52 protein-coding genes, 1 pseudogene and 1 riboswitch are annotated in these 57,343 nt (G+C 54.9%); of the genes and pseudogenes, 21 read left to right on the top strand and 32 right to left on the bottom strand.

Going from position 1 to position 57,343, the window contains the following annotated elements; all coding sequences use genetic code 11:
- Nucleotides 1-425 precede the first annotated feature (425 nt).
- From H6G62_RS03350 to H6G62_RS03340, 3 genes are all read left to right on the top strand, one after another.
- Nucleotides 426-1,052, top strand: coding sequence for a hypothetical protein (locus tag H6G62_RS03350; RefSeq protein WP_190492696.1), 627 nt, complete (start codon nucleotides 426-428; stop codon nucleotides 1,050-1,052).
- A gap of 146 nt (nucleotides 1,053-1,198) precedes the next feature.
- Complete coding sequence (locus tag H6G62_RS03345; RefSeq protein WP_190492695.1) at nucleotides 1,199-1,648, top strand: hypothetical protein; 450 nt, start codon at nucleotides 1,199-1,201, stop codon at nucleotides 1,646-1,648.
- A gap of 372 nt (nucleotides 1,649-2,020) precedes the next feature.
- Nucleotides 2,021-2,851: an HNH endonuclease gene (locus H6G62_RS03340; RefSeq protein WP_190492694.1), complete on the top strand. Its 831-nt coding sequence runs from the start codon at nucleotides 2,021-2,023 to the stop codon at nucleotides 2,849-2,851.
- A gap of 61 nt (nucleotides 2,852-2,912) precedes the next feature.
- On the opposite strand, the gene H6G62_RS03335 is transcribed toward H6G62_RS03340, so the two are convergent.
- From H6G62_RS03335 to H6G62_RS03270, 13 genes are all read right to left on the bottom strand, one after another.
- Complete coding sequence (locus H6G62_RS03335) at nucleotides 2,913-3,182, bottom strand: hypothetical protein (protein WP_199324705.1); 270 nt, start codon at nucleotides 3,180-3,182, stop codon at nucleotides 2,913-2,915.
- Between the two features lie 73 nt (nucleotides 3,183-3,255).
- Nucleotides 3,256-3,465 carry a DUF4926 domain-containing protein gene (locus H6G62_RS03330; protein ID WP_190492693.1) on the bottom strand — a complete coding sequence of 70 codons (210 nt, stop codon included), beginning with the start codon at nucleotides 3,463-3,465 and terminating at the stop codon, nucleotides 3,256-3,258.
- 17 nt (nucleotides 3,466-3,482) lie between these two features.
- Nucleotides 3,483-3,827, bottom strand: a complete 345-nt coding sequence (locus tag H6G62_RS03325; protein WP_190492692.1) for a type II toxin-antitoxin system RelE/ParE family toxin — start codon at nucleotides 3,825-3,827, stop codon at nucleotides 3,483-3,485.
- The gene (locus H6G62_RS03320) at nucleotides 3,824-4,078 is read right to left on the bottom strand and encodes a hypothetical protein (protein ID WP_190492691.1); all 255 of its coding nucleotides are present in this window, start codon (nucleotides 4,076-4,078) and stop codon (nucleotides 3,824-3,826) included. Before H6G62_RS03320 ends, H6G62_RS03325 begins: the two co-directional genes overlap by 4 nt.
- Nucleotides 4,079-4,122: 44 nt before the next feature.
- Nucleotides 4,123-4,422 (bottom strand): DUF2442 domain-containing protein, encoded by a 300-nt coding sequence (locus H6G62_RS03315; protein ID WP_190492690.1) that lies wholly within the window; start codon nucleotides 4,420-4,422, stop codon nucleotides 4,123-4,125.
- Between the two features lie 65 nt (nucleotides 4,423-4,487).
- On the bottom strand, nucleotides 4,488-4,739 hold the full coding sequence (locus tag H6G62_RS03310; protein WP_242051804.1) for a hypothetical protein: 252 nt from the start codon (nucleotides 4,737-4,739) through the stop codon (nucleotides 4,488-4,490).
- A complete protein-coding gene (locus H6G62_RS03305) occupies nucleotides 4,736-4,933 on the bottom strand; it encodes a DUF2283 domain-containing protein (protein ID WP_190492689.1) in 198 nt (65 codons plus the stop codon). Before H6G62_RS03305 ends, H6G62_RS03310 begins: the two co-directional genes overlap by 4 nt.
- Nucleotides 4,934-5,237: 304 nt before the next feature.
- Nucleotides 5,238-6,683, bottom strand: a complete 1,446-nt coding sequence (locus H6G62_RS03295) for a hypothetical protein (protein ID WP_190492687.1) — start codon at nucleotides 6,681-6,683, stop codon at nucleotides 5,238-5,240.
- Between the two features lie 52 nt (nucleotides 6,684-6,735).
- Complete coding sequence (locus H6G62_RS03290) at nucleotides 6,736-7,158, bottom strand: hypothetical protein (protein ID WP_190492686.1); 423 nt, start codon at nucleotides 7,156-7,158, stop codon at nucleotides 6,736-6,738.
- Nucleotides 7,159-7,478: 320 nt separating this feature from the next.
- A complete protein-coding gene (gene ppsA, locus H6G62_RS03285; RefSeq protein WP_190492685.1) occupies nucleotides 7,479-10,004 on the bottom strand; it encodes a phosphoenolpyruvate synthase in 2,526 nt (841 codons plus the stop codon).
- 445 nt (nucleotides 10,005-10,449) lie between these two features.
- Nucleotides 10,450-12,693 carry a hypothetical protein gene (locus tag H6G62_RS03280; RefSeq protein ID WP_190492684.1) on the bottom strand — a complete coding sequence of 748 codons (2,244 nt, stop codon included), beginning with the start codon at nucleotides 12,691-12,693 and terminating at the stop codon, nucleotides 10,450-10,452.
- A gap of 322 nt (nucleotides 12,694-13,015) precedes the next feature.
- Nucleotides 13,016-13,186 carry a ssl1498 family light-harvesting-like protein gene (locus H6G62_RS03275; RefSeq protein WP_190492683.1) on the bottom strand — a complete coding sequence of 57 codons (171 nt, stop codon included), beginning with the start codon at nucleotides 13,184-13,186 and terminating at the stop codon, nucleotides 13,016-13,018.
- Between the two features lie 103 nt (nucleotides 13,187-13,289).
- Nucleotides 13,290-14,123 (bottom strand): Cof-type HAD-IIB family hydrolase, encoded by an 834-nt coding sequence (locus tag H6G62_RS03270; RefSeq protein ID WP_190492682.1) that lies wholly within the window; start codon nucleotides 14,121-14,123, stop codon nucleotides 13,290-13,292.
- Between the two features lie 238 nt (nucleotides 14,124-14,361).
- Between H6G62_RS03270 and H6G62_RS03265 the strand changes: the two genes are divergently transcribed.
- Complete coding sequence (locus tag H6G62_RS03265) at nucleotides 14,362-17,091, top strand: glucosidase (protein WP_190492681.1); 2,730 nt, start codon at nucleotides 14,362-14,364, stop codon at nucleotides 17,089-17,091.
- 87 nt (nucleotides 17,092-17,178) lie between these two features.
- Here H6G62_RS03265 and H6G62_RS03260 read toward each other — a convergent pair whose 3' ends face one another.
- Entirely contained in the window at nucleotides 17,179-18,345 is a 1,167-nt protein-coding gene (locus tag H6G62_RS03260) for a VOC family protein (protein ID WP_190492680.1), read from the bottom strand.
- Between the two features lie 101 nt (nucleotides 18,346-18,446).
- Nucleotides 18,447-19,121, bottom strand: coding sequence for an ROK family protein (locus H6G62_RS03255; RefSeq protein WP_190492679.1), 675 nt, complete (start codon nucleotides 19,119-19,121; stop codon nucleotides 18,447-18,449).
- A gap of 531 nt (nucleotides 19,122-19,652) precedes the next feature.
- Between H6G62_RS03255 and H6G62_RS03250 the strand changes: the two genes are divergently transcribed.
- The gene (locus tag H6G62_RS03250; RefSeq protein WP_206755633.1) at nucleotides 19,653-20,111 is read left to right on the top strand and encodes a DUF2721 domain-containing protein; all 459 of its coding nucleotides are present in this window, start codon (nucleotides 19,653-19,655) and stop codon (nucleotides 20,109-20,111) included.
- 54 nt (nucleotides 20,112-20,165) lie between these two features.
- Here H6G62_RS03250 and ffh read toward each other — a convergent pair whose 3' ends face one another.
- On the bottom strand, nucleotides 20,166-21,656 hold the full coding sequence (ffh, locus tag H6G62_RS03245; RefSeq protein ID WP_190492678.1) for a signal recognition particle protein: 1,491 nt from the start codon (nucleotides 21,654-21,656) through the stop codon (nucleotides 20,166-20,168).
- A gap of 511 nt (nucleotides 21,657-22,167) precedes the next feature.
- Here ffh and H6G62_RS03240 point away from each other — a divergent pair.
- A complete protein-coding gene (locus H6G62_RS03240; RefSeq protein WP_190492677.1) occupies nucleotides 22,168-24,480 on the top strand; it encodes a GAF domain-containing protein in 2,313 nt (770 codons plus the stop codon).
- Nucleotides 24,481-24,502: 22 nt separating this feature from the next.
- Here H6G62_RS03240 and H6G62_RS03235 read toward each other — a convergent pair whose 3' ends face one another.
- Nucleotides 24,503-25,591: an alkene reductase gene (locus tag H6G62_RS03235; RefSeq protein WP_190492676.1), complete on the bottom strand. Its 1,089-nt coding sequence runs from the start codon at nucleotides 25,589-25,591 to the stop codon at nucleotides 24,503-24,505.
- Between the two features lie 151 nt (nucleotides 25,592-25,742).
- Nucleotides 25,743-26,672, bottom strand: a complete 930-nt coding sequence (locus H6G62_RS03230; RefSeq protein ID WP_190492675.1) for a sugar ABC transporter permease — start codon at nucleotides 26,670-26,672, stop codon at nucleotides 25,743-25,745.
- A 162-nt stretch (nucleotides 26,673-26,834) separates the two neighbouring features.
- Nucleotides 26,835-26,979, top strand: a riboswitch (cyclic di-AMP (ydaO/yuaA leader).
- Between the two features lie 107 nt (nucleotides 26,980-27,086).
- Between H6G62_RS03230 and H6G62_RS03225 the strand changes: the two genes are divergently transcribed.
- The 3 genes from H6G62_RS03225 to H6G62_RS03215 all read left to right on the top strand — a co-directional run bounded on the left by H6G62_RS03225 (nucleotide 27,087) and on the right by H6G62_RS03215 (nucleotide 32,301).
- Nucleotides 27,087-28,421 (top strand): SLC13 family permease, encoded by a 1,335-nt coding sequence (locus H6G62_RS03225; RefSeq protein WP_190492674.1) that lies wholly within the window; start codon nucleotides 27,087-27,089, stop codon nucleotides 28,419-28,421.
- 234 nt (nucleotides 28,422-28,655) lie between these two features.
- Nucleotides 28,656-29,984 carry an FAD/NAD(P)-binding oxidoreductase gene (locus H6G62_RS03220; protein WP_190492673.1) on the top strand — a complete coding sequence of 443 codons (1,329 nt, stop codon included), beginning with the start codon at nucleotides 28,656-28,658 and terminating at the stop codon, nucleotides 29,982-29,984.
- Nucleotides 29,985-30,423: 439 nt separating this feature from the next.
- Nucleotides 30,424-32,301, top strand: a complete 1,878-nt coding sequence (locus H6G62_RS03215) for an ArsA family ATPase (RefSeq protein WP_242051803.1) — start codon at nucleotides 30,424-30,426, stop codon at nucleotides 32,299-32,301.
- 32 nt (nucleotides 32,302-32,333) lie between these two features.
- On the opposite strand, the gene H6G62_RS03210 is transcribed toward H6G62_RS03215, so the two are convergent.
- Entirely contained in the window at nucleotides 32,334-33,089 is a 756-nt protein-coding gene (locus H6G62_RS03210) for a HEAT repeat domain-containing protein (protein WP_190492672.1), read from the bottom strand.
- A 194-nt stretch (nucleotides 33,090-33,283) separates the two neighbouring features.
- Between H6G62_RS03210 and H6G62_RS03205 the strand changes: the two genes are divergently transcribed.
- Both H6G62_RS03205 and H6G62_RS03200 read left to right on the top strand, forming a co-directional pair.
- Nucleotides 33,284-34,696 carry an adenylate/guanylate cyclase domain-containing protein gene (locus H6G62_RS03205; RefSeq protein WP_190492671.1) on the top strand — a complete coding sequence of 471 codons (1,413 nt, stop codon included), beginning with the start codon at nucleotides 33,284-33,286 and terminating at the stop codon, nucleotides 34,694-34,696.
- A 16-nt stretch (nucleotides 34,697-34,712) separates the two neighbouring features.
- A complete protein-coding gene (locus H6G62_RS03200) occupies nucleotides 34,713-35,300 on the top strand; it encodes a chromophore lyase CpcT/CpeT (RefSeq protein WP_190492670.1) in 588 nt (195 codons plus the stop codon).
- Between the two features lie 53 nt (nucleotides 35,301-35,353).
- Here H6G62_RS03200 and H6G62_RS03195 read toward each other — a convergent pair whose 3' ends face one another.
- The 4 genes from H6G62_RS03195 to H6G62_RS03175 form a co-directional block, all read right to left on the bottom strand.
- Complete coding sequence (locus H6G62_RS03195) at nucleotides 35,354-35,932, bottom strand: DUF3782 domain-containing protein (protein WP_190492669.1); 579 nt, start codon at nucleotides 35,930-35,932, stop codon at nucleotides 35,354-35,356.
- Nucleotides 35,933-36,131: 199 nt separating this feature from the next.
- Nucleotides 36,132-37,673 (bottom strand): ATP-binding protein, encoded by a 1,542-nt coding sequence (locus H6G62_RS03185; RefSeq protein WP_190492668.1) that lies wholly within the window; start codon nucleotides 37,671-37,673, stop codon nucleotides 36,132-36,134.
- A 400-nt stretch (nucleotides 37,674-38,073) separates the two neighbouring features.
- The gene (locus H6G62_RS03180) at nucleotides 38,074-38,937 is read right to left on the bottom strand and encodes a DMT family transporter (protein ID WP_190492667.1); all 864 of its coding nucleotides are present in this window, start codon (nucleotides 38,935-38,937) and stop codon (nucleotides 38,074-38,076) included.
- A 7-nt stretch (nucleotides 38,938-38,944) separates the two neighbouring features.
- Nucleotides 38,945-39,388, bottom strand: coding sequence for a hypothetical protein (locus tag H6G62_RS03175; protein WP_190492666.1), 444 nt, complete (start codon nucleotides 39,386-39,388; stop codon nucleotides 38,945-38,947).
- A gap of 110 nt (nucleotides 39,389-39,498) precedes the next feature.
- Between H6G62_RS03175 and H6G62_RS03170 the strand changes: the two genes are divergently transcribed.
- A complete protein-coding gene (locus H6G62_RS03170) occupies nucleotides 39,499-40,572 on the top strand; it encodes a GNAT family N-acetyltransferase (RefSeq protein ID WP_190492665.1) in 1,074 nt (357 codons plus the stop codon).
- Nucleotides 40,573-40,616: 44 nt separating this feature from the next.
- Here the strand turns inward: H6G62_RS03170 and H6G62_RS03165 are convergent, their stop codons facing one another.
- On the bottom strand, nucleotides 40,617-41,813 hold the full coding sequence (locus tag H6G62_RS03165; RefSeq protein ID WP_190492730.1) for a Coenzyme F420 hydrogenase/dehydrogenase, beta subunit C-terminal domain: 1,197 nt from the start codon (nucleotides 41,811-41,813) through the stop codon (nucleotides 40,617-40,619).
- A 484-nt stretch (nucleotides 41,814-42,297) separates the two neighbouring features.
- Here H6G62_RS03165 and H6G62_RS03160 point away from each other — a divergent pair, with 484 nt between their 5' ends.
- The gene (locus H6G62_RS03160; RefSeq protein WP_190492664.1) at nucleotides 42,298-44,241 is read left to right on the top strand and encodes a diguanylate cyclase; all 1,944 of its coding nucleotides are present in this window, start codon (nucleotides 42,298-42,300) and stop codon (nucleotides 44,239-44,241) included.
- Nucleotides 44,242-44,361: 120 nt separating this feature from the next.
- Nucleotides 44,362-44,883, top strand: a complete 522-nt coding sequence (locus tag H6G62_RS03155) for a pentapeptide repeat-containing protein (protein ID WP_347239279.1) — start codon at nucleotides 44,362-44,364, stop codon at nucleotides 44,881-44,883.
- A gap of 289 nt (nucleotides 44,884-45,172) precedes the next feature.
- On the opposite strand, the gene H6G62_RS03150 is transcribed toward H6G62_RS03155, so the two are convergent.
- Complete coding sequence (locus H6G62_RS03150) at nucleotides 45,173-45,373, bottom strand: hypothetical protein (protein WP_190492663.1); 201 nt, start codon at nucleotides 45,371-45,373, stop codon at nucleotides 45,173-45,175.
- Nucleotides 45,374-45,609: 236 nt separating this feature from the next.
- Here H6G62_RS03150 and H6G62_RS03145 point away from each other — a divergent pair, with 236 nt between their 5' ends.
- The 4 genes from H6G62_RS03145 (at nucleotide 45,610) to H6G62_RS03130 (ending at nucleotide 48,467) form a co-directional block, all read left to right on the top strand.
- Nucleotides 45,610-46,263: a bifunctional 4-hydroxy-2-oxoglutarate aldolase/2-dehydro-3-deoxy-phosphogluconate aldolase gene (locus tag H6G62_RS03145; RefSeq protein ID WP_190492662.1), complete on the top strand. Its 654-nt coding sequence runs from the start codon at nucleotides 45,610-45,612 to the stop codon at nucleotides 46,261-46,263.
- Between the two features lie 271 nt (nucleotides 46,264-46,534).
- Complete coding sequence (locus H6G62_RS03140) at nucleotides 46,535-46,810, top strand: hypothetical protein (RefSeq protein ID WP_199324718.1); 276 nt, start codon at nucleotides 46,535-46,537, stop codon at nucleotides 46,808-46,810.
- 578 nt (nucleotides 46,811-47,388) lie between these two features.
- Entirely contained in the window at nucleotides 47,389-47,886 is a 498-nt protein-coding gene (locus H6G62_RS03135) for an orange carotenoid protein N-terminal domain-containing protein (RefSeq protein WP_190492661.1), read from the top strand.
- A 185-nt stretch (nucleotides 47,887-48,071) separates the two neighbouring features.
- A complete protein-coding gene (locus H6G62_RS03130) occupies nucleotides 48,072-48,467 on the top strand; it encodes a nuclear transport factor 2 family protein (protein ID WP_190492660.1) in 396 nt (131 codons plus the stop codon).
- On the opposite strand, the gene H6G62_RS03125 is transcribed toward H6G62_RS03130, so the two are convergent.
- Entirely contained in the window at nucleotides 48,464-48,907 is a 444-nt protein-coding gene (locus H6G62_RS03125; RefSeq protein WP_190492659.1) for a hypothetical protein, read from the bottom strand. The genes H6G62_RS03130 and H6G62_RS03125 overlap by 4 nt on opposite strands.
- 182 nt (nucleotides 48,908-49,089) lie before the next feature.
- Here H6G62_RS03125 and H6G62_RS03120 point away from each other — a divergent pair, with 182 nt between their 5' ends.
- Both H6G62_RS03120 and H6G62_RS03115 read left to right on the top strand, forming a co-directional pair.
- Nucleotides 49,090-50,262: a serine hydrolase domain-containing protein gene (locus H6G62_RS03120; protein WP_190492658.1), complete on the top strand. Its 1,173-nt coding sequence runs from the start codon at nucleotides 49,090-49,092 to the stop codon at nucleotides 50,260-50,262.
- Between the two features lie 77 nt (nucleotides 50,263-50,339).
- On the top strand, nucleotides 50,340-51,848 hold the full coding sequence (locus H6G62_RS03115; protein WP_190492657.1) for a cryptochrome/photolyase family protein: 1,509 nt from the start codon (nucleotides 50,340-50,342) through the stop codon (nucleotides 51,846-51,848).
- Between the two features lie 92 nt (nucleotides 51,849-51,940).
- Here the strand turns inward: H6G62_RS03115 and H6G62_RS03110 are convergent, their stop codons facing one another.
- Together H6G62_RS03110 and H6G62_RS27285 are read right to left on the bottom strand one after the other, a co-directional pair.
- Complete coding sequence (locus tag H6G62_RS03110) at nucleotides 51,941-52,900, bottom strand: hypothetical protein (protein ID WP_347239278.1); 960 nt, start codon at nucleotides 52,898-52,900, stop codon at nucleotides 51,941-51,943.
- Between the two features lie 247 nt (nucleotides 52,901-53,147).
- Nucleotides 53,148-53,389: pseudogene (locus H6G62_RS27285) on the bottom strand (universal stress protein); the annotation flags it as partial.
- Nucleotides 53,390-53,453: 64 nt separating this feature from the next.
- On the opposite strand from H6G62_RS27285, the gene H6G62_RS03100 reads away from it, so the two are divergent.
- Nucleotides 53,454-53,612 (top strand): DUF3143 domain-containing protein, encoded by a 159-nt coding sequence (locus H6G62_RS03100; RefSeq protein WP_347239277.1) that lies wholly within the window; start codon nucleotides 53,454-53,456, stop codon nucleotides 53,610-53,612.
- Nucleotides 53,613-53,936: 324 nt separating this feature from the next.
- Here the strand turns inward: H6G62_RS03100 and H6G62_RS03095 are convergent, their stop codons facing one another.
- From H6G62_RS03095 to H6G62_RS03075, 4 genes are all read right to left on the bottom strand, one after another.
- A complete protein-coding gene (locus H6G62_RS03095) occupies nucleotides 53,937-54,506 on the bottom strand; it encodes a hypothetical protein (RefSeq protein WP_190492655.1) in 570 nt (189 codons plus the stop codon).
- Between the two features lie 413 nt (nucleotides 54,507-54,919).
- Nucleotides 54,920-56,479 (bottom strand): PhnD/SsuA/transferrin family substrate-binding protein, encoded by a 1,560-nt coding sequence (locus H6G62_RS03085; RefSeq protein ID WP_190492654.1) that lies wholly within the window; start codon nucleotides 56,477-56,479, stop codon nucleotides 54,920-54,922.
- Nucleotides 56,479-56,835, bottom strand: coding sequence for a 3'-5' exonuclease (locus H6G62_RS03080; protein WP_190492653.1), 357 nt, complete (start codon nucleotides 56,833-56,835; stop codon nucleotides 56,479-56,481). The genes H6G62_RS03085 and H6G62_RS03080 overlap by 1 nt, the downstream gene beginning before the upstream one ends.
- Nucleotides 56,836-57,026: 191 nt before the next feature.
- The coding region (locus H6G62_RS03075; protein WP_190492465.1) for a transposase at nucleotides 57,027-57,343 on the bottom strand (317 nt) is incomplete at its 5' end.

Genomic DNA, 57,343 nt, shown 5'->3' with positions numbered 1-57,343 from the left:
TGTAGCGTCATCCATACAGTGGAGGTTTTTTGAAGAAAAATTCTGATAGATGTTGGAGTGTTGCGTTATTGTCAGCATATCCTAAGAAGCATTGATTTTAGTTTTGCAAGAAGTTGATTTTCTGCCCATGCGGGTATTCTTAAATAGGTAGATGAGTTGTGCTTAATGTTCATCTGCCAACGCTCAGAGACTCAAGCGTCTACTGAGCCTAGTCGTTTGGTCTGTCTTCTTGGTCGCTGAACCGATAACGTATTCACTACACCATAATTGGTGTGGTCTTTTGGGGTATGACGTGAATTAGCAAAGCGTCATCTATGCTGTGCAAAAAATAGATATTTTAGCAATAGCATAACGTATCCTAAGAGCTACAACTCAAGCAAGGTAGCGCCTGCTACTAGTTGTCGCATGAGCGAGAGAATTTGACTATGCCTATCGATCTGGCTCCAATTAAGTCCGCAATCAGTTCTGCACTAACTGGACAAGATATTACCCCCCAAGTTAGTTCATCTGGTTCTCAATTAACTATCGTGCTTAACCGTCAACATGGTAAAAGCGCTGAGTATGAAAGCCTGAGACAGAAAATTATGGATGCCTTATGCAGTCTTGATATTTCTGGCCTAGATCTAATCAAGTTCTATGGCCGGGAAACTGGTAGGCAGCCAGAGTGGCAAATGAAAGCACATTTATCTAAGGACGGTCAAGATACGAACCCGTTTTCATTGTCTGGCTCCAATACGACCTCAGTAAATCAGCAATTGACTAGAATCAATACGCCAATTGCGGCTAGCCAATCTACTGCACAATCAAGTTCTGAGACTGGGCCTAATATCTTCATGATTTTAGTAAGCTGGTCTATGTTTGCTGTCGGCATCTTGATGATGGGTGTTGGTTTAGTTTACGAAACAGCCCCTAGGGATTCCTATGGTTCAAGAACCCATAATATCGGATTGATTAACGCCAAGGAGACTTACACCCATACTGGAGGTTATCTAGCCGTCAGTGGGGCAATATTAGTACACCATTTCTCATCTAAGCGTAGTTGCAAACGGTAATTATCCCTAATCCATTGGCAACATGGATTTCTTTTGCTCCTAGTCAGTAGAAATACAACTCTAGCTAGGGGAAAGGCTAAGAAAAGGATACTCTGTATTTCATAGCTGACTTTACTTACAAGCTAGATCATTCGAGGACATATCTTATGAATCTTACTGCCGCAGTTGACCTTGTAAATCAAATGTTGGAACAACATCGTGTTGAAGTAGGTGAACGTCCAGAGGTAACACCAGTTTCATGGAAAGGAATTAGTATGACTGTGCAGGAAGCAAAGCTAGTTATTGAAGGCTTTGAATCTGCAAAAGTTCAATGCCAAAGAGCCATGAATAACACTCAAACAGGCGGTGAGATCACCACAGTAGCGGCTGGGGGTGCTGGATTAGCTGCAATGGCTACAGGTGTGGCTTTAATGCTATTTCCACCTACGGCAATCGCTGGTGCAATTACACTAATAGGTGGCATTGGTGCGGCAGGCGTTGGCAAGGCTGTTGGTGATGGAGTCAAGAAAATTGGCACAAATAGTAATGGCCAGGAGATTCAACAGCTAGATGCTTACATCGACTCTATCAAGAATGCTATAATTGATTCTTTCTAGGGTATCCTAATTAATTGAATTACTGGGCATCTGAACAGTCTAAAATGACTGGAGCTTCAGGCTCTTCTGATTCAGAATAAGGCAATTAATCGAGGTGTCCTCTAAAGATAGTGCGTTAAGGCCGAGTCTCTTCATCCTGAACCCGGAAGAGCTAGTTTGCAATGATAACTAAGTGGTTATTTAAGGCAAATTTCAGGATCACAAAAATGTTTACAATCAACCCCGATACCATCGTGGAATAGATTACGCTTTGCTAATCCATTCCACAGTGGGAGATCTGGTGAGAGGCAATTTATATCGAGGTAATGCGTTACGCTGTCGCTAGTGCATCCTGAAGATTACTGACGCATCCTACGAACTTTTAGAGGTTATATGAACTGGGAGAAGATTTCAAAAGAGCGTCAAAAAGACGTTTTGGGTTATGAGATTTTGCGAGAAATTATAGACGCTGGAGGAAGTGCAAGCAACCAGTTTATAGCCGAGCGCCTGAGAAAGAAATATCGAATTCCAGAGATATATAAACCTGGAAAAAATGGTGATACATGGACTGATAAGATTTCAGGGCTTTCTATTGGAAGACTCTTACACAAAGGAAGAGTTAAATCTGATGGAAAGAGTTTGGATAAAGAAAGTAGGATTTGGACAGTTACAGATGAAGGAAGAACATTTCTCTATTCAATTCCTGATTCAATCAGGCAACTTATAGAAAGCTTTTCTCAGGAAAATTATTCGGAATCGCCGGAGTTAGAAGAAGAAATTTCTAGAATAGATAACAAGGAATTTCCTTTTTGTGAAAAAGAAAATCCAGTAGAGCAAAGAAAAAGACTTCTTAAATCTATTGCAATCAGGCAAGGACAGCCTAGATTCAGGAGGAATCTTATTGATCGATATGGTTGCTGTCTAATTTCAGGTTGTTCTGTGAAAGACACACTAGAAGCAGCACATATCCATCCGTACGCCGAAAATGGAACAAATCATATATCTAATGGTCTTCTACTTAGAGCGGACTTTCATACTCTATTTGATTTGTATTTACTTGCAATAGATGCAGACTTGGTGATCCACATCCATCCATCTCTGCGTGATTATATTCAGTATATGGAGCTTGAAGGTAAGTATTTAAAGCAAATAGAGATCGCTAAAAATACTATAGACGGGGTGTTACTTGCTGAACATTATCATCGCTTCATTGAAAAAACATGATATAGAGTAGATGAGTACAGCGAAATCTATACTGAGTACTCGCTTCACTCCTAACAATTCACTACTTTCCCACCACCGTCGAAACAATTACCGTCACCGCAGCCACCGCAATGAGGCTAAAAGCAAGCTGAACCACCCACTGGGTTGCCTTTTGGTAGGTGCCAAACTTTTGGTTAAAGGCATTGGTGCTTTGGTTGGCCGCTTCCACCTCCTGGCGTAGTGCTCGGATCTCCTCCAGAATTTGCGCCGCCTGGATGGGGTTGATATTGGGGTTGTCGTCGGTGGCCTGTGCCATAGCTCTGGTGAGGGGAACTGTTCCTATGTTACCCATATCCCCATCTCGACTACCAAGACGGCTGAGCAACTTTGATATAGAAACTTAAAGTTTTGTGTCGCTCTATCATCTAGGCTGTTTGGGGCAAGGGCGCATAGTAAAGCTGCATCAGTTGACTAGCCTCAAGGGTTTCAACGGCATAGGTTTTGCCATTGAGGTCAACAAACTCCACTTCAAAGACCGTTGGCTCATAGACTTCGATAATAGTGCCAACTTGGCCTTTGTATAAACCTAGATCGGGTAGATTTTGGGTTAGGGCTACTGTGTCTAAGATTTTCATAGTTCTTAAGGATAAATCTAGTTGGTTTCATCCAAAGAGCTATCATTTAATCTTTGTTTAGCAGAATGGCGAATATGAAGAATACGAATCGTAAGGCTATTGGCATCCTCGACAATAGTAAAGATGACTCGATATTTACCCCGTCCTTTGCCGTATAGCAATTGCCGAATTTCTACACTAAAAGCACTGTTCTCTGGTGCCAGTGGGCAACGTCTTGGCATTTTGGCTAGAGACTCAATGGCCTGAAGTAAACCTTGATACCATTGTTTAGCGGCCTCTTGAGAAATCTGTTGGGCCATCCATAAAAATGCCTGATCAGCTTCAGCCTCAGCGACGCTGGAAATTTCGACTTGATACATCATGGGTTAGGAGGCAAGTCATATTTACGGCGCTGTTCGGCGGCAAAGTCGCTGAAGTTACGAAACTGCCCTGCTTCAAAGTCATCTAGTCCTTTCTGGATGCCTTGGATGGCGGCTTCATTGTCGTCGTCGTCCCATTCTAGGATGTCGCTGAGGAGGTCGGCGGCGACAATGGCGATGTCTTGTCCTTGGCGTTCGGCCTTGGCCTGAAGTTTGGCTTCAAGGTCGGGGGGTAGAGAGATGAGGATGGCCATACAGCACCAGCGGAAATAACCTATGGACAATTGTAGCCTTGGCTTTATTTTTCTTGGCGGCTAAGGAGCCAGCGGTCGAGGGAACGTTGGCTTTCGCTACTGCGACGACCTGCGAGTAAGCCTTCCATGCCAATATGCTCATCGAGATCGGGCCATTCGATGGCATATCCTTCACCCAACAATTGCCAGTTGGCCCTTTCTTGCTTAGATCCATGCATAAGACGGGGATACCATACCAAAGGCACAACTAGACTGCGACCGTCAGCAAGTTCAACGATGAGCTTGTCAGCTTCAAAGGAGATTGCTACCGCAAGGGGTTCTGTTTCAAGGGTCAAAGTAGTCATGCCAAGCCTCCAGAATGGCCTTTTGAATAGACATTAGGAACGCTACGTATCCCCAAAGCTGCAAGTTAAATCTCTGATAAATGGTCTATTTCATCTGCCAGTAAACCTTGGAAAGCTTCGTCGCAATGGCTACTTAGATGGATGGATGAGACAATTAGGCCAGAAAGAATTTCGATTTTTTGGTCTTCTTGCAAGTTAGATAACTGAAGCTGTGAAATTAGCTCCATCACCCGTTCACATTCTTGACCAAGTTCTTGGATTAGAACTTTGAGTGTGCTGTTTTGGATGGCGATGTCACGCGGTTTTAGCTGCATCATTCTTCGATTTTGAAAATTTTGTCTTTGGTCGGTTCATAGTTTAAGCGCTCAAAACCAATCACGGTACCAGCATGATTCTTCATCAATAGCACCTCCTCCCCAGTTTCTTCGGCAATAAACTCCTCGGATGGATCACCGAACCAGACGGTTAGAGTTTTGCCAAGTTCGTCGTAGTAGATCTTTAGGGTGTCCATAGTCTCTTACCAGACTTTAGGGGGATGACAATAATGTACCTACCTCCCATTATGCCTGACTAGGATGAGGCAGTGTTGTGTATCGCCGGAGCAAGTCTACCAGTGCGTTCTCAAGAAAATACGGCTGCTGGCGGAGGAGCCACGCCCGGATGGTGCGCTGAAGCTTAAGGGTATGGGGGCTGAGTATTGTATTCGTATGGGTGATTATCGTCTACGCTATAAAGTTGATGATGAAAACCAAGTAGTTATTCTGGGCCAATGTCAGCACCGCAAAAGTTTCTATGACTAACCCCAGGATCACAAATCAAAATTCACAACCAAACTGATTGCTTAATTGATTTTTTATAGGTTCAAAATTCCTAAATCCTTCTGCTCCATGATGATTTAGACTCCTCTGAAGCATAATGGCAAGATTTGAGACACAAGGATCCTCACTTCTACGTAGATAAGATATACTCCTCTGAGAAGTCTGTATATCCCAATGCTCGATAGCATTGTTAAGGTCATTCAAATAAGATTGCTCCTGGTCAGCGTCTAGTTTTTGCGGCTGAGATCCTGTTGCTAACGAAAGTAATAAAGAAGCTAAGATGATTCCTCCAATCATCCCGAGCAAGCTAAGAAAAGCACCGTAGCCATCTTGTCCAGAATGTGTCACCGTCTCTTCTTGGTAGGTTTTTTGTTGCTCTCTGTGAAGTTGTTCCTGTTTATCCTTTTCCTTTTTCAATAATTGGGCTTGAATATAATCACTCAAACGCAAAAGTGACTGATGAAAAGGCTCTAGCCAACTCTTCAAGTAATCAGGAGTCTTTTTTTCATCAAAATATTTGAAAAAGTGAGGATCATGATATGAATCGTAATTCCAGCCTTTTCTTAGGCAATAAAGATCTGACATCCAAACTAAGGCTGCTTCATGCATTGTCACTATTGCATCTAAAATTTGTTTAATGCATTCATGGTGATCGTGATCAACTTTTAGGGAGTTATACACTTCTCTCCAGTTAAAAGCTGCTAGAGAAAATTGCACAGGATCTACCGAAACAAACTTTTTATCCTCTTCTTCAGAAGAATTAATCTCCTGCATAGGAGAGGTCATAGTGACGTATATGTAAACCTCGTCATAATTTATTTGACTATTTAAGATGAGGAGGGGAATGCCTGAGAAATTCTTGCAAAATATAAATGCATGAGCCTTGTCTATGGGCTCTTTGAAAACATTTAGACAGGTTGCAGAATCAGATTTATCTGAAAGAACAGTATTATTCCGACTACTGAGCGCATAGTACTTTTTGGCTAAAATATCAAGTTTATACTCATTCTTACTTCGGATTGATTCAAAGTGCGTGGAAAAGGGATTTTCCACGCTAATCTGAGGCGGAGCCGGAAGAACTAGAAGCTTATTGGTTTGTGATAAAAATAAATCGCAGATATCACTCCTGCTGATATTAAAAGGCCAGTAGTGATAATCTATTTCATTTTGAATCTGTTCTCTCTTAAGAGAAATAATATCTTTGTGATAATCATTCTGCTTTATGGCTTTCCCCAAAGACTTAAAGGATTGATTTAGGAAGGCGGTAACCTCCTCTAAAGATGGGCCTACAAGCGTGTTCCAGACATTAGTGATGTGGTTATTATTATTGCCTTGAAAGCTTGCTTGGTTTTGAATTGAATCCCTTTGAGCTTGCGAGAACTGGCTACCTTCGACTGAAGAATTAGAAATATCAATGCTTTGCTCAAAATTTTCGTTGTGCATTTCAATCCACTTTGATTTTCATTGACAAATTTAATGCGAGGCAAGATTGAGGCTAAAGAAAAGTCCCCGCTGCTAATCCTAAATATTTGAATATGGGCATCAGCAATGGCTTCGCTTTTTCTAGAATATTTTGACTAGATTCCATTGCCTTATCTGTATTTTCCAAGGTTGAAACCAGCCTCTTTAGATTTGCTGCCGCAAAATCTTTATTGCCTTCTTGTCCTTTTATTTCCTCTTCTGCTATTTCCACATAGCTCAAAGAGCGTGATGCTTTTTCGGGGGGCATTTCGGCAGAGTTAATCAAATCCTTAAGCTGATTAAAGAGTGCAATAATATCCTCAAGCCTAATTTCGGCCTGGATATCGTCAGAATTTCTTTGATTCTGAGTCAGATCTCTGCCTGACTGCCCAAACTGATTATTTTTAAGCTGACTTCCAGAAATATTGATTGATTGATGGCTTTTGTCATTAGGCATGGTAACTTCCCTGATTCCCAGATTGTCTGGATTCTTTGAGCCTGATCATAACAAATGAAACTAAGTGGCATCAACCATGACCCATGTAATAAATGAACTACACCTCATTCGCTACAAGTATGAAATGTCATGCTCCGATGCATAGACCTTGACATCATAAAAAGTATCTTTTTATACATTTGATTGCAAAGCCAGAAAGGTCGATTCCTTGCGCTGACACTAAAGTCAGATACAAGTATAGCCAGAGACCAAAGGGGCAGGCATGGCCTAAACCACACCCACCCCAGAGGTTAGCTATTCAGCCTAGCAAGAGCGTAACCCTAGCCCACCCGGTCTTCGGTTTTGGCGATTTCCAGCATGGTTTTCAACACCGTGTCGGGGTTGAGGCTGATGGAATCGATGCCCAGTTCCACCAAGAAGGCGGCGAATTCTGGGTAATCGCTGGGGGCCTGTCCGCAGATGCCGATCTTGCGTCCGGTGGCTTTGGCGCGGGTGATGACTTGGCGCACCAGTTCCTTCACCCCGGCGTTGCGTTCGTCAAAGATGTGGGCCACCAGGGCAGAGTCGCGATCCAGACCCAGGGTGAGCTGGGTGAGGTCGTTGGAGCCGATGGAGAAGCCATCGAAGACTTCCGCAAACTGGTCGGCCAGGATGACATTGCTGGGAATCTCGCACATGACGTAGACTTCCAGGCCATTTTCGCCGCGCTTGAGGCCGTATTTTTCCATGGTTTCTAGCACGCGCTTGCCCTCTTCGGGGGTGCGGCAGAAGGGAATCATGGGGATGACATTGGTGAGGCCCATGTCATCGCGGACGCGCTTGATCGCCTTACACTCTAGGCCGTAGGCTTCGGTGTACTTGGGATCGTAGTAGCGGGATGCGCCGCGCCAGCCGATCATCGGGTTTTCTTCGTGGGGTTCAAACTCGCGACCGCCGATTAGGTTGGCGTACTCGTTGCTCTTGAAGTCCGACATGCGGACGACAACGGGGTTGGGATAGAAGGCGGCGGCGATCATCCCTACGCCCGTGGCCAGTTTGTCTACGAAGAACTCTGGCTTGTTGTCGTAGTTGGCGGTGAGTTGGGAGATTTCCCACTTGGCGGCCTTGTCTTCGAGCTTATCGAAGTTCATTAGGGCCAGGGGGTGAGCCTTAATCTGGTTGGCGATGATGAATTCCAACCGGGCCAGACCGACGCCATCGCAGGGAATGGCGGACAGGCCAAAGGCTTCTTCAGGGTTGCCCACGTTCATCAGGATCTTGGTGCGGGTGCGGGGCAGGTTATCCAGGGGCGTTTCGATCACCTCGAAGGGCACCATCCCGGCATAAACCCGTCCTTCTTCACCCTCGGCACAGGAGACCGTCACTTCCTGTCCCGGCTTGATCACCTCTGTGGCATCGCCGCAGCCGACGATGGCCGGAATGCCCATTTCCCGCGCAATGATGGCGGCGTGGCAGGTGCGCCCACCCTGGTTGGTGATGATGGCGCTGGATTTTTTCATGATCGGTTCCCAGTCGGGGTCGGTGCGGTTGGTGACGAGCACTTCCCCTTCTTGGAACTCAGCGATGCGGTGGACATCCATGATTACGCGGGCCTTGCCTGCGCCGATCATTTCGCCGACCGCCCGTCCGGTGGTGATCACCTCGCTGGTGCCTTGCAGCTTGTAGTTTTTGATCACGCTGCCAGATTTCTGGGACTGCACCGTTTCAGGCCGCGCCTGCACAATGTACAGTTCCCCGGTCATGCCGTCCTTGGCCCACTCAATGTCCATCGGGGTTTCTTTGCCCCGGTGTGCGCTGTAGTGGTCTTCAATGATGCAGGCCCACTTGGCGAGGATGAGGGCTTCATCGTCGCTGATGCAGAACTTCTTGCGGTCAGGTTCGGCCACGGGTACGTTCTTGGTTTCCTTGCCGCCGCCGATGTCGTAGATCATTTTGATCTCTTTGCTGCCCAGACGCTTGTTAAGGATGGGGCGCTTGCCATCCTTGAGGGTGGGCTTGAAGACAAAGTATTCATCGGGGTTGACGGCCCCCTGCACCACGTTTTCGCCCAAGCCGTAGGCGGCGGTGATCAGGGCAGCGTTCTTAAACCCGGTTTCCGTATCAATGGAGAACATCACGCCGGAGGTGGCCAGGTCAGACCGCACCATCTTTTGCACACCCACGGACAGGGCGACGGAAAATTCGTCGAAGCCGTCAATCCGCTCGGCGTACTGGTGGCGGTAGGAGATGGCCCGGTCGGTGAACAGCGACGCAAAGCACTTGTGGCAGGCTTCCACCACGCCCTTTACGCCGTGGACGTTCAGGTAGGTTTCCTGCTGTCCGGCAAAGCTGGCATCGGGCAGGTCTTCCGCCGTTGCCGAGGAACGCACCGCCACATCCAGATCGCTGGAGAACTTGCGGCACTCATCGGCATACTCGCCCTCGAAGCGCTCACAGAATTCCTGATCTTGGCCGTAGCGGTCGCACAGCCGCAGGTAGGCGCTACTAATCGCCGCTTCCAGTTCGGGGGGGAAGGGAGTGTTCATCACCATGGAACGAGCCTGCTTACCCCGTGCCCGCAGATCCAGCACATCATCGAGATCCAGTTCGGCAAACAGTTCCCGCAGTTGCGCTTCCAGTCCGGCCTTTTCAATAAAGTAGCGGTAGGCAAAGGCGGTGGTGGCAAAGCCCGTGGGCACGTTCACGCCCTTGGAACCCAACTGCTGAATCATTTCCCCCAAAGAGGCATTCTTGCCGCCCACCAGAGGAATATCATCGATGCCGACTTCCTCAAACCAGAGGATAAAGGAGTTTTCCTTAGAGTGTTGACTGGAGAGGTTGCCTTCTGGACGATGAGATAGCACCATAATAAGTCTCCAAACGCAATAGGATTTGATCTGCAATGCCTAGACACCACAAATGCACGAAAACACGGTCAAAACGTAGCGGCTAAAGGCTGAAAAGATGTTGAGACAGCCTGGGCAAAAACACGAAATAACGACACCAAAAACCAGCCCAAAAGCTGTTTCCAATAGCTCTTAAGCGCCTTCGCTGGGAGGTAAAGCCATAAATTTTGCTTTACTTCCCTATCGTAGAATTTGCTTTGGTAAATGTCGCTACAATGACATGGTTATTTAAGGTCTTCGTTTCAAGTCTTAATCTTTTATAAAAGCAAATTGTTTTAGCAAAAGTTATAGAAAATATCCCATGCCTCACGCTGTAGGGGAGAGGTTTCCTCGCCCGACGCAGGATCCTTGTGCCAGTCAACCAGGGTTGCCCCGCCCGCTGAGGCTGGGGGTAAACGGGCCGGATCTAGGCTTCCTCGTCGCTGGTCGCTGGGTTGGCGGCTGAGAGAAGGGTGAGTAGGGGGCCGACCTGTTCCTGACCGCTGACGGCGAGATCGCTATGGCAGAGGAAAACCCGTTCGGTGGCGCGGCCTAGGAGGTCGTGGAGGGTACGGTCTAGGCGGGCTTGGTGGAGGGCTTCGAGGTCATCGCTGCGCCAGGGGCGTCCGGCGTAGGAGGAGAGAAAAATCGGGAAGCCAAACAAACTATCGGCGGCCAGCCAGCGGGGGGAACCGATATCCAGCCAAAAGTGCCAGCGGTGGCGCATTCGTTGCAAACGGTACTGGAACACCGTTGCCAAGGTGACCCCCTGCTGGGCGGGGTCAATGGGTTGGGCGGGGTAGGGGTTGGCGGCCACGGTGCCCTGGCGCAGCAGGGTAATGAACCGCTCGGTGGCGCTTTTTTCGGTGAGAATCTGGGCGGTGGGGGGGCTAAAGTGGGCAGAGCTAACGGGACTGGCACTCACGGAACTGGCACTCACAGGGCTGGGGTAGCGGGCGGAGGACGACCGCCGGGGAGCTTGGGGTTCGCGTTGGCGCAGTTGGCTATCCACCATCCAGTATTGTTGGGCGGTTTCCACCAGTTCTCGCAGGGCGGTAAGTTGGTCTGCCGGGAGATGGTGCCCGCCGCCGTAGAAGGTTTGGATGGCGCGATCCAAAAAGCCCACCACCCCAGGGATAAACCGCTGCTGCTGTTGCTCCTGCTGTTGGGCAATCCACTGGCGCAGGTGGTTGTAGCATTGGGTGGCCCTATAGCCGAGGCGATACCAGCGCTCGAATCGCTCCACGGGCAGCAGTTGGGGCCGATCCAACTGGGGGGCAAAGCAGTGATCCACCAGCAGTTCCGCCCGCACGGGGTCAATTTGCACTGTGTCGAACCAGGGGGCCACATCGGGGGACTGGGGCCGTTGGCTGAGCACCACCAGCATTTCCGCTACCGAGTCGGCATCGGCCAGGTGGCCTAGATTGGGATAGACAAAGGTGATCAGGGTCAACAAGGCCCGTACCAGGGGTGAGTGAATTAAGGGCCGCTGATCGTTCAATGAAGCAACGGGAATGCCGTGACCCAACAAAATTTCCGCCAGGGTGTAGCGGGCAATGGTGTCGAGCCCCGGCCCCACAATGGCGATCTCCCCAGGGGTAATCTGTTTTGCCGCTACCGCCTCGGCAATCACCTCCCCCACCTGCCGCAGTAGTGCCCCCCTGGAGGTGGTTTGCAGACTATGGAACGGATCTAAGGGCGTCGGTAAGGCCAGGGGATTGGCCACCCACTCCACCACGGTATCGGCCCAGGGGTTGGCTAGGGTGCCCTCCGGCAGGGGCAGGGTTTCCACCACCGCACAGATCTCCCGCAGGGTTTCCAACCGATCTGGGTCGCTGCGTACCCCCAGGCGCACCTTGCCCTGGGGGTTCCAGGTCATCACCACCGGGTGGCCCTGGTCGATAAACAGCCGCAGCCACTCAGCGGCCACAGCAGGATACTCGTCTAGGTCATCCACCCAAACGCCCCCATAGCGGGCCAGCAATTTTTCGCGATAGAGCGGATGGGGCAGCAGGTAGCGCCAGTATAGTTCGGTCATCACCCCGTAGGTGAGCAGGCTGTGATTCAGGCACCAGTCACGCCAAGCCACCAACGCCTCCCCCACCGTGCGCCACACCGCCTCCGGGGCAAATCCGGCGGGGATTCCCTCCGGCAACAGGGTCGGCAAGTCCTCGGCGGGAATCGTCGCTGAAGCCGCCATGTTGAAAAAATCCAGGGCACGGCTGACCATCTGGGACTCCGACCAGCCCTCAACCCCCATCGACCCATCCCGTAGCCGTTCCTGCCAAAAGCGAGTGGCAAATTCCTCCTCATTTTCGGGCCGAAGCTGCAACGGAAACTGCGGCATTGGCCCCAGGTGTGGCACCAGTAACGGCCAAAACAGCGTCACCTCATCCTGAATAAATCCGCTGGGGGTGGTGGTGACCAGCGGAATTCGCCCCTGGATGCGGCTAGAGAGATAGTCCGCCAAACTGAGCCGATTGTCGCCAATGGCCGCAAACACCAGCACCGTTTGCCCCGGTGCCAGGGGGGAGGGACGCTCCGGGTTAGCCCAATCCAAAAGCTGATCCACCAACCAGGTAGTTTTACCGCTGCCCGTTGGCCCCTCACACCAGCGCGGCCATCCGTTGGGGGCACCTTGGGCAGGTTGGGGAACCGAGGATGCAGCCATCACCATACCGAGGAACGAAACCGAGGAACGAAACCGAGGATCGGATCTATAAAGATCACCATACCCCAAGGCAAAAGATGACTGGACGGACAACCCTGCTCAGCACCCAGATGCGTCAACGGGTCAGGAGACCTGACCCCTACCATTATCTCCAGACGGTAGGGGCGAGGTCTCCTCGTCCAGCGCAGAATCGTTGGTCGGTCAACCAGGGCAACATCCTCCCACGCAGCCCAATCACGCCACGCAAAAGAGGGCAACTCCCCTAGGACTTGCCCCCTTTTGCGTCGTATTGATCAGGTTCAAGGGTCGAGACCCCTGGCGATTACGAAACGGAGATGGCTACCACAAACAGCCCTACCACCAGCGCCGCCGCCAGACCGCCCAGGATGATGTAGTTGCGCTTTTGGTTAGCCGTGGGGGGTTCCGCCTCATACATTTTGGGCTCGTTGGCGAAGTTATTCAGGCGTCCGCCTTCTTCAGTGGTGTAGGGCATAGTTAAGCATCCTTACCTAAAACTTTAACTAGCTTAGCAAAGGTTCGACAGGATCGGCGGCAGGGGATCCACCCTTGCCAAATGGCCAGCGGTGACGGGTGGGCTATAGCAAAAACTGCTCGATGGCCACGGCCACCCCGTCTTCCTCCACGCCGGGGGCCACCCAGTCCGCCGCCTGCTGCACCGGAATCGGCGCCTCGCCCATGGCCACCCCCACCCCGGCATAGCGCAACATTTCTAGATCGTTGAAGTTGTCGCCCACGGTCATCACCTGGTCAGGCTTGAGGTCGAGCAGATCCTCCGCCACAAAGCGCACCGCCTCGCCTTTGTTGGCCAGGGGATGGGTGGCCTCCACGAAGTAATCCACCGAACGGGTGAGGTAGAGGTCATCGCTGGCGTAGCGCTGCTCTAAATCGGCCAAAATTTGGCTAATCAACGCAGTATTGCCGCTGAGGGCCAGCAATTTGGTGGTTTCAAGGTGGTTCTGGCGATGCATCAACGTGGCTAAATCCCCCACCGCTAAGGGGTCAACCCCCGACCGTTCCGCGTAGGCTTGGGTATCTTCGATGACGGCCCGCACATGGAGTTGGTCGTCGATGTAGAGGTGAATCGACAAATCCTGCTGAGCTTCCATGGGAGCGAGGTAGGCCAGCAGATCGAGGGCGAGGGCACGGGGGAGGGGGGTGTGGCGGTGTAGGGTGTCGGTACGGGGACATTTGATGAACGCGCCTTGGTAGGCCATCAGCGGCAGGGTAGATTCCACGGCTTGGTGAAACCGCAGAGCCGCCTGATACATGCGCCCCGTGGCAATGGCCACGGCAATGCCACGCCCTTGGACTTCCTGAATGGCCGTCAACACCCGTGGCGAAATTTGGTTGGATTCCCCCGCTAGGGTGCCGTCAATGTCTAACACTAGCAGCCGAATATCCTTTGCCATCGTTCCTCTCCCTGCGCCAAGTCTGTGATTGAGCCCATTATCCCTGGCTTTAGAAACGAACTCTAGAAACGAACTGTGAACAACGAACTATGAACTGTGATCACCACGACCGCCCAAACCCTAGGGGAATGCCGTATAACTGCTTTAGCCACCCTTGATTGATCCCCATGGTCAGGTCGTCCGTTAGGCCGCCGATGGGGTTTGTCGGTGGCCTTTCCTTAGCCCCCAGGATATGCATATGACGCTGGAATCACAACGGTTGAAGCAACTCTACGACGGTGAAACCAACTGGTACAAGTGGGGGCCATACCTCAGCGAGCGCCAGTGGGGCACCGTGCGCGAAGACTACAGTGCCGACGGCAACGCCTGGAATTACTTTCCCCACGACCACGCCCGTTCCCGTGCCTACCGCTGGGGAGAAGATGGCTTGGGCGGCATTAGCGATGATCATGGCCTGCTGTGCTTTGCCCTAGCCCTATGGAACGGCAAGGATCCCATCCTGAAGGAGCGCCTGTTTGGCCTCACCAACGGCGAGGGCAACCACGGCGAGGACGTAAAGGAGTACTACTTCTATCTGGACAGTACCCCCACCCACTCCTACATGAAGTATTTGTACAAGTATCCCCAGGCGGAATATCCCTACGAAGACCTGGTGAAAACCAACGCCAGCCGCGACCGCTACCAGCCGGAGTATGAGCTGCTAGACACGGGCATTTTTGACGAAAACCGCTACTTCGATGTGTTTGTGGAGTATGCCAAGGCCGATAGCGAAGATGTGCTGATTCAAATTACCGTGGCCAACCGTGGCCCAGAGGCGGCTCCGCTCCATGTGTTGCCTACCCTGTGGTTCCGCAATACCTGGTCTTGGGAGGACACCGGGGAAAAGCCCCTGATGACCCAGCAATCGGGCCATCATTGCAGCGTGGTACAGGCCCATGTCAACAATCCGGTGCTGACCCCCTTCATCCACGACTACTATTTCTATTGCCAAGCCGGGGTGCCACTGCTGTTTACCGATAACGAAACCAACACCGAGCGCATTTTGGGCCAGCCCAACGAAAACCCCTACGTCAAAGACGGGATCAGCAATTACGTGATCCACGGCCAAGCCGAGGCGGTCAACCCCGGCCAAACGGGCACTAAGGTGGCTCCCCACTACCAAATCACCGTGGGGGCCGGAGAAACCACCGTGATTAAACTGCGGCTGACCAAGGCTACCCCCGCTGAGGTGGGCGATCCCTTTGGCGACTATTTTGACCAGAGCTTTGCCGCCCGCCTCCAAGAAGCCGACGAGTTCTATGCCACGGTGATGCCGCCCTCGGTGCGGGAGGATGCTGACCGGGCCAACGTCATGCGCCAAGCCCTGTCGGGGATGATGTGGACAAAACAGTACTTCTACTACGATCTCGACCCCTGGCTGCGGGAGCGCAACGTCAACCCCTGGAGTTCCACGGCGGACAAAAAGCGGGTACGGAACAGCGATTGGTTCCACATGAAAAACGACGACATCGTGTCCATGCCCGACAAGTGGGAATATCCCTGGTACGCCGCCTGGGATTTGGCCTTCCACGTCATCCCCATCAGTCTGATCGATCCCGGTTTTGCCAAGGATCAACTGATGCTGATGCTGCGGGAAGACTACCTCCACCCCAACGGCCAAATCCCCGCCTACGAGTGGAACTTTGGCGACGTGAATCCGCCCGTCCACGCCTGGGCCACCTGGGAAATCTACACCCGCGACCGCCAGGTGAACGATGGCAAGGGCGATGTGGAATTTCTCAAGTACGCCTTTTCCAAACTACTGATCAACTTCACCTGGTGGGTAAACCGCAAGGATGAAGGCGGCAACAACCTGTTCCAGGGCGGCTTTTTGGGCCTAGACAACATCGGCGTGTTTGACCGCAGTTCTCCCCTGCCCACCGGGGGCTACCTAGAACAGGCCGACGGCACCGCCTGGATGGTGTTCTTCAGCCAGCAGATGTTCCAAATTGCCCTAGAACTGGCCCTGCACGACCCACTGTACGAAGACTTTGCCCTCAAATTCTTCCAGCACACCATGTGGATTGGCGGGGCCATGGATCGCATCGGCGAACACCAGGACGAACTGTGGGACGAAGAGGACGGCTTCTTCTACGATGTGCTGCGCCTGCCCGATGGCACCTCCATGCGGCTAAAGGTGCGATCCTTGGTGGGGCTGCTGTCGGTGATGGCGGTGGCGGTGTTCCATCGCGAGGTGCTTCAGAAATTGCCTAGGCTGGCCAAGGAAATTACTGAATTCCTTGGCAAACACCCCGAACTCACCCACAACATCCACCTCACCACCCAACTGGGCGTGCGGGATCGCTATATGCTGGCGGTGCTGAACGAGGACAAGCTGAAGCGGGTGCTGTCGCGGATGCTGGATGAAAGCGAATTCCTCAGCCCCCACGGCATTCGTTCCCTCTCCCGCCACCACCTCGACCATCCCTACATCTTCCACCACGGCGGTCAAGAGTATAAGGTGGGCTACGTCCCCGGCGATTCCACCTCTGGGATGTTTGGCGGCAACTCCAACTGGCGCGGCCCGGTGTGGATGCCCATGAACCTGCTGCTGGTGCGGGCGCTGCTGCAACTGTTCAGCTACTACGGCGAAGACTTCACCCTGGAATATCCCACCGGGTCGGGGGAACAGAAAGATCTGTTCGATATCGCCCAATGTGTGGCCGAGCGGCTGGCGGGGATTTTCCTCAAGGACGAAAACGGTCGCCGTCCGGTCTACGGTCAGTCGGAAAAATTCCAAACCGACCCCCACTGGCAAGACCTAATTCTGTTCTACGAATACTTCAATGGCGACGATGGATCCGGCATTGGGGCCAGCCACCAAACCGGATGGACGGGCTGCGTGGCGCGGCTCATCCAAGCCCTCGGCTACTTCACCAAGGAGATGATTCTGGAATACAGTATCCCCAGCATAATCCGCCGGGATTAACCCAACGGCGGTACGTTCCACCCACACCCCATCCCCCTGTAGGGGCGAGGTCTCCTCGCCCTGGGGTTCCTGTATCCCAAAACCAGATTAGGCCAAGCTGCCCCGTTTGCGTTGTTCCCGTTCAATGGCCTCAAACAGCGCTTGAAAGTTGCGTTCCCCAAACCCTTGGGCGATGATAGGCCGCTGGTTGGCCCAACTTTTTTGGCGTTGAATGATCTCAAAAAACAGGGTAGGGATGGGAAAAATCGGTTGGGTGAAGGTTTGCAGGAGCTTGGCCTGGGGAGTGTCGTCGTCCCAATCGGCCAAAATCTGAAGCCGCACCCAATCCGCCTCAATCCCCCCATCGCCCGGTCGTTGGGCCAAGGAATGGTAGTAGCCCTGGGGCACGTCTAAAAAGATCACCTCCAGGGCTTTCAGGCGCTGCACCGTCTGCACAATATCCTCCGTGTGCAGGGCTACATGCTGCACCCCAGGGCCACGGTTCCAATCCAAAAATTCCTGAATTTGCGAGTTGGCGGTGGCGGGTTCGTTAATCGGCAGGGTCGCTCCACCCTGGGGATGGATGAGCACCTGGCTGCGCAACCCCGACCAAGGCGTATGGATAACAAACCGCTGTTGGGGCTGAAACCCAAACTGCTGCGCGTACCAATCCACCGCCGCCGCCATTTGCCCCGCTGGCACATTGATCACCCCATGATCAATGTGGCTAATCGGTAATCGATGGACTGTGGAGCGTTCTGGCGTTTGAGTTTGAGTTTGAGTTTGGGTTTGAGGTACTGAGGCTTGCAGGGCGGGGCTGGGCAACGTTGGGGTTGGTGCCACTGAAGATTCCGGCCTTGAATCCTGAGCCAGCGCCCCCGGTACCCAGGCCATGGGTCGCTCCGACTGCACGAGGGTGTGGCGCAAGTGGCCCCAGCCTCGCACCTGGCACCAGCGCCCATTGGGTTCCTCGGTAATTGGCGTGAGAACTTGTCCCCCGTGGGCTACCAACCGCGCTAGGGCCATTTCCAGATCCGGCACCCAAAAGGCCAGATCGCCCACCCCCATCGGATGCTGACAGAGGTAATCGGCCACCCCGTCCCCCGGCTGTTGGGGAGCACTGATCAGCACCGGAACCGATCCCACATACACCAAGGCCGTGTGCTCAGCCACGGAGGGATGCACGGCCTTAGCCTGCCCACCCCAGTGCTGAACGAAGCGATCACACCAACCCGCTACATCATCGACATAGAGGTGCAAGTGGTTAAAATCCATGGCGTTAGGAACATTGGCAACAGACACCAGCCTAGTACGACAGCTTAGGCCATGGGCAAGTCTTCAACCTTAACGGGGCCAGGTTAGAGGCTATGGACATTTTAAGAAGCCAAGTGGAGCGCCGTTTTATCGGTTTCCCACAGGCGAAAACCGCCTAAAAAAGCGTTACTATTTTGCCCCGCCCGACAACCAGGGGGTAGCTGCTTCAGCTCTTTGACTTGGCCACCGCCCAGCACCACATCATCCAGTTGCAGGGCCGCCATAAAGTAGCTCACGCAAATATCTACGTGATTGCGCCATTTTTTCTTGCCCAGGCGAGCCAGCCCCCGCTTGCCCAAATAGGTTTCGTAGGTGCCTTTTTTGTAGGGTAGGTGGGCCAATTCCAGCGGCACCACCACCCCTTCCACCACCAACGCCGACCCCAGCCCCGTCCCCAGGCCCAAAAACAACATCGTGCCGCCTTCATAGCCGCCGAGCGCCTGCATCGCCGCATCATTCAGCAACCGCACAGGCTTGCCAAAGGCCGATTCAAAATCAAACCCCACCCAGCCCGGAGCCAGGTTTTGGGGTTCGCGCACAATTTGCCCCTGGCGCACCACCCCCGGATAGCCCAGGGTGATCACGTCGTAGGCCCAGTCCGCCGCCAGTTCCTTCACCCCCGCCACCATCAACTGGGGCGTCAGACTCGTCCCCGACGGAAATTTGCGGGATTGCTCCTGCCCCGTCGCCAAAATTTTGACGTTGCTACCACCAACATCAATCACCAATACGTTCATTGCGCACCATTGCCAGAGAGAACACAAACCCGACCGATTCCCATCACAGGAGACAACCACGTCTCACCGTGGGGTAGCCATCGCCCACCACGAGCAAACTGGGCATCCAGCCAACCAGCCGCCCACGACACCTTCACCCTAGGGCCGCTAGTGTTTAGTCTACCAAGGGCTACCCACCCTTGATTCATGCGCCCTGACCATGTGCCCTGACCATGCGTTCCGGCAATGCGCCCAGGTGCCGAGATCCAGGCCAGGAGGATGCATTAGACTGCATCTGGCTTGTTTGCCCCTGGTATCAGCAGGCGAGGAAACCTCGCCCCTAGGGTTTGCTGGGCTGGGAATCGGGGTTATCCAATTCGGATTTGGTATTAGACCCCAGCGTAATGCATCAAAGGCTTAGCCCGCAGGGGGTACGCTGCGCCAACCCATCCGCGCCTCCCGAAAGCGAGGCTAGCACCAATGCGAAGCAATGCACCACACCCACAACGGTCTGACGAATATTGTCTGGCTCATAATCTAAGGAGAGGATGCATGACTGTATTCTCTCCTTTCTTTTGGAAGGGATTTTTCTTGTCAGGGATTCCCTCCGCCATGGAACTCACCCTCACCACCCCGGCCCTGCTGTTTCCCGCCATTTCCCTGCTGCTGTTGGCCTATACCAACCGTTTTTTGGTGCTGGCCCAACTGATTCGGCAACTGCACAGTTCCGAGCGAGACTATTTTGAGGCGATGGTGCAAAAGCAAATTACCAACCTGCGCCGCCGCATTGCCCTAATTCGGTTGATGCAGGCGTTGGGGGTATCCAGCTTTATCTTCTGCACCCTGTCGATGTTTTCGCTGTTTGTGGATCAGCTTCGGTTAGCGGAGGTGTTGTTTGGGTCGGCCCTCGTGCTGCTGGTGGCGTCGTTGCTGGTGTCACTCTACGAAATTGCCATCAGCACCAAGGCCATTGAGGCAGAGCTAGCGGACATTGTGGCCAAGGGTCGCTAAACAATACCCTGACCTGGCCGACGCCAAACATCGAGACGAACCCGATAATCGCGGCTAAAGCTGTCCGAAGCCTTTTTTCTTCTTTTGTTTTTTCTGTTTTTTGTTACTGGGGGCACGGAAACCGGGCATAGCCCCACCGCCCATACCGGGCATTCCGGGCATTCCCCCCATACCGGGCATTCCGCCACCCATACCAGGCATTCCGCCACCCATACCCGGCATTCCCCCCATGCCGGGGAAGCCCCCACCGCGCCCCATTTGCTGCATCATGGTGCGCATTTTGGTGAAATCGGTAATCAGCTTGGAGACCTCTTTTTCTTGGTGGCCAGACCCAGCGGCAATGCGGCGGCGGCGACTGGGGGAACCGGAGAGCAGGTTGGGGTTCTTGCGCTCCTCCCGCGTCATGGAGTTGATCATGGCTTCGCAGCGTTTGAGCTGAACTTCGCCCTGTTCCAGCATTTCGCCGGAAATTTGTTTGCCCATGCCGGGAATCAGCTTCATGATGCTGCCCAGGGAACCCATGCTCTTCATAAAGCGCATTTGCTTGAGGAAGTCATCAAAATCAAATTCGGCTTCCAGGATTTTTTTGGTCAGCTTTTCGGCGTCGGCAATGTCCACCGCTTCCTGGGCCTTTTCCACCAGGGTGAGCACGTCGCCCATGCCCAAAATGCGGGAAGCCATGCGGTCGGGGTAGAAGGGTTGCAGGGCTTCAACTTTTTCGCCCACCCCCACAAATTTGATCGGTTGGCCGGAAATTTGCCGCACGGAAAGAGCTGCCCCGCCCCGTGCATCGCCGTCCATTTTGGTGAGAATAGCCCCGGTGATGCCGATTTGGTCGTGGAAGGTGCGGGTGAGGTTGGCGGCCTCTTGCCCGGTCATGGCATCCACCACCAGCAGCACCTCATCGGGCTGGATGGCGGTTTTGATGTCGGCCAATTCCGCCATCATTTTGGGGTCAATCTGCAAGCGGCCCGCCGTGTCCACAATCACGGTGTCCACGCCCTCGGCCCTGGCCCGTTCTAGCCCCTGGCGGGCGATGTCTACTGGATTTGCCTCGGTGCCCAGTTCAAACACGGGCACGTTAATTTGCTTGCCCAGGGTGATCAGCTGATCTACCGCCGCCGGACGGTACACGTCCGTGGCCACCAGCATCGTGCTGCGGTTTTCCTTGCGCAGGTGCAGGGCTAGTTTGGCCGTAGCGGTGGTTTTCCCTGTCCCTTGCAAGCCTGCCATTAGGACAACGGTGGGTTTCTTTTCGGTACTGGCTAGGGGAACGTTGGTGTCGCCCATCAGCCGCACCAGTTCGTCGTGGACAATTTTGATGAACTGCTGATCGGGACTGATCCCTTTGACCACCTCAGCGCCTAAAGCCTGTTCCTTGACCTCAGCGATGAAATCTTTGATCACCTGAAGGTTAACGTCCGCCTCCAGCAACGCCCGCCGCACTTCCCGCAGGGCATCGTTGATGTTGGTTTCGCTAATTTTGTCTTGGCCGCGCAGGCTCTTCCAGGCCGACTCAAGGCGTTCCGACAGGGCTTCAAACATGGCAGGTTAGGGACTTTTTAGAAAATGAACAATCAACGACAGCCGCAGGGCCGATTTTCTATTGTAAACGGTCTACCCCCCTGAATTGGCGCTGGCCGATACATCGGCCCCTGGGCTGGCCCTGCGACTGGATCGGCAACCGCTTTGCTGGCTGATGGTGCAATCGCCCAATTTATCGATTGGGAAACCTTATATCTTTATCGACATTTATCAAGCCCAGATTCTATTACGCCCCATTCCGGGGCACACTAAGAGATACAGGGGTTGTCCCAAGATTTTGAGGGGTCGTTCAACCCAATTGTGCATCTCACTACATTCTGATTGACCTGTCGTTGTTTACGAGCCCGTTTAATCCCGGCTGCGCTTGCGATGCTAAGGCAAAGATCCCCAACTGAATGGGGAACCTAAGCCGACCTAGCTGGGATCTTAGGTACAACGATAGGTTGATGATGTACGGAATTCCATCAGGAAGATCTGTATGAGTGTTTAGGGTGTCGTTCGGGAAAGTGCTATGGCTACGGAATTTTTGCCCGGTCTAGAGACTACAGACCAGGATCTTGGGGAACCGATTTCTCCTAGGATCGATGGCTCGGTGTGGGTGTCCCCGGAGGGAAGTCCGCTGCTAACCACGGAGGGATCGGCCCCAGCCTGGTTTAACCTGCTGCAACACCATAGCCAACTGGTGGTGGCGGTGGTGGAGGTGAGCACTCGCCTCAATGGCGAACCCCAGGCCAACCGGATTGTGTTCGCCAATGATTATTTTGGTCGCCTCACCGGGCTTGGCCCCACCGCCCATCCTGTGCCCATGCAAGACCTGACTTGGTTAACGCCATCGGCATCCCGAATGCTGCGCCATCGGTTTCGACTGCATTTTCTCCATGCGCTCCTCAGCCGTATCTATGGGCCAGAAACCTGGATTACCCCACGCCTGCGCCACGAGCCGCTGATGGTGTCGCTGACCAATTCCGAAACTAAACAAATTCGCCATATTGAACTGCGGCTACGCACCGCCGAGGAGGGGCTTCAGGTACTGGCCATGGCCCCCGATTTGGAAGCCAGCTTGCGCGATTGCTGGCCCGATGATGGCCCGACCCCCGCCCAGGTGACCACCCAGCTTTTAACGAAGGGATCGCCCCTGAATCGGTTGCTGAACAAGCTGTATCCCCAGCGCTACACCATTCAGGGCCAAGTTTTGATTGAGGGTACCGATGTCACTGAGCGGGAAACGTCGAGAACCTTGATTCACCTATTGGTAGGCCGCGAATCGGTGGTGGGGACAGAGCAGTTTTCCCAGGCCAATACCCTGATGAAACAGATCTTTGGAGCCCAGGACAGCTTTTTACTGATCGCCGAAAACGACCGCGCCCAGCTTTGGACGGCCCTGGATCAGGCCGATTGGCAGAACCAAACCTACACCCTAGGGGAATTGCAAGGGTCGTCCTTTCTACGAGCCACAGAGCAGGGTGAGGTATTAACCATCCCCGATTTGAGTTTGGCCTGTTGTACGTCCGGGGAGCGAGCGTTGATAGCAGCGGGGGCCAGATCGCTGCTGCTGATTCCCTTGGTGATGCGCAACCCGGCCCTCGGCCAAGCCAGCAGCCAGATGTTTGGCCTAGTGGGGCTCACCAGCACCAAGCCCTACGCCTTTAACCAGTCCGACTGTAGCCTAGCCACCACGCTAATTCCGGCCCTCACCGCCTCCATGCGCCACAGTGTGCGGGATCGGTTCACCAATATTCACCCCTCAGTGCGGTGGCGGTTTGAGCAGGAGGCTGAGCGGCTGAGCCTGGGGTTGCCCCCAGCCCCGATTGTGTTTGAGGGGGTCTATCCGCTCTACGGCATTTCCGATATTCGCGGATCCTCAGACGAACGGAACCACGCCATCCAGGCCGATTTGCTGGCCCAGTTTCGCCTTGCCCTCAGCGTGGTCGAAGCCGTGCAATCCACCGCCATTCACAATGCCCTGGTGGAACAGTTGTGGCTGGATCTGCAAGACCGCATCGCCAACCTAGAGCAGGGGGTGACGGTGGACGCCGAGGTAACCCTGCTGCGCTATCTGCAAACCGAAGTGGAAGCCCATTTCCCCTACTTTGCCCAGGCTTGCCCCGCCGCCAGTGAGGCGATCCACCGCTACCAAAACGCCATGGATAAGGAGCACGGCTGTATCTACCAGGCCCGCGCCATCTACGACCAAACCATCAGCTACATCAACAACCTGCTGAGGGAAACCTGGAACCAGTGGCAACAGTCGATGCAGGCCATTACCCCCCACTACTGCGACCTAGAAGCCACCGACGGCATCGACCACATGATCTACACCGGGAAGGCCATCGACCCGAAATTCACCGATTTTCAGCTCAAAGCCCTGCGCTACGAACAACTGCGGGCGGTGTGCGACTGTGCCCGCCAGGGGCTATCCCTCAAGCAAAAATACAACACCGATATGGTGATCACCCACCTGGTGCTGGTGCAGGCGGTGACGGTGGATATTGTCCACGACGAAACCACCGAGCGCCTGTTTGACGTACGGGGCACCCGCGACACCCGCTACGAAATCGTCAAAAAACGCATCGACAAAGCCCGTGACGCCGCCACCCAAGCACGCATCACCCAGCCCGGAATGCTCACGGTGGTCTATTCCACCAGCGAAGAATGGGAGGAGTACCAGCAATACCTGCGCTACCTACACCGCGAAGGCTTGGTGGGCGACGCCATTGAGGAGGGGCACGTAGAACCCCTCCAGGGCGTCAGCGGCCTCAAGTTTGCCAGGGTGCAAGTACTCCCCACCGAGTCAGGCGAAGTCATGCCCAGGGCCATATCCTAGCCCTCCCCTAAGCCATTACCCCCTAGGCTCCTAGGCTGGGGTAGTCGGTATAGCCTTCGGCTCCGCCACCGTAGAAGGTATCGAAGTTGGGTTCGTTGAGGGGGGCGTTTTCCTCAAATCGCCGAGGCAAATCGGGGTTGGCGATGAACAGCTTGCCGTAGGAGACCAAATCAGCATCGCCACTGGCAATGGCTTGGTGGCCCGTGGCTTGGTCATAGTCCCAGTTCACCATCAGCGTTCCGTTGTAGAGGGGCCGAAACTCGCGGGTGGGGATGGGGGTGCCACCGTAGCGCAGATCGGCTTCGCTGGGTTCGAGCAGGTGCAGGTAAGCCAGGTTGAAGGCATTCAGTGCTTGGATCGCATAACCAAAGGTAGTTTTGGGGTCAGAATCGGCCATGTCGTTGAAGGTGCTGCTGGGGGAAAGCCGCACACCTACCCGGTCGCTACCCCACACCTCCACCGCCGCCTGGGTGACCTCCAGCAGTAACCGGGCTCGATTTTCAAGGGAACCGCCATAGGCATCGGTGCGATGGTTGGTGCCATCCCGCAAAAATTGATCCAGCAGGTAGCCGTTTGCGCCGTGGACTTCCACGCCATCGAACCCCGCTTCTAGCGCATTTTTTGCCCCTTGGCGATACTGATCAATGATGCCGGGAATTTCGTCTAGTTCCAAAGCGCGAGGGGTGACAAAGGGCTGCATCCCGTCGTAGGTCATGGCGTCGCCCTTGGGCTGGATGGCGCTAGGGGCCACGGGCAGGGCACCCTCCGGCTGGAAAGAGGGGTGGGAAATGCGGCCCACATGCCAGAGTTGTAGAAAGATGTGTCCGCCCTGGTCATGCACCGCCTGGGTGACGGCTTTCCAGCCTGCCACCTGTTCGGCACTGTGAATGCCTGGGGTGGCTGGGTAGCCCTGACCCTGGGGACAAACCTGGCTGGCCTCCGAGATAATCAGCCCCGCCGAAGCCCGCTGTTGGTAGTACAGCGCATTCAATGGCTGAGGCACATTTCCAGCCCCGGCTCGGTTTCGGGTGAGGGGAGCCATCACAATCCGGTTCGGGAGTTCATAGCGCCCAAGCTGGATCGGGGTGAACAAATTCTTTGCTGTCGTCATAAAACCATTCCGTAGTCACCGTGACTACTCTACAGGGTTGACGGCCAAAAGCCTCTTCACCGGGCGCGGCGACCACACCCCTACCGCCTGGAATCCTGTAGGGGTCAGGTCTCCTGCCCCTCCTTGCCATGGAAGATTGAGGGAGATCTGCCTAACCGAGGGGCGTCACATCCTGGTTACCCAAGGTCAGCCGTAGGGCCGAAAGGGCCACAATCGCCAGAAACAAAACCAACCCAATGGCGCAGGCGTAGCTGATTTCCAGCTTTTCAAAGGCTTGCTCATAGATGTAATAGACCACCGTTTTAGAGCTATTGCGGGGGCCACCCTGGGTCATGATGTAGACCTCCTCGAAGACCTTAGTGGCGGCAATGGCAGAAATAATCGCCACCAGCCACAGGTAGGGGCGCATTAGGGGCAGGGTGATATCCCAATGGCGTCGCCAGCCGTCGGAACCATCAATCGCCGCCGCCTCATAGAGATCCTGGGGAATGCTTTGCAGCCCCGCCAGGTAGATCACCATGTAGTAGCCCATACCCTTCCAAATCGTCACCAGCATCACGCTCCAGAGGGCCAAACTGGGGCTGGTGAGCCAGGGAATGCCCTGGGGAAACAATCCGGTCGCCTGCAACAGTTGGTTAAACAGGCCATTTTCCGCATAGAGCCAGCGCCATGCAATACCCGCCACCACCATCGACACCACCACCGGAGAATAGTAGGCCACCCGCAGCCAGTGGATGCCCCGCAGTTGACGATTCACCAAAATGGCCAACCCCAGGGGCGCAAAGGTAAGCACCGGGACGACTCCCATCAGGTAGACCAGGCTATTGCGTACCGTTTGCCAAAACACCTCGTCGGCCATCAGGCGCTTTAGATTCGCCAAACCTACCCATGTGGGCGGTGCCGTGAGATCTAGGCCAAAGCTAGTGAAACTGAGGTAAAACGCCCGCAGGGCAGGCCAAAAGACGGAAATCGTTAGCGCCACTAAGGCGGGCAGCAAAAACAGGTAGGGCACCGCCGCCTGGGGAACTTGGGCGGGTAGACGTTCCAGACGGTAAAGGTTGCGGCGGGGGGCGGTAGTCATAGGACGGGTGAATCCCAGGGAAAATCCCTTTGATTTTACGGGATAGCGGCAGGGGACACCGAAATCCAGCGTAACAAACGGTTCATAAAAAGGCAACTAAAGGCAAGGAAGAAAGGGCTTCTAAGCGTTGCCGTCTTAAATGAGACATGCTAGGATAATCAGCAATTTCAATGGCTTAATCTAGCCCATTGGCTAGAGCGGAGGAACCAACCTTTGGGGCGAATCTTAGGGCAAGTCCATTTGCCAGAGAAGGGGATCTCTCACCCCTAGCCCGTCAGCTAACTCCGTCAGCCCTGAGGGAACATTTGGAAGCTTTTTAAAACGCTATCCGTAGTTCTCTTTCTGTGATGCTCCCCTGAGGATTTGATTCTTTCAGGGGACAATTTTTACGACCCTCACACCAGGAGACAATCGATGGAAACCTTGTCTGGAGTCACCGCTTCGGTGATTTTCTTCGGCGTGCTGGCCCTAATTGCCACGGAGAGACTGCATCTCACCATTGCGGCTTTTTTGGGTGCAATGCTGCTCATTTTTCTCCACGTGCTTACCCTGGATCAGGCTATTCACTACATTAGCCGTAGCCATGCCACCCTGGCCCTATTTTTCGGGGTAATGGTGATGGTGAGAGCCTTTGAACCGACCAAAATCTTCGACTATCTGGCCACTCAAATTGTAGTAATAGCCAAGGGAGAAGGGAAGCGGTTGCTGTTGGGAATTGTCGCCATTACAGCACCCATTTGTGCTGTATTACCTAATGCCACAACCGTCATGCTCTTAGCACCCTTGCTGCCAGCCATGGCCGATGAGATTAACGTCAACGTGGTGCCCTTGCTCATTCTCATGGTGTTTGTGGCCAACAGTGCCGGACTGCTTACCCTAGTGGGCGATCCGGCCACCTTTATTGTGGGTGATGCCATCAACATGAGCTTTGCGGACTATTTGGTAAAGCTTAGTTTAGGGGGCGTGATTGCCATTGGAGTAATCGTGGCCATGCTGCCAATTCTGTTTCCTAGCATTTGGAACAAGCGTCTAGATAACCTCAGCCAACTGCCCCACCCGGTCGTCAATCATCCCCGCATGTTGGCCCTAGGCAGCGTGATTGTTGCCCTTGTGCTCGTGATGTTTGTGATTGGAGATCGTCTGCCCGTACCCATTTCTCCCCCCGCCATTGCCCTCCTCGGCGCGGCGCTCTGTCTCCTGCTGACCCACCACAGCGGCATTGATACGGTTCAAAATATTCTGCGCGATATCGACTGGAGTACCCTGATCTTTTTTATGAGCATTTTTGTGCTCATTGGTGGACTGCAAGAAGCGGGGGTGATTAGTGCAGCATCGGGCTTGTTGGGCGTGGTGATTGGGAAAAATCTTGCCCTCGGTTCCCTAGTGCTGTTGTTTGTCACCGGGATTTTATCGAGCCTGATTCCCAACATTCCCCTGGTGGTGGCCATGGTGCCCCTGCTGAAGGAATACCTCGTCAACGTCAACCTAGCGGGGCCAGAAATTCTCGCCACCGATTTTGCAGGGCAGGTTCCCGTAGAAATTTTGCCGCTGTTTGTGGCCATGATGTTTGGGGCCACCCTAGGGGGAAATGGTACCCTCGTCGGAGCATCATCCAATATCGTCGCCGCTGGCATTGCCGAACAGCATGGGAAAGCCATTACCTTCCACGAATTTCTACGCTACGGTCTACCCGTCATGGCCGCACAATTGGTAGTGATTAGTCTTTTTGTGATCCTCCGGTTTCTGTGAAGCTGGGCATATGCGGGCCACAACCCCATGGATCTGTGCAAGGGAACCTAGTTGCTAGGGGAGAAACGTGGAAAACGGTAGTTACTGGGGAGTGACCCAGGGCAGAAAACGACAAGCTTAAGGTTTTCTTTCGCCGTCGCCTCTTCTTTTAGGCTGTGGCGACTTTCTATAATTAGCCTCAATGCTAGTGATTAGCATTTGTCATCGCCTAACCGCCCTTCATCCGCCGATTCCATGACCCTTTCCTCCAACATTTCCCAAACCCTCGTCGCCAACCTTGACCAAGACGGCACTCGCAAAACCCTGCGTCACCAGATTGTCGTCATTGGCGGCGGGGCAGCGGGGATTACCGTGACGGCCCAACTGCTGAATCGCAACCCTGGCCTGGATATTGCCATCATCGAACCCTCGGCGCAGCACCACTACCAACCGGGCTGGACGCTGGTGGGCGGGGGCGTGTTTCGCCTGGAGGACACCACCCGCGATGAAAAATCCCTCATTCCCAAGGGCAGCACTTGGATTCAGGATGCGGTGGTGACGCTCGACCCCGATAACAACACGGTGCTAACCCAAGATGGGGTGCAAATTCAGTACGATTATCTGGTGGTGTGCCCCGGCATTCAGATCGACTGGCACAAAGTTAAGGGACTGCCGGAAGCCCTGGGCAAAAACGGCGTCACCAGCAACTATCGCCGCGATCTCACTCTCTATACGCGCCAGTTGATTAAACAGGATTTCACAGGCGGAACGGCCATTTTTACCTATCCCAACACGCCGATTAAATGCGGTGGTGCGCCCCAAAAAATCATGTATATGGCCGACGATTCTTTCAAGGAACGCAGCGGCGTTGGCATCAATAGTCGGGTGCTGTTTTGCACCGCTGGGGCGTCCATGTTTGCGGTCAAAGCCTACTCGGATTCCTTGGATCAAGTGGTGGCACGGCGTGGCATTGAACCCCGCTTTCACCACAACCTGGTGGAAATTCGGGGTGAGGCGAAGGAAGCGGTGTTTGATGTCACTGAAAACAGCGAGACCCGCCAGGTCGTCATCCCCTATGACATGATCCACGTTGTACCGCCCATGAGCGCCCCAGACTTCATCAAACATAGCCCCCTGGCGGTGCCCAACAATCCGGGCGGCTGGGTGGATGTGAACAAAGACACCCTACGCCACAACCGCTATCCCAACGTTTTTTCCATCGGCGATGCCTCCTCGCTGCCCACCTCCAAAACCGCCGCCGCTGTTCGGGGAGAAGCACCGACCCTCGTGGCCAACCTACTCGCCGCCCTTCAGAATCAAGCCCCCCAAAGCACCTACAACGGCTACACCTGCTGCCCCCTGATCACGGGCTATAACAGCACCATCATGGCCGAGTTCGACTACAGTAACCGCCCCCTATCCAGCTTTTTGATGGATCCCACCAAGGAGCGCTGGAGCATGTGGCTGGTGAAAAAGTATATGCTGCCTCGCCTCTACTGGGAGCGGATGTTAAAAGGCAAACCCTTTGAAGGCGAACTGCTGAAGCCTTTACAGGGTGTGATCGGCTATCGGGCTAAGCCATGACAATAACACCCTCACCCCTGCCCCACTCCGTCAGGGATCTACTGTGTACACAGAAGTCTTTGACGGAGACGATACAGGGAATCGATCCAGCAATGCTCAGTATGGCTAGGCTGGCGAATAAAATACCGCTCAGGCTGAGCCTGTCGAAGCCTTTTAACCCTTCGACAGGCTCAGGGCGAACGGCCAATTTGCCAAAATGAGAATTGCTGAAATCGATCCCCCCTGGCCCCCCTTAAAAAGGGTGGAACCGGAGGCAAAGTCCCCCTTTGTAAGGGGAATTTAGGGGGATCTCCGAGGACTTGTAGCCTGAAAATAAGATGTGTATACAGAGTAGCCTTCAGGGAGAGAAGTCCTGAAAATTAAGTTTTCTACCAGACCTCCTCTCTTCCCCTGGGCCTGGGGAATCCTGTAGGTAGCCCTTTGCAACAGGCCAGCGGCGATGCTTTTGTCTACATCCCATCAGTTATTTATGGTTAGCGGCAAGGGAGGGGTGGGCAAAACCACGCTCTCCTGCGGTTTTGCGCGGCAGTTGGGGCAGCGGCGGCCCCAGGAGGCGATTTTGCTGCTGTCTACCGACCCGGCCCATTCCCTGGGGGATGTGCTGCAAGTGCCCGTGGACAACACCCCCACCGCCCTGGAGGATGTGCCCAATGTGCGGGTGCGGGCGCTGGATGCGGAATTGCTGCTGGCGGATTTTCGGACGCAGTATGGCGGCATTTTGGAACTGCTAGTGGAGCGGGGCAGCTTTGTGGCGGGGGAAGACCTCGGCCCCTTTTGGGAAATGGGCTGGCCGGGACTGGATGAACTGATGGCGCTGCTGGAAATTCAGCGGATCTTGCGCGACCACGAGGCCGACCGGGTGGTGGTAGATATGGCCCCCAGCGGCCACACCCTAACACTCTTTGCCCTGATGGATTTTTTAGATACGCTGCTGGCTTCCCTGGATCAATTCCAGGAAAAGCACCGCTACATGACCCAAACCCTCTCCGGCCAATACCAACCCGACGAGGCCGATGGCTTCATTGAGGACATGCGCCAAGACTTGAAGGCGGGCCGCAGCCTAATTCAAAACCCGGAACGCACCGCCTGCTGGGTGGTGGGCATCCCGGAACCGATGAGCTTTTTGGAAAGCCAGCGGTTTATCGAATCCCTAGATCGGTTGCAGATTCCCCTAGGGGGGCTGGCCATCAATCGAGTCATCCTCCAAGGTGGGCAGGTAAACCCCGTGCAAGCGGAGGTGTTGGATCAGTTTCGACCCTTGGCGGCGGGGCATCCGGTGTTGTGGGTACCGCTGCAATCGGGGGAACCCGTGGGTGGCGCGGCCTTGGATGCCATCTTTTCCCGTACCAGCCCCATCGCTGAGTTACCGGGCATCGCCCAGGCCAGCGGCGGCATTCCTTGGCCTGCCCCCATTCCCCCCGGCTTTGAGGACTTTTTGGCCGCAGGGCGACGGCTAATTGTGGTGGGCGGCAAGGGCGGCGTCGGCAAAACCACCGTGGCAGCTGCCATCGGCTGGGCCATGGCAGAACGTCATGGCGATCAGCACCTGCGCATGATTTCCATCGACCCCGCCCACTCCCTTGGCGATGCCTTTGGTCAACCCCTCGGCCACGAACCCGCCGCCCTCCGACCCAACCTCCAGGGGCAGGAAGTGAGCGCCGCCGTGATGCTCGACCAGTTCCGGGAAGATTACCTCTGGGAACTGGCAGATATCCTCGGCGGCGACGATGGCAAGATGGCCGGAATGCAGCTCGTCTACGGCCCGGAGGCTTGGCGGCAAATTGTCTCCCAAGCCCTCCCCGGCATTGACGAAATGCTGTCGCTGATTACGGTGATGGACTTGCTAGAACGCAACGAACAGCAGTTGATCGTCCTGGATACGGCCCCCACGGGCCACCTGCTGCGCTTTCTAGAAATGCCCACCGCCATGGGCGACTGGCTAGGCTGGATTTTCAAACTGTGGATTAAATACAAAGACGTGGTAGGCCGCGTGGAATTTATGGGTCGTCTGCGTACCCTGCGCCAGCGGGTTGTGGCTGCCCAAGCCAAACTCAAGGATCCCGCCCACACCGAGTTTGTCGGCGTGGTGCAAAACCAGTCCGCCATCCTCGCCGAGGCCCAACGCCTCAACCAAACCCTCTCTGATATGGGCATCGCCCAGCGCTACATCGTCCACAACCGCTACGAAAACGGTCAGGATTTGCCCCCCGATAGCTTCCCCCAACAAACCATCGTGCGTCTGCCCGCCCTGCCGCCCCTCAATAGCCCCTTTGAACAGGTGAAAGCCGCCGCCCACCTGTTGTTCCCAGGGGAGTAAGCATTCCAGAGGGATAACGAGGCCAATGTAGTCTACAGGAAGAAGCCATCCCGCTCGATTTCCTCAATCACTTGAAGGCCACGGGTATCGCCAATTTTGAGGATGGCGGTGCGGGCATCTTCGCGCACACCGAGGTCTTTGTCCTCGGCGAAGGTTTCGATTAAGGCGTCTACTGCCGTGTGATAGACCACGTTGGAGGGCAGTTCGCGGCAAAGCTGGCCGATGGCCCAGGCGCAGTTACTTCGCACGGCGGGCACCGCATCCCGGCGCATGGCCTCGATCAGGGGCGGAATGGCGGCAATCACCGATTCGTAGCTGACCTGGGCCATCTGGGCGAGGGCACTGGCTGCCCACAGGCGCACCGCCGAAATGTCGGTCTTGAGCGCGTTAATCAGCGGTTCCAGGGTACGGGCATCGTGGACATTCCCCAAGGCCCACACCAACCCCTTGCGCACATAGCCGTTCCAGTCTTGGCCAAGCTGGGCAATCAAGGGTTCTACAGCTTCGGCGGCGGGGTTGCGGCCCAGGGCATAGGCGGCACTCACCCGCACCAGGGGGCAGCGATCCGCCAGCAGGGCAATCAATTCCGCAACGGCCCTCGGTTCCTCCAGTTCGCAGAAGGCACGGGCAGCCAACATCCGCTGCTGAGGATCGGTGGCCTTCAGCAGGGGCAGCATCACCTCTGGGTCATACTGGGGAGTGTCGGAGTCCTCCACTGGCCCCAGGGCATCCAGGGGGTCGGCAAACTCCGAATCTGGGTTTAGAGTAGTGAGATCGTCATCATACATAGGGCTTACTTTATCGGTTTCCGTTCCCCTTTGATCCGTTACAGGCGGTTGTTGCAAACTTTCGTTAAGCAAGCGGGGCGGGTCATTGGGAGGTCATCCTGATCCGGCCTCGGAATGGCTGAATACACCCTCAGGCCCGCATCCTTGCAGAATCTCTAGCAATCCTCTCTAGCCACTCTTCTCTAGCAACATCTATGGCCAGTTTGCTGCAATCATCGGTGGGGCTTTTGCGGTCTCGGCTATCACGCCAAATTGTGGCTTGGGTCTTCCTCAGTTTGGTGGTCATCGAGGCGGTGATTTTTGTTCCCTCCCTCTTTCGACGACGGCAGGAGCAATTCAAAGCCCTAGAACAGGTCTCCCAGGAGGTGCTGTTTGCGGTGAAGGCGGGCATGATGGCCGACCAATCGCCCTTGGATGTACTAGAAGCCTTGCAGAGTAACCTGCGGCCCGATTCGGTGGTGCGGGGGGCTGCCCTCTACCGACCCGATGGCACCCTAGTCCGGGCCTTTGGCGATCCGCCCCACCTCGATCTGACCAACCTCGCCTCCACGGAGGTTCGCCGCCAAGTTCACCGCAACCCTGCCCGCTACGATGTGGTGTGGCCTAGCCAAAGCTTCAAAGATCAGTACCTCTTGGCCGTCCGCCACGATGCCAGCGGGGTAGGGCGCGAACTGCTGCGCTATGCCCTCTCCATTGCGGGGCTGGTGGTGATTATTGCCGCCTTTGTCACCCTGGCCACCATCCTTGTTTTAGAACGGCTGCTGATTAACCCGCTGCTGTATCTGCGCGATGACCTGCTGGCGGCGGGAGAAGCCGTCAGCCGCGATCAGCCCCCGACCTTTTACAGCCTGTCGATGGCACGCAAGGACGAACTGGGGGAAGTCACCCACGCCTTTGGCCAAATGTTTGACCGGGTGCGCCACGAAATTGCAGAACGCAAACAGGCCGAAGCCGCCCTGATGGAAGCCCAGGAAAAATCAGAACGGCTGCTGCGGAATATTCTCCCGGTTAGCATTGCCGACCAGCTTAAGCAGGAAACCGGAAAAGCCATCGCCTCCCGGTTTGAGGAAGCCACCATTCTCTTTGCCGACCTGGTAGACTTCACCGGACTGGCGGCGCAGTTTCCCCCCACGGAATTGGTCTGCCTACTCAACGACATCTTCTCCGCCTTCGACACCATTGCCGACCAGTGGGAACTCGAAAAAATTAAAACCATCGGCGACGCTTACATGGTGGTGGGTGGCCTGCCCATGCCCCAGCCCGACCACGCCCGCCGCGTCATGGCCATGGCCCTGGAAATGCAGCAGGTGATCAAAACCTTTCAGCGCCAAGATGGCCAACCCTTTTGCCTACGCATTGGCATTAACACTGGCCCCGTGGTGGCGGGGGTGATTGGCATCAAAAAGTTCAGCTACGACCTCTGGGGCGATGCGGTAAACGTCGCCAGCCGCCTAGAATCCCAGGGCGTGGTAGACCGCATTCAGGTCAGCGAAGCCACCTACCAACACCTCAAGGATCACTATGCCTTCGAGTCCAGAGGTACACTACACATCAAAGGTCGTGGCCCCATGACCACCTACCTCTACAGCGGCCCCAAGAACCGATAACCAACAACCAACAACCATGCCCCCCCTATCCCACCTCGCCGCTGCCCTGGCTGGCGAATTTGACAACAAGGCCCAATCCCTCGCGGAACCGATTTGGTATCTGCATTTGCGCGTGTGGAATCGGCCCCTGCGGCCCGATGTGTTTGGGGAAGGCTACGGCTTTTTTATTGAGCAAATTAGTGTGGCCTCTGGGGCACCGCCCTACCGTCAGCGGATTTTGCACCTCACCCAGCGGGGGGATGGTTTCTGGGGCCAATACTACGGCTTGGCCGATCCCCTAGCTTGGCGCGGGTGCAGTAGTGAACCCGAACGCCTGACAAATCTCACCCGTGCTGATTTGGTGGAGTTACCCACCTGCGGCCTAAGCATTGCTTGGGATGGCTATCAATACGTTGCCCGTATGCCTGCGGATAGCCTCTGTGCGATTTCCTACCAAGGCCAAACTAGCTACATTGCCCTGGGGTTTGACCTTGCCGTAGCGGGCGACACCGTGGGTTTGAAAGTCTATGACCACGGGGTAGACCCCAGCACCGGAAAAACCACCTGGGGGCCTGCCATGGGGCCGTTTTGTCTGCAACGGCAAGCGGGGTATGACCTGCCCTAGGCCCTTGGTTACGGCCATTCACTAGAAGATGGGAATGCCAAAGACTTGGCCTTTCACCAGCTCTTTGGCTGGAAGGTGGCGTTGTTGGCGAGTTCCATGGAATCACCGCACTGACGCATCACAAAGAGACCTTTCCGGTAGGCATAGCGATCCACCTCTTGCACAAACTCGATGGCAGCGACGGCCCCCAAAATGCGATAGTTCGCCCGTTCTGGAAAGGCGAGTTTGAACCGTTCCAGCTTGGTGCAAAAGGTATCTACGTCTTCCTGGGTGAGGCGCGACTTGACTTCAATGGCCACCGCCACATCACCATTCACCGCCAAAATATCAATTTCCATGGGCGCTTCTGGGCGGGTGGACTTGGCCCGACGATAGGTTTGCTGAATATCAATGCCCCGCTCTTGGAATAACCGCTGCACCGCTGGGGCCACCAGGTTTTCCACAAACAGCCCCCAGCGATCCCCCAACCGAGACACTTCCCGGCTGGTGTTGGCCACAATGCGCCGCAGTTCTTCCATGCTGCGATCCGCCTCAGCGGCCCGCTGATCGGCCTCAGCGGCCCGCCGATCAGCTTCGGCCTGGGAGACTTTGAATAACTCGTAAATATCTTGAATGGTGACGGGATCGGCCATGGCGAATACCTCAGCGGTTAGTCAAAACATTCCCATTATTCCTAAGCGTACTCCCCACCGTCTTCTTCAACTACATTGCCGCCAATGGTGACCGCCAAGACCATGGGCGGCTCCTGGGCGACAACGTCTTTGGCTTTGAGGACATCTTTGGCGGCGGCGACCGCGACTTTAACGACGTGATTGTCAAGGTCTCGGTGGGTTAACCCTCATAAATGGGGAGGCGGACAAGGAAGGTGGTGCCCCGGTCGGGCTGGCTGCTGACCACGATGGTACCGCCACAGAGCATCAGCAGTTGTTGGACGATGGACAGCCCCAGTCCGGCCCCATCGGTGGCGTTGCCCGCCAGGTTGCGCCCCCGATGGAAGTAGTCGAACACCTTCGGTAGATCGTTGGCGGCAATGCCAATCCCGGTGTCGCGAATCTCAATTTCCACCACATCATCGCCAGGGCGAGCCGTGACCCAGACTTCGCCGCCGCTGGGGGTGTATTTGATGCTGTTGTTGAGCAGGTGAATCATAATCTGCCGCAGCCACATATCGGGACAGGTCACCTTGGGCAGACTGCTAGGAATGGTATAGGCCAGCATCACGCCCTTTTCCTCTGCGAGGGGTTGGTAGGTGCTCACCACGGGGGGCACGGTTTCATCGAGGTGGACGGGGACGAGTTGGGTTTGGCTGGCGCTGGTTTCGATTTGCAGGAGGTTGAGCACACCGCTAATCAGGGCACTCTGGCGGTCGCACTCGTGGCTGATCATCTCCATGTAGCGCTGCCGCTGGGGGGGCTTCAGGTGGGGCGAATCGAGCAGGGTGAGGGCGGTTTTGATGGTGGTGAGGGGGGTGCGTAGCTCTTGGCCCACGGTGTTGAGAAATTCATCCTTCAGCCGCAGAGTATCGATCAGCACCTCGTTTTGGGAGGACAAGGTAGCCATATCCAACGCCTGCTGACGATAGGTGACCATAGATTGCCGCAGATGTTCTTGCAGACGCAGTTGCCACAGAAGCCACCGATCCACCATGGCCAAAAAGGCGGTACTTGATGCCTCCACCGGAGGACAATAGCGTTCCCAGTGCTGCACCACATCCATCAGCATCGGGTGAGGATTGGCTTGGGCACACTGGGCGACCATGGATCGCACCAACCCTTGCAGTTCCGCTACCAGGGTTGGGTGAATGGAGGTACACACCGACAGATAGATAGATCGTTGGGCCGAGGATGCCTCGTGGGCCAATACCTGGGGATGCCGTTCCACCGGACCCGCCTCTTCTTCGTGGTTGCCAGCGCCGTCTTCCCCTGGGGGCTTCGTGGGCAACCGCTGGAGCCGATGGGCCATGATCAGGGTGGCAAAGGCTTCGGCCTGAACCAGGACGAAGTAGTCTCCTCGCCAGCAGGGGCCGTCGGGTAGTTCCACTGTAAGGGTACCAGGGGCGTCTGGGGGAGTATCCCGATCCACCGTCATCCGATCCGCTGGTACCCGATCCTCGACGCCCGGTCGCACAAACTGAAAAATATGGTGATTCTGATCCAGGGTTTGGCCGTAGCGTTGCAGATCCTCTTGCCACACCGATCCCGTGGGCAACTTTACAAAGACATTCGCCTGCACTTGATAGGTTTCTAAAAACTCCGCCACAGACCGCAGGATCGTCTTCAGACCCTTGGCTTTAATTTGGATGCAATCTGGCATAGCGGCGCTGCTTTGTAGCAACTCTTGCAAGGAAGCCGGAGGTGGGGAAGACAACTGCATGATGATCCAACAACCGGGGGCGGCGATTGCGTTGGCCAACGCCAACTGAGGGGGAATACCTATTAGAGTAGGCTACTCCTCCCGGATAGGGCCGCAGAATCGCGATTGTATTCACAATTAGTCATGAGAAAGGATCTATGGGGTTAAACCCAGTAGCCTCCCTGGGGAAGCAGGGGGGCATACCAGCGGAGAGAAATGAGGATGGAACGACGCCACCTTGGTGGAGGATTCCCCATCCCGTCGAGGCGGACATGCCCTCGCCACCTGGGGTATGGTTAACCCCTTCGCCATGCCCCTAGCCCGACGGCAAGGCTGGCGAACCATGCCTCAAGCCCTCAGACCTTGGGCGAATCGGTCTCCTCGCCCGCTAACAACGGGAAGAAGCCGCCAGAATGAAGGGTTAACGGTTGGTCAGAACCACCCCCGCCATCACCAACAGCCCACCCACCAGCAGCGCCGGGGTCGGTGTTTCGTTCAGAACTATCGCAGCCAGTAGGATGGCAAAGACGGGTACCAGGTTGATAAACACCCCCGCCTGGGCTGGGCCAATCTGCCGCAGGCCTTCGTAGTACCAGCTAAACCCCACGGCGGATCCCAAAATCCCCAGGTAGAGAATACTGCCCCAGGCGGTTAGGCTGGCGGTGGGAATTACGGTGAGCAAGCCATCCCCTAGGGCTGGCCCCAACAGCAGCAGCGCCCCCACCCCACAGGCGTAGGTGGTGGCTGCAAAGGGGGAAAGTTCCCCCATCACCCGTTTGCCTAGCAGGGTATAGATCATCCAACTCACCACACAGCCGAGGATGAGCCATTCGCCCCGCCCCACCTGCCCCCGCAGTAAGGCCAAGGGGTTACCGCCGCTAATCACCACCCCCGCCCCCAGCAGCGAGAGGCCGATGCCCAGCCCTTGGCGCGGACGGAGGGGATCGTTCAAAAACAACGCGGCCCCTAGGGCAATCGCCACCGGATTTAGGGCAATAATCAACGCCGCCCGTCCCGCTTCCACGGTTTTTAAGCCCGAAAAAAAGAAGACATTGTAGGCCAAGATGCCCGTCAGCCCCAGCCCCATAATCACCCCCCACAGGTGCTTGGGGGGACGGGGTAGCTTCCCTTCTACCCCATAGGTCAGCACCACTAGGGCTAGGGTGGCCACTGCGAATCGGCAGAACGCCGCCGCAAAGGCTCCCATTTCCTGCACCACCAGCCGTCCAGCGATAAACGTGCCGCCCCACAGGGCCATGGTGATGATGAGTTTTAGATAAATCATGAACGCCTTAGTCCGTCATCAACCGTGCTTCCTCCACTCGCCCTCGCTGATCCAGGTTGAGCAGCAGCCATTCGTAGTCAATGCTGATGAAGCTGCGTTCTGGCCCCACCACAAACACAAGGTCATACTCCGTAAAGCCATGTTCCAGGGTTTCCGGCGTCCCCAGCAGGGCAATGACCTCCGCTGTGGTTTTTTGGAGGAGCAACTCCTGGGCCAGCAGGTTATCCACCATGCAGCTTCGCAGGTAAGGAGGTTCTAGGGCGAGGGTCGGATTCTTCCATACCGTCGGGTCAAATTGCCGATGGCCCCGACAGCGCCGCCACTCTTCCCAGCCGTCTTGGGCTATCACCACGGCCAGCAGCCCAAAGGGGGCGACCATTCCCAGGCTAATGACCATTGCCCCACCTATGAACAGGCGCTTCATCCATCGGGCACGGGGGGAAGGCATCATGGGGTGGAATCGAAGGATCCGGCGGGATTAAGAAAGGTGATAACGTCGGGAATGGCCCATCCACCACTGTAGGGATCTGGGGTAGCCCCATTTTATCGTCCTTGGATGCCATGATTACTGCGTCTTTGCCATTGCTCACCACTCGGCCCGAGCGGGGACAGGCGGATCTACCTGCTCTGGTGGCCTTTTACGAAGCTTGCGAACAGGCCGACCCCAACGACCACGCTCCTACCCTAGCGCAGCTTCAGCGTCGGCTCGATCATCCGCCCCCCGGTGGTCGGCAACATCGGCAGTATTGGGAAACAGCGGACGGGCAACGGGTAGGCGTGGTGACCTTGTGGATAGCCGATCCCAGAACCGACATTCCCCCAGATCCAGCCCCAGATCCAGATCCAGCCCCAGATCCAGACCCCAGCCACCAGGGGAATCCATCGCCAAAACCAGCGACCTACGCGCCCGTGGTGATTAGTCACTTGGGCATTATGGTGCATCCCAGCTATCGCCACCAGGGTTTGGAATCGTCTCTGCTGGACTGGGCCGAAACCTATGTGCAAACGACCCGTCCCGATCCCCTAATCCCCGTCCATGTGCGCGTGGTGGTGAACCAAGACCGCAGGGAGGAACAGGCCGTCTACGAGTCCCACGGCTTTCGCCAAACCCGGTGGTTCCAAGATCTCCAGCGCCCCCTCAGCTTACCCCTGGAGGCTCCGCAGATGCCGCCCGGTTTTGGGATGCAGCGGGCCGATTCCTTCCAGGCCGAAGACTGGGTGGCCCTGTTTAACGATACGTTTATCGACCACTGGCATTTTGTGCCCCTCACCCTAGCCCAATATCAGCATCGGCTACAAAGCCCCACCTATCAGCCCGACCTCGCTTGGGTGGCCGTGGCCGACGATGGCACCCTCGTGGGATTCTGCACGGCCCACATTTCCCAGGAAGACAATGCCCGCCACCAACGTCAGGAGGGCTGGATTACCCTTTTAGGCACCCGTCGGGGCTACCGTCGCCAAGGCTTGGGGCGGGCTATGCTGCTCTATGGTTTGCAACAGCTCCAGGCGGCTGGGCTAGATACCGCCCTGATCGGCGTAGATCGGGACAACCCTAACCATGCCAAAACCCTCTACGAATCTGTGGGGTTTGCGATTAAGGATGGGTGGTTGAACTACTCAAAGGTGTTGTGTTGACCTGATCCGAGGGCAGGTGGGGCACCGAGGGCAAGGCCGGGGCGTTAATCGGGCAGCTTGTATTGGCCGACGATTTTTTTGGCAAAGTCGGGAACGTGGGCCGCGAGTTTTTCGGGGTAGTTCCGTTTGACATAGAGATAGTTGCGGGTGAAGTGGGAATCGATGGAGAAGCGAGCGTATTCCAACCCCTTTGGGCCGATGCGCTCGATCACCATCCCCATCAATTTTGCCGCCCACATCGGTAGGGTCACGCCCTGGTCGTAGGCGGGGATGCTTTGCTGCACGGCCTGGTGACGGTCGCCCTGGGACATGACGGGTTGGGTATCGAGCTGATCCATCACCAAATCCAGCATTTCCTGCCCGGTTGGGTTACGCACCACAATCCACTGCCAGCCGAAGGGTGCGCCCATGTAGCCCACGACCAGGTCGGCCAAGCCGTTCACATAGTCGAAACAGCTCATACAGGAGGGGGCGAACACATCCTTAAGCTGGTTGGTTTTAAGGCCAAAGAAGGGCACGGTTTCGGTGGATCCGTCTTCGTGTTTGAAATGCACCCGAAAGTCTTGCATGAACTCGTAATGCACCACGGTATCGGGGGAGCGGCTGGTGGTTTCGAGGAATTTTTGCAGTCCGGCGCGGCTGACGTTGTCCACACAGGGGGTGCCGAGGACGTAGAGCTTTTCCAGGCCGAGTTTATCCTGCACGGCACGGAGGGCTTGGATTTGGCAACCCACCCCAATCACTAGCAGCCGCTTCATCCCGGACTGTTCCACCTGCTCTAGTACGGAGAGGTTGGGCGACAGGGTGGGCTTGTTGACGCGGGCGGCGAGGATTTCCTCTGGGGTGGTGGCGATCACGGGCTGGGGCTGGAAACGGTCTGCCTCGGTGTTTTGCACACAGACCACCCCTTCCACCTTGCCCTGGGTCAGCATTTCAATGGCAATGGAACTGACAATCCCCGTCCACTGCGCCCCTTCGATGGGCTGCTGCTTGCGGGCGGCCATCATGTCTTGGTGAACGCCGAAATAGACCTCGTTGTCCTGTTCCAGATCCCGCTGGCGACCATGGCTTTGGGTCTCTAGGGCCGGAAATTGCTGGTTGAGGAAGGCGCAGGCTTCCTTCACGTAGTGGATGTAGTAGGTGTCGCAAAAGCCGCATTCACTACAGAGTTCCTTGGCCGGACGAATGGCACCGGGGCGTAGGGCTTTGGCTTTACGGTGGGGCGGCTGGGCCGTGGTCATAGCAGGTGACAGCGGGGTAAGGATAGGTCTGTTCTTTACCATACCGCAAGGGTTTCCCCCCCACGGTGCCTTATTCTCTATTGTTGCGAAAGATTAAACTCTAGCCCCAGGCCAGCGCCAGCGCAGCACTTTATCCAGGGTTGCGAACTCCTAGGGAACGAGGATCGGTAGATCACAAACATGATCTTTTGCCCTGAGTCAGCCCTGGAAGAGGGGCTGGGGGTGTAGCTGGCTTCCCGTTAGGGTGGGCGACGGAGACGTTGTGATCTACTGGGAATCGCCATCGCCCTCAATCGCGAGAAAACTGGGCGGATCGAGCCATCTCCTACCGAATTTATTACAGGTTGTTGGCCCGTGTAATTCCCTAGACTGAGATCGGGCATTCTGTAGACTAGACGACACTGCACGACGGCACCACAAGACGCCGCCGCAAGCGGTTAAAGAAAACGATGGCCTCTAGGCGGTCTCCTTGGCAAATGAATCTGTGACATCTTCTGATCCCTCGATGGCAACGGGACAACCAACGCCCCCCGCTTCCCTGACCAATGCCCTTGGTCAGCCCCTTACCATTGACCCTGCACCCCTGGAACTCAAGCCCCACCTTTCCCTCAGCCAGGGGGTGCTGGCCATGGCAGCAGCGGCCAAGACCTATGCCCTAGTGGTACAGGAGGGCCGTGTGCTGATGGGCGTCCTCACCTATGCCAATGTGGCCACCGCAACGGTCTATGCGACCCCCTTTGACCAGTCCTCCCTGGCAGACTGGATGACCCCTCTCTCCAGCCTGGGGCCAAGGCCCGATCTGCACCCGGTGGATGGCCCGCCCAACCCCCTCGCCTGTGCCCCGCCCTATCGTGCCATCGTCAATGGGGCCGGACATTGGGTGGGGATCATCACCCCAGAGGGCATCTGTGGTCTTCTGGAATCCTCAGAATCTTCGGCCTGCACCGTTGAACTGAACGCCTGTCAGATGCAGGCGGTGTCTTTGCAGGAACAGCAGGAACGACTCAGCCTCGCCCTGAAGGGTGCCCAAATGGGGACGCTAGACTGGGACATCCGCGCCGATATGCTCGTCATTTCGGAGGAATTGCAGCAGCTTCTAGCCCTGCCCCCCGGCGAGTATGATGGCCATTACCAGGCGATTTTTAAGCATATTCACCCAGAGGATCAGCGGCGGGTGGATCGCATTCTTCAGGCCGCAACCCAGCACCCACAACGCTGCGACATCGAGTTTCGGATTCTGCTCCCCGATGGCTCGGTGCGGTGGCTGTTGTTTCAGGGTCAGGTTTTCCAGACGCCCAATGCCTCCCCCCGACTGGTGGGGGTCACCCTAGATGTTTCGGCCCAGAAGCAGGCGGAGGCGGCACTGAAGCTCCAGGCCCAGCGAGAGCGCCTCGTGAGCGAAATTGCCCAGCGTATTCGTAACCTGCTGGATTTAGACAGCATCCTAGAGCAAACGGTGATCGCCGTTCACGAGTTTATCGAGGCGGATCGGGTGATCATCCTGCAATGTTCGCCGGACATGAGCGGTAAGGTGATCCAAGAATCCTGCTCCCCCGCCTACCCCGCCATGATGGGTTGGGCCGTGCGCGATCCCTGGAGCGTGGACGAAAAATTTCTGGCCCACTATCGCCAGGGGCGGGGCATGGCGGTGGCCAACGTAGCGGAACAGGGGCTTTCGGAAAACCAGCTCATGTTTCTAGACTACTTCCACATCCAAGCGGAAATCGTGGTGCCCCTCCTGCAAGAGCAAACCCTCTGGGGGCTGTTGATTGCCCACCAGTGCAGCACTCCCCGCCAGTGGACCACCGCCGATGTGCGACTGCTGCAAAGTTTATCGACCCAAGTCGGTATCGCCGTACAACAGGCCAAACTCCACCGCCAGCTTACCCTGGCCAACCAAAGCCTACGTCGCATGGCCTACCTCGATGGCCTTACCCAGGTGGCCAACCGTCGCCGCTTTGAACAGCACCTAGAGAACGAATGGCGACGTATGGCCCGAGAAAAGATGCCACTTTCTATTATTCTGGGCGATATTGACTATTTCAAAGGCTTTAATGACCTCTATGGCCACCAAGCCGGAGATAACTGCCTGCGCCTGGTAGCCCGCACCCTCAACCATGCCGCCAAACGCCCCGGAGACTTGGTCGCCCGCTACGGCGGGGAGGAATTTGTGGTCATTCTGCCCAACACCGACCTCAAGGGAGCCGAAACCGTCGCCGAAGCCATCCGATGTTCCGTTCGAGATCGTCACATTAGCCATCAGGGCTCGGCCATCGACAAGATTGTCACCATGAGCCTGGGGGTCGCCAGTTGCATTCCCACCGCCGACAATTCCATGACCAACCTCCTCAAACAAGCCGACGAAGCCCTCTACGCCGCCAAGGCTGGCGGTCGAGACCAGGTGAGACTGGCTCCAGCCTTGCCTTAGAAAAACACGGTGTGGGGAGTCGAAGTCATTCAAACGTGGCCCATATCCCCATCGTGCCGATACACAAAGTGCCGTGATGGCCTGTGCTAAATTTAGGTACCGTATTTCTACGCAACCGATATGACGAGTCGTCTGAGGCCGTTTATTTTAGTATCAACGATTGCTCTCCTAGCCTCTCCCTTACTCCATTCCATGGTTCGGGCACAAAATCAGGTGGCGGTCTTTGAATGTGCAGGGTGTTCCTTGCGAGGAGCCGATCTCAGTGCGAGCGCATCCCAAGTCCGTAATCTGTCAGGGGCAATGTTGCGCAGGGCGGATTTGCGGGGGGCGAATCTCAGTAATGTGGTTTTCCTGGGGGCCGACCTGAGCCATGCCGATTTGCGAGATACCGTGCTCAACAACACGTTTTTTACCGGGGGCGCTAACCTACAGGCGGCGGACCTTAGAGGGGCGACGATGGACGGGACGTTTTTTACCAATGCCGACCTCAGGAATGCTGATTTGCGAGGGGCACGGCTGAGGAATGGGAGCCTAGAAAATACCAACCTGACTGGCGCACAAATGGATGCGGGTTTTGAAAGGGGGGGATTTCTGTGCAACACCCGAATGCCCGATGGCCGAGTACGCAATGATAACTGCTAGAGAGGCCGTCTAGCGCCCCAGATCGGGCAACGGGTAGCCGACCGCCCCATCGCCCAAGGGATGGCCACTGATCTCCGCTGCCCTAAGCGTATTCCAACGAATAAAGCATCGAAGCTCAGCCCTCAGCCCCCAACCCCTTCTCCCCGAGGGAGAAGGGGAGCCAGATTCAGAACCCCTCTCCCGAAGGGAGAGGGGCAGGGGTGAGGGCGACGGTTTGGCCTCTGGGCTTAGGTTTATCGAATCTATCTGGGTTAAGTCTCAATTTTCCCAGGGCGTGGGTCTACAATGCTTAAAACTTCTGACGGGAGACTAACTTCTCAATGTCGGCCTGGGTTTGGTGCAGCAGGCTGTGGCGGCTATCGCTGGCGCTGTGGAAGGAGGGCACCAAATTACGGGCCTGGAGGGCCATATGCAGTTGCAAATGGGCAACGTACTCGGAAAAGTCTTCGCGGGTTTCGGTCAGCACGGGGAATTTTTCTGACAGGGCCACAGGAACAACCTCGGAGTTACTGAACATTGGACATAGGCAACGATAACGAAGTTAACACAGCCCCTGAATATCCCCTAGATCAAGCAACGAAGCTTAATGGTAAGTCACCGTTCACCCTGCAACCCCTGTCGCCCTTTGATCGATCACCGTGATCCATCACCGTAGCCGCCCCTTGCCCTGTCCACAGATCGGTTCATAGGTCGCCCCTTGCACAGACCGACCTGTAGGATCAGATCATGGACTCATCCGTGTTTTTAGAGACCCTGCAACAACAACGGGCCATTGCCGTTTTGCGTGCCCATCGGGTTGATCTGGGGCTGCGCATGGCCGAGGCCGTTGCCGCGGGCGGGGTGCGGCTGATTGAAATCACCTGGAATAGTGATCAACCGGATACGTTAGTGGATCACCTTCGCCATGCCCTACCCCACTGCTGGATTGGAGTGGGCACGGTGCTCTCGGTGGCCGATGGGCAGGCTGCGATGGCGGCGGGGGCCGAGTTTGGCTTTTCCCCCCATACCGATCCTGATCTATTACGATGGGCGGTGGATCGGCAGTGGCCCCTAGTGCCCGGTGCCCTCACCCCCAGCGAAATCGCGGCGGCGTGGCGGACTGGTGCCCCAGCGGTAAAAGTATTTCCGGTGTGGGCCATGGGTGGGCCAAGCTATCTCCGTAGTTTGCAAGCACCCCTAGGGCAGATTCCGTTGGTGCCCACGGGGGGGCTGACGGTGGATCAGGCGGAGGCCATGCTGCAAGCCGGAGCCACGGCGGTAGGTCTTTCTACGGGGCTATTTCCTCCCGAGGCCGTGGCCCAGGGGAATTGGGACAGCATCACCGATCTGGCACAGCGATTGGTGAACATCTGCCAAGCCGCAACGCCTATCAAACCCTAGGGCAAGCCGATCAATCCCCTCCATACCGCCAACCCAAAGCGGATTCCTCGCGCCGCCTATCCCGACGAGGTCAACGACATTAGAGGTGTCCGCCTAAGGCCAACCCTCCTCAGTCTGCCAGCCTTGGCAACCGAGGATCTCAGGATATTTGATCGACAAAGCTAAATTCTTTCTGTGGAAGAGCCGCCGGGTTTATGAACGCCTGTTACAATGTGTAACATAGACAGCAATCATCAACGCTCCCTTACAAACCCCTTTAACCGCGCCCTCCATGCTCCTTCTCATCCTGGCTATTGTGATCGCCCTCGTGGCCTGGTCGCTCCGATTGATGGAGCAGGCTGTCAAAGGTCAGGAATTTTCCTTAATGCTAGCGGGTTTCCTGGTGGCCTCCTCAGCCGCCGCCATGATGGCTGTGTACTTTTTGATGGGTAACTACATGGTCTACATCAACCAAGGCCCCATCTCCGCTGCCCGCCTCGACTATATCTCTACGGCCTTTATCGATGTCGATGGCACCCCCCCCGACTGGCTGCTCCAAGCCGACTAGCAGCCTGCATGAGATCTTCTTTGACCATCAATTCTCCGATCAGCAGGGACTTTACAAACTGCTGATTCTCCTGATATTAAACCCGGCTTGTTTGCCCCCGGTCTCATCGGGCGAGGAGACCCCGCCCCTCAGGCTGGCTGGGCTGGGAATCGGGGTTATCCAATTCGGATTTGGCATTAGAGGATTTCCCCTTTGAGCCTAGGACGGCTTGTCCTGGGCTTTCTTTAGGTCTTAAACCAGCGGTTCTTCCTGATCGTTCCCCAAAACCAGCCTTCCACCGACCACCTATGCCCCGCCAGTGCTCTGTAGCCATGGGGGGCAGGGTGCTTTGTACTTGGATCAGCGGGACAGAAACTCTTTTTTCACCAAAAATAAGCAATAATACTCACTATGCCCTGGGGAGCGTGAAGCACTGTAAGCCTTGCCCACCAAGGGATAGGGGGACTTGTGAGGATTGATACATTGAATCAACCCCACCATGCATATAAGCTTTGCAAATGATTATTCGTTACACAAATCGTAATTGTTTGTTACATTGTTACGTGTGAAGGCTAACAACTCATTACACGGAGGTCCCCATGACCTACACACTTAACGCTCCCGCTACCGTCTCCACTGGCTTGGCCGCTCCGGTATCGAACGCGATTTCTGCCTTCAAAGGCTTGACCACCGATGAGCAACTCGGCCTGCTCTGGGTTCTATACGACAACATGGGCCGTTCCATTACCCCCGCCGCTCCTGGCGCTGCCCGTCTTCAGTTTGCCGAAGGTCTGCTAGCCCAGGTGAAGGGGCTGTCCCACACCGATCAGCTTCAGTTCATGCGCGACCTAGTGAACTGCACCAGCACCCCCCTCACCCGCGCCTACGGCGTGCTGAGTAACAACACCAAGCTGGCCTTCTGGTTCCAACTTGCCGAAGAAATGCGGACTGGAACCGTCGTCCCCGTCCCCGTCACCTACAGGCTGGGATCCGCTGGCCAAGCCGTCTTCGGCCAAATCTCCAAGCTCGACTTCAATCAGCAAATCACCATCATGCGTCAGGCCGTCATCACCATGGGCATCGATCCCCTGGCCTAACCACCTAGACAACGCTGTCTAGGCCATGATGTCTAGCGAATGAACAAGGGGATGGTTATCCGGGAGCGCCCCACGGCCTCCGACCGGGTACCCATCCCTTCTCTATATCTGGGCAACGTAGGGTGAGCACTCCCCACCTTATCCCTTGTCTCCCATCATCTCCCTCTTTCCCATCCCTAACCCCCATGGTTCAAACCCTTTCCCAAGCCGCCCTCACCCTAGACCCGGTAGCGGAACGTTACTTCGAGAACTTCAACCTGGGTAACTATGCCGCTGTGGCAATTCTGTTTAGCGATGCAGGGTATCTTTGTCCGCCCTTTGAGGAGGCCATTGTGGGGCCACCCGCCATTGCGGCCTATCTAGCCCAGGAAGCGGCGGGGATGCGGGCCATGGCCAAAGAAAGCCACACCCAGGCGACAGAGAACGGTCGCCAAGTGACGGTGAAGGGTCGCGTCAAAACGCCCCTCTTTTCCGTGAATGTGCAATGGATGTTCGACATTACCGATGCCGATCAGATTCAGCGCACCGAAATTAAACTGCTGGCCAGTTTGCAAGAGTTATTGCCATTCAACCGGGGCTAGGCCGCTTTAGCGACGGCGGGTTGGCCCCAGGCGGCGGTGAGGACAGATTGCCCCAAGCGCAAATGTTGGGGCGCACATTGCCAGTCGGGATGGGCCGTCATCAACAGCGATTCGAGGGATTCACGATCAAACAGGTGCCATACGGGGGCGGCGGCATGGTCGGCGATGGCGTAGGTATTTTCTGCCACGCAGGTGATCGTTAGGTCTTCGCCCATCTCGGCGGGTAGGGTCAGTTCTTGGCCGACATCCAACGCCCGAAAGCTGAGAATGGCCTGCTTAAAGCTTTCAAAGTCTTGGGTACTGAGGCCAGGAAGCCGCCGTACCAGGGTTTCTTCGCCATTCACCATCACCCAATAGCGCCGCAGGGGATCAATGCCTTGTAACCAGGCAGACTCGTCATCCAGGCGGTACCGAGGCGCTAGGGATAGGTTGGAGAACATGGCTTTCTCAGGGAAAATAACTATTCTTAGCTTGGTCTAGGTGCCTGGGATTTCTCAACCTAGCGCAACAAAAGTATAGAAAAACTAAACCAAATGTTAACTTTTCGTTATACATGGGTCTCTAGGGACGAAGAGCGATTGAATGGGCCTGATAACCTGTCACCTCTCGATCCGCCATCTCTATGACCCATACATTGCTGCTAGTGGCCATGGTGTTTCTGCTGACGGCTTGCGATGGCTGGGGGGCGGGGCAAGGATCAGATTCCTCGTCCGACGCACCTGTGGAGTCGGGGTTAAGCGATGGGGCTGGCGAGCGATCAAAGGCCGAATCCGGCACCAACAGCGCGATTTCTGATTCAGCCTCCGCCCAAATTGATCAGTGGATGGCGCAGTATGACGATGGCCCCGGCGGTGCTGTGATGGTGATCCAATCCGGCGAGGTGGTTCATCAAAAGGGCTATGGGCTGGCCGATGTGGATCAGGAGAGTCCCATTACCCCGCAGACCTTGTTTCATCTCGGATCCGTCGGCAAGCAGTTGACCGCCATGGGTGTGTTGATGCTGGTGGATCAAGGGCAAGTGGATCTGGATGACCCAATCAGCGCCTATATTCCTGAACTGGATTGGATGGATGAGGGGGTGACGGTGCGCCGTCTGCTGCATCACACCGCTGGCGTGATGGGATACGACGACAGCGACGATATCTATAATGCCCTGCTGGCGGCATCCCCCAACCCCAGCAATGAGGATGTGGTGACGGCCCTCTCACCATTTCAAGCGATGCAGTTTGATCCGGGCGAGGAGTTCCACTACAGCAACACGGGCTACGACCTTCTGGGCCTGCTGATTGAGCGGATCTCCGGCCAAACCTATGCCCAATTTATGGAGACCGCTATCTTTGCGCCCCTGGGCATGACGAATACCTTTGCCTTGCCCAACGAAAGGCGGTTTGGCCCCTCGGTGGCCCAGAGTTACGCCTCGGATGGCCCCTACGAACCCGATGTGTTAGATAACGTCAATGGATCCGGTAGCATCTATTCCACCCTGGGCGACTTGTATTTATACGATCAGGCGTTGGATAGCGAGACCCTCCTTAGCTCAGACTGGCTGGCGGAAATGGTAACGTCAGGCACCCTCAACAATGGCCAGGAAACCCACTACGGCTTTGGGGTGGAGGTGGATACCTACGGCGACTATGACTACGTGGGCCACCAGGGGTCTTGGTTGGGGTTTGACAGCTACTATCTGCGCTTTCCTGAGGCCAGCCTATCCATTGTGGTGCTGCTCAACCTCGACGATGCCGAACAGGATGCGGAAACGACAGCCTTTGCGATTGCCGATTTATATTTGCCCTAGGCGTTGGCGCAAAGCTACTCACGGCCTAGGAATGAATGCGCCACAATAAAGGCGTTGTCATAGGGCCAGAACGTGCGATGACGGTTGGGATTTGGGTGTTGGGGAATCAACTGTGGGCAGCACAGGCGGCCCTAGCTAGCGTGGGCCGAGGCGAGGCTCCGGTGCTGCTCGTGGAATCGACCCAGTTTGCCCAGGAGCGACCCTATCACAAGCAAAAGCTGGTGCTGGTGTGGTCAGCCATGCGGCACTTTGCAAAATCGCTTGAAGCCGAGGATTGGTCTGTTACCTATGCCATCACCGACGATACCGAAGCTGCCCTGCGGGACTGGATTCAGCAGCACCAGATCCAGGAACTACGGGTGATGGATCCAGTAGATCATCCTTTTGGGGCGTGGCTGAAAGGGCTGGAGTTGCCCTGTGATCTTGTGATGCTCGACAACAACCATTTTCTGTGGAGTGGGGCGGATTTCCAAACCTGGGCCAGAGCCCGCAAGGGGTTATTGCTAGAAAGTTTCTATCGGGAAGGGCGGCGACGGTTTGGGGTGTTGATGACCGGAGATCAGCCGGAAGGGGGTCAGTGGAACTTTGATAAAGACAACCGCCAACCGCCGAAGGGTAAACTCAATCCGCCTAAACCCCAATGGTTTGAGCCCGACGCCATCACCCAGGCCGTCATCGAAAAGGTTGAAAGCCTAGACATCCCCACCTTTGGCCAAGCGACTCCCTTCCGTTGGGGCGTCACCCGTGATCAGGCGCTTCAGGTGCTCGAAACCTTCATTGCCGAACGCCTCGAAACCTTTGGCCCCTACCAAGACGCCATGGTGACGGGGGAGGATACGATGTGGCACGCGCTGCTGTCACCCTACCTCAATCTGGGCCTGTTGCAGCCGATGGAGGTGATTCGGCGGGTGGAGGACGCCTATCGCGACGGTGCATTCCCCCTCAACAGCGTGGAGGGGTTTATCCGCCAAGTGCTGGGCTGGCGGGAATATATGCGCGGGCTGTATCACTACTTTGGGGCCGACTATGCCCAGAGCAATGGGTTCGGCCATCATCATCCCCTGCCCGATTTCTTTTGGACGGGGGATACGCCAATGAACTGTCTGCACCAGGTCATCGACCAAATCCAGCGCACCGGATACGCCCACCACATCCAGCGGCTGATGATCCTCAGCAACTTTGCCCTGATTGCCGGACTCGACCCCCAGGCGGTGGAAAGCTGGTTCCATGCCGCGTTTATTGATGCCTACGATTGGGTGATGCAGACCAACGTGCTGGGCATGGGCCTGTTTGCCGATGGCGGACGGCTGGCCTCCAAGCCCTACGCGGCTTCAGCCAATTACATCAATCGCATGGGTGACTACTGCAAAGGCTGTCGCTACAACCCTAAGGAACGCACCGGGGAAACCGCCTGTCCGTTTAACTTCTTTTATTGGGACTTTCTACACCGCCACCGAGACAAGTTGCAAGCCCAGGGCCGCATGAGCGTTATCCTCAAAAATCTCGACAAAATGAGCGCGGCGGAATTGGACGCCATCCAACACCAAGCCCAAGCATGGCACCAGTACCACCTAGCCCAGCCTTAACGGAAAGACTGTCCTATTGAGGAGAGCGTAGCCGCTACAGAGTCAACCTTCCCATCCCCAAAGCCCCTAGCCTCAGCCCCTAGCCTCAGCCCCTAGCCTCCCAATAACCACGGCAACCAACCTAGGCTAAGGTAGATGCCCAAGGTCCAAATTGCGGTTGGGGTGTCCAAAGGATCGTGGGTCTTATGTCGTTTTTCGACACTCCGCTCTCCCTTTGGACGAGGATTCGGGACGGGGGGCGAAGGGGGCTGGACGGTGGCAACCTGCCCCAACCAAGGCCATGTTTTGAAGCTAATCCATCCCAGCAATGCCGACACAATGGGCGCGACAATGGCGAGGGTGTTGATAGACCAGGCTGCCCCCAGGGAGAAGATGGCCGTCAACCCCACCGCCCCTAACCATAGTCGAATTGCCCTTGGCAGACCCCACAGGGCACTGTAGGTTTCTACGCCCAGTTCTTCTCCGGCGGGTAGGCGAATTTTGCGGCCTAGTTCAATCACTAAACCATTACAAAAACAGGTCAACAGAAAGGGCAACATTCCCCAAGCAAAGACGATTCCAGTCGTCGGAACAGTTTGGGCCGCAACGGCATAGGCACCAATCAGCGGGACAATCACCATGTGGCTGAGGACGTAGGCGACAGGATGCGCCCGCAGCCATTGACGCACAAAAAATTCCTTGCACATGAGGCCAAAGTAGGCCCAAATAGAAACCAGTAACCCTAGCAAGGAAGGTGCTAACCAGAGGGCTAAACCCGCCTGAACCATTGCACTCATCAATCCTAAAATAGCCAGTTCCCGCAAACTCACCAGACCACGAGGTACAGGGCGATAGGGGCGATATTGGGTGTCATCGGCTAGGTCTTTGAACTCGTCGGCTACCCGCATTTGCCAGAAAAAAGCCAAGGTGCTGAAAAAGGCCACGAATGCCGACGTAAGCGCTGGACGGGTATGGATCAGGTTAGCCCCATAGCCCACAGCCGCCCCACTAAAAATCGCGATCAATAGCCCATGTTTGACGAGGGGAAAGCGCTCTTTTTGGTAAATCCACACCCTTTTAACTAGACTTTTTCTGCACGAACTTAGGGAACCCTCGCCACCACTCCTCACCCGCTCTGTCTTGTCCCAGGATTCCTGAGAAGAGTCAGCACTGGGTACATCGGAATCAGTTGACATGGTAAGAAAGCCTAAGGTGGGCACAACAGCAGCTTGGGCGAATGGGGTATTAGACCACAATAGAACGAATAACCAAGGGAGTTGTAGGGTTAGAACAGATGGGATGATCGCCCCCAGGAAAGCCCTAGGGGATAATCAACACCGGGCAGGGGGAGAGGTTGATCACCCGTGTCGTGACGCTTTCGGCCTGGATGTCTTCGATCAGGCCCACACCGCGACAGCCCATCACAATGAGATCGGCATTCAGTTCGTCGGCTACATCGCAGATCACAAAGGCGGGTTGGCCTTGGCGTTCATGGCTTCGGCGTCGATACCCTGCTGGGCAAACCCATCCTTCGCCTTTTCCAGCAGGGTGGCCACGGCCTGCGACATTGAAGACTAGCTACTTCGCGGCTGCGAACAAAATACCAATGTACCCCACCGCTGACATGTGCAGCGTCCGCTGTGGGAGGCTGACGTGATTTTAGATATCGATGCCCTGGTGGTGCGCTACGTCAACGCCGGAGCCGATGGCAAGGACGTACAGCGCATCTTCAAATATTCCCTCAGCCGCCAAGACCTAGAAGAAGCCATTTTCTCTGGGCCTTAGCAACTCATCCACCCTGGACTGCCTGACCCATCCCTGAAACCCCCTGATTTCTGGTGGGGGACGTTGGGCTAAAGGTCTCTTCAGACAAGCGCTCCAGATCCAACCCCAGGGCTATAGGCTTCGACTCCACGACAACACATTTTTAAGGCTTTCGGGACTTGTGTTAGGCAACCAGGGTCATCTGTGAAACTTAGGCAGTGTCGTCGCCAGAGCCTATAGCTTCGTAGGACGGACTTCATGGGGGATGACCTGGCATTGGGCCAACACCTCACAGGGAACCAAGAGCAACTGTATTGACGTTGGACTCAAACGACCGTCCTGAAGCTATTCGAGATATTGCAGGGACTCTAAAATTTGGTTCGCGGTCTCTGGGGCAATCATGGTGCAGTCTGGGTCGTCCAAGGTTAGACTGGCGACTCGGTAGTAGGCGATGTCCCCCCGAATCCAATCCGAGAAGAGGATGGGTTCTAGAAATGGCTCCAGCCCCTCACCGCCGTCACTCCAGAAGAGTTGATAGGTGTAGTCCTCCATGTCCTCTAGGGGTTGGGCAAAGGACGGTAGGCGGGCGTCTCTCCCATGCTCAGGCGTAGGGCCACCAAAGCCTCCCATCGCGGCTTCCACCTCAAAGCACGTTTTAAGGCCCGAACTAGGGTCAGTCTGCTGGTAAGCAATCACATACCCACCCGAATAGGATTCATCTGGTGGAACCGGGTCAACCACAACGCTAGTGACCTCAAACCCAGGGGGCACCTCGGTAGGCACGGCCACTGGAATGCCAGCGGATTGGAGGGATTCAACCTGTCCAGCGGAAAGTCTAGCCTGAGCCGCAATGTCATGTTGGCTCCAGGCCGTTTGGCCCAGGGCAGCCGCAAGGGCAAGGGCAAGGCTAGCCATGGAGTAGACCCTAAGATTTTTCATCACAGTTAGATAAACACTAGGTCTCCATTCAACCCAGACAATGGGTATTCCGGGGATGACTCACATCGCTTCGAGATTACCGCCGATTAAACTCCACCTGGCCGACATAGCCAAAGCTACCGTACTGGTATCACCGCTGAATAGCTGGCTTCACTTCATAGGTGCCAGAGCCAGGTAGAGGGCAGGTAATCTGTGGGCCTTGGGTTGCGCCATCACCACAGTGTTCAACTTGGCCAGTCTGTAGGGTGGGGATTGCCCCCAGTCTTCCCCTGGGGGGCTACTTCCTTGCTGGGAGGCCGATGTTATCCTCGATATTGATGCTCCGGTGGTGCGCTACATCAACGCCGGAGCCGACGGCAAGGACGTACAGCGGATTTTCAAATATTCCCTCAGCCGCCAAGACCTCGAAATCGACTTTTTCTTGTTAGTTCAATTTGATTTGGTTGAAAAATCTCAATGATACTATCCTGCTCACAGCTTGTTCCTTCTCGCACTCCTACGGATGCATTCACGTAGTAACCTTGAAAGTCAAAAGGAGTGTCATGGGACTGCACTTCAGTTAGTAACTCACTGGACACCTGCAACCTACAGACATTACTGTTGTATTCAAACACTCTAAACAAGTAATTATCATTACCACTTCTTTCGACGCCGTTAATACGTCCCTTAATGCTTAACACTTGAGTCTGGTTATTACAAAAGAAGTTCACGGGATTTTGATTAAAATCACTACATGCAGTGACTTCTCGAACACGTTGAATAATATCTCTGAATTGCTGGAAGTCAGGTTCATCTCCAACGCCATAGTTGGAATTTTGCCGGGAGCGAATTTTATCAGAGGCACCTAGTAAGGCACTTTGAAGTGAGATTGAGTCTTCTAGACTCAGTTTTGGAGAAAGATAAACGCCTGCCCCAGGAATATTTCGACTTTGCCTAATTACTCTCAGATCTCGTGCAGATTGTACATCTTCAATGACGCCTACGCCAATTTCAACTTCGCTGTTACGAACAAGATCAAAAATTCTACTTGTTGGAGTATTGGAAACCACTCTCAATCGCTTGCCATAAAGTTCATAAACAGGCATATAAAACTTGGAAGCAGAGAAAAAGTCTCCGAGTGCAATGGTATGGTTTTCGTTAATATCATCAAAAGACTGAATTGGGCTATCTTGCCTGACAAAAATACTTGACTGATAGGCTGAGCTATCAGGAAACATAACGGCAACTGTTGTATATCCTGAATCTACTGCTGCCATGCCTACAACAGGAGAGTAGGCAAAGCCAACGTCCCAACTTTGATCTTTGAAAGATGTGATAGCTTGAGGGTATGGCATCTCTCTACCATTAGTGCCCGCGTCTAAGTTGACTTCAATTTTTCTGCCCAATAAGTAATGCCAAAAATTTGATGGAATCAACTCTTTTTGAAGGTGCTTTTGAAGCAAAATGTAATTTTCTCTGGAATTGACAGCGCCAATAACTAAAGTTGGTTGACTAAATCTATTGCCATTTGAGAAAAACAAAAATTTAAAGATAAAAGTACCACTAACTAGTCCCATCAATATTAAGCCGATCATCACCTTAGATATCTTATCTCTCTGTACTGTTATCTTACCTTGACTGAGTTTATCTGATTTAGAAGGAGGTACAGACTTGGATTCTGAAGATGACGTGGAAACTGCACCTTCTGCTATGTGCTTACTTATAGCGGAAGAAATCTCTTTTTCTATCTTTTCGTTTCCGAATGATTCTGTATCAAAAACATCATCAAAGTCACTATAGTCCCAGTCAGCTTGAACATGATAAAATAATGCTTGAATTTCAGCTTCTGAAAGACTATTAACATCCTTAAAATTTAGACAAATCTGCTTAGCAGAAATTCTTTTGCTTAACTGCCTAAGTCCAAATTCGCCATTGGCCAGTTCATCTTTAAGAAAAACACGAGATGGCATTAGTAACTCCTCCTTTGCTCCCATAAAGGCTCTCTTAGTAAATCAATAAATTCAGAAGGATTCTTAGTTGGCTTCGTAACCAATAAAGCTCTTGTTGCTCTTGAACAGCCAACATATAGCATTCGCTTCTTCTGAGATAAAACTACTTCTCTCTCCTCTTCTAATATTTCTGTTAGATCTCCTGGAAAAGTGTCAGAGTGCATTCCTACAATAGCTATAAATGGAAACTCCAAACCTTTTGCATCCGCTAAAGTTAAAACTTTCACAAAGGGCTCACTGAAATCAATGTCGCCACCCTCAACAAATTTAGCAATCTGAGACTCCTGATTCATAAGCCGTGCATATTCATAGGTCATTTCTTTGTTAGGACAAAGAATAGATGCTGCTCTAAGGGGAATGCGATTTTGCCTCGCTGAAGACCTAAAGAATTCCTTGATAACTCTTACCTCCTCCTGAATATCATCAACTTCAACAACAAGGGGGCGTTCTCCATAACTCCTTGCTGGATTATCATTTGCATTTTCTAAAATGATAAGCTGATATGCATTTAAATTGCATTGATTGTGTTTCCTTTATTTTTGATCTTGCGATCCCAGTTGATGACAAGCTGCCCTTCGTTCAATAGGTTATGAACAAGCGCTTCTAAATCCTCAATCGACTCAAATAGACGATTGGCAATGAATTCCTTTGCAGAGTGCCAAACTAACTCGATTAAATTATAGTCCGGACTGTAGGGTGGCAGAAATTCTAAAACAATGTTGGGCATCTCCTTCGCTATCTTCTCTAGAATCTCTGCCTTTTTATGAATACTTGCATTGTCTAAAATGATAAGAATCTTAGGGCCATCCTGCTCAAAGTCTTCAA

Origin of the sequence: Phormidium sp. FACHB-1136, from assembly GCF_014697375.1 — a bacterium.
Taxonomy (GTDB): domain Bacteria; phylum Cyanobacteriota; class Cyanobacteriia; order Phormidesmidales; family Phormidesmidaceae; genus Nodosilinea.
The sequence above is the reverse complement of the archived record's forward strand: the minus strand, read 5'-3'. Positions and strand labels throughout refer to the sequence as shown.

Bases quoted from the DNA above. Each gene is read 5' to 3' on its own strand.
- H6G62_RS03350 (WP_190492696.1), top strand. From the start codon at position 426: ATGCCTATCGATCTGGCTCCAATTAAGTCCGCAATCAGTTCTGCACTA.
- H6G62_RS03345 (WP_190492695.1), top strand. From the start codon at position 1,199: ATGAATCTTACTGCCGCAGTTGACCTTGTAAATCAAATGTTGGAACAA.
- H6G62_RS03340 (WP_190492694.1), top strand. From the start codon at position 2,021: ATGAACTGGGAGAAGATTTCAAAAGAGCGTCAAAAAGACGTTTTGGGT.
- H6G62_RS03335 (WP_199324705.1), bottom strand. From the start codon at position 3,182: ATGGGTAACATAGGAACAGTTCCCCTCACCAGAGCTATGGCACAGGCC.
- H6G62_RS03330 (WP_190492693.1), bottom strand. From the start codon at position 3,465: ATGAAAATCTTAGACACAGTAGCCCTAACCCAAAATCTACCCGATCTA.
- H6G62_RS03325 (WP_190492692.1), bottom strand. From the start codon at position 3,827: ATGATGTATCAAGTCGAAATTTCCAGCGTCGCTGAGGCTGAAGCTGAT.
- H6G62_RS03320 (WP_190492691.1), bottom strand. From the start codon at position 4,078: ATGGCCATCCTCATCTCTCTACCCCCCGACCTTGAAGCCAAACTTCAG.
- H6G62_RS03315 (WP_190492690.1), bottom strand. From the start codon at position 4,422: ATGACTACTTTGACCCTTGAAACAGAACCCCTTGCGGTAGCAATCTCC.
- H6G62_RS03310 (WP_242051804.1), bottom strand. From the start codon at position 4,739: ATGATGCAGCTAAAACCGCGTGACATCGCCATCCAAAACAGCACACTC.
- H6G62_RS03305 (WP_190492689.1), bottom strand. From the start codon at position 4,933: ATGGACACCCTAAAGATCTACTACGACGAACTTGGCAAAACTCTAACC.
- H6G62_RS03295 (WP_190492687.1), bottom strand. From the start codon at position 6,683: ATGCACAACGAAAATTTTGAGCAAAGCATTGATATTTCTAATTCTTCA.
- H6G62_RS03290 (WP_190492686.1), bottom strand. From the start codon at position 7,158: ATGCCTAATGACAAAAGCCATCAATCAATCAATATTTCTGGAAGTCAG.
- ppsA (WP_190492685.1), bottom strand. From the start codon at position 10,004: ATGGTGCTATCTCATCGTCCAGAAGGCAACCTCTCCAGTCAACACTCT.
- H6G62_RS03280 (WP_190492684.1), bottom strand. From the start codon at position 12,693: ATGGCTGCATCCTCGGTTCCCCAACCTGCCCAAGGTGCCCCCAACGGA.
- H6G62_RS03275 (WP_190492683.1), bottom strand. From the start codon at position 13,186: ATGCCCTACACCACTGAAGAAGGCGGACGCCTGAATAACTTCGCCAAC.
- H6G62_RS03270 (WP_190492682.1), bottom strand. From the start codon at position 14,123: ATGGCAAAGGATATTCGGCTGCTAGTGTTAGACATTGACGGCACCCTA.
- H6G62_RS03265 (WP_190492681.1), top strand. From the start codon at position 14,362: ATGACGCTGGAATCACAACGGTTGAAGCAACTCTACGACGGTGAAACC.
- H6G62_RS03260 (WP_190492680.1), bottom strand. From the start codon at position 18,345: ATGGATTTTAACCACTTGCACCTCTATGTCGATGATGTAGCGGGTTGG.
- H6G62_RS03255 (WP_190492679.1), bottom strand. From the start codon at position 19,121: ATGAACGTATTGGTGATTGATGTTGGTGGTAGCAACGTCAAAATTTTG.
- H6G62_RS03250 (WP_206755633.1), top strand. From the start codon at position 19,653: ATGACTGTATTCTCTCCTTTCTTTTGGAAGGGATTTTTCTTGTCAGGG.
- ffh (WP_190492678.1), bottom strand. From the start codon at position 21,656: ATGTTTGAAGCCCTGTCGGAACGCCTTGAGTCGGCCTGGAAGAGCCTG.
- H6G62_RS03240 (WP_190492677.1), top strand. From the start codon at position 22,168: ATGGCTACGGAATTTTTGCCCGGTCTAGAGACTACAGACCAGGATCTT.
- H6G62_RS03235 (WP_190492676.1), bottom strand. From the start codon at position 25,591: ATGACGACAGCAAAGAATTTGTTCACCCCGATCCAGCTTGGGCGCTAT.
- H6G62_RS03230 (WP_190492675.1), bottom strand. From the start codon at position 26,672: ATGACTACCGCCCCCCGCCGCAACCTTTACCGTCTGGAACGTCTACCC.
- H6G62_RS03225 (WP_190492674.1), top strand. From the start codon at position 27,087: ATGGAAACCTTGTCTGGAGTCACCGCTTCGGTGATTTTCTTCGGCGTG.
- H6G62_RS03220 (WP_190492673.1), top strand. From the start codon at position 28,656: ATGACCCTTTCCTCCAACATTTCCCAAACCCTCGTCGCCAACCTTGAC.
- H6G62_RS03215 (WP_242051803.1), top strand. From the start codon at position 30,424: ATGCTTTTGTCTACATCCCATCAGTTATTTATGGTTAGCGGCAAGGGA.
- H6G62_RS03210 (WP_190492672.1), bottom strand. From the start codon at position 33,089: ATGTATGATGACGATCTCACTACTCTAAACCCAGATTCGGAGTTTGCC.
- H6G62_RS03205 (WP_190492671.1), top strand. From the start codon at position 33,284: ATGGCCAGTTTGCTGCAATCATCGGTGGGGCTTTTGCGGTCTCGGCTA.
- H6G62_RS03200 (WP_190492670.1), top strand. From the start codon at position 34,713: ATGCCCCCCCTATCCCACCTCGCCGCTGCCCTGGCTGGCGAATTTGAC.
- H6G62_RS03195 (WP_190492669.1), bottom strand. From the start codon at position 35,932: ATGGCCGATCCCGTCACCATTCAAGATATTTACGAGTTATTCAAAGTC.
- H6G62_RS03185 (WP_190492668.1), bottom strand. From the start codon at position 37,673: ATGCAGTTGTCTTCCCCACCTCCGGCTTCCTTGCAAGAGTTGCTACAA.
- H6G62_RS03180 (WP_190492667.1), bottom strand. From the start codon at position 38,937: ATGATTTATCTAAAACTCATCATCACCATGGCCCTGTGGGGCGGCACG.
- H6G62_RS03175 (WP_190492666.1), bottom strand. From the start codon at position 39,388: ATGATGCCTTCCCCCCGTGCCCGATGGATGAAGCGCCTGTTCATAGGT.
- H6G62_RS03170 (WP_190492665.1), top strand. From the start codon at position 39,499: ATGATTACTGCGTCTTTGCCATTGCTCACCACTCGGCCCGAGCGGGGA.
- H6G62_RS03165 (WP_190492730.1), bottom strand. From the start codon at position 41,813: ATGACCACGGCCCAGCCGCCCCACCGTAAAGCCAAAGCCCTACGCCCC.
- H6G62_RS03155 (WP_347239279.1), top strand. From the start codon at position 44,362: ATGACGAGTCGTCTGAGGCCGTTTATTTTAGTATCAACGATTGCTCTC.
- H6G62_RS03145 (WP_190492662.1), top strand. From the start codon at position 45,610: ATGGACTCATCCGTGTTTTTAGAGACCCTGCAACAACAACGGGCCATT.
- H6G62_RS03140 (WP_199324718.1), top strand. From the start codon at position 46,535: ATGCTCCTTCTCATCCTGGCTATTGTGATCGCCCTCGTGGCCTGGTCG.
- H6G62_RS03135 (WP_190492661.1), top strand. From the start codon at position 47,389: ATGACCTACACACTTAACGCTCCCGCTACCGTCTCCACTGGCTTGGCC.
- H6G62_RS03130 (WP_190492660.1), top strand. From the start codon at position 48,072: ATGGTTCAAACCCTTTCCCAAGCCGCCCTCACCCTAGACCCGGTAGCG.
- H6G62_RS03125 (WP_190492659.1), bottom strand. From the start codon at position 48,907: ATGTTCTCCAACCTATCCCTAGCGCCTCGGTACCGCCTGGATGACGAG.
- H6G62_RS03120 (WP_190492658.1), top strand. From the start codon at position 49,090: ATGACCCATACATTGCTGCTAGTGGCCATGGTGTTTCTGCTGACGGCT.
- H6G62_RS03115 (WP_190492657.1), top strand. From the start codon at position 50,340: ATGACGGTTGGGATTTGGGTGTTGGGGAATCAACTGTGGGCAGCACAG.
- H6G62_RS03095 (WP_190492655.1), bottom strand. From the start codon at position 54,506: ATGGCTAGCCTTGCCCTTGCCCTTGCGGCTGCCCTGGGCCAAACGGCC.
- H6G62_RS03085 (WP_190492654.1), bottom strand. From the start codon at position 56,479: ATGCCATCTCGTGTTTTTCTTAAAGATGAACTGGCCAATGGCGAATTT.
- H6G62_RS03080 (WP_190492653.1), bottom strand. From the start codon at position 56,835: ATGACCTATGAATATGCACGGCTTATGAATCAGGAGTCTCAGATTGCT.